Here is a 57,671-nt window from a genome sequence, read left to right on the forward strand (position 1 = left end):
CAGCGCCGGTTGCGCCTGAAGCCGCGCCAGCAAGCAAACCTCCGCAAGCGGTTGCCGAGCCTGAACCCGTCAGGTCAGCGAAACCGAAGAAAAAGACGGGTTCCGAGTCGACCACGACCCTGGCCGGGATCTCCAGCGGAACCCGAGGTGTCCTCGGCTACCCCCTGTTCGAGGTCGGCGGAACGACTATCACACTCGGCGGAATCTTGTGGGTCGCCGGAATCCTTTTCGCCGCCTGGCTGGCCTCGCGCTGGCTTCAGCTCGGCCTTGCGCGTTACGGCAAGAATCGACCCGAAGTCAGTCGCCCGGCCCTGTATGCACTGGGCCGCGTTCTGCACTATCTGCTGATCGCCATCGGTATCGGCGTTGCACTTTCAGCAATTGGTCTCGATCTGACCAAGGTCGCGTTCTTTGCCACTGCCCTCGGCGTCGGCATTGGTTTCGGCCTGCAGACAGTCGTCAACAATTTTATTTCAGGACTGATCCTGCTGTTCGAGCGCAGTCTCAAGATCGGCGATTTCGTCGAACTCGAATCCGGTGTGACCGGCGAAGTCACCGACATCAGCATCCGCGCCACACGTGTGACGACCAACGACAACATCGATATTCTCGTGCCGAATTCGGAGTTCGTGAATGGCCGCGTGACCAGTTGGACGCTGCGCGAAACCGCGCGGCGCATCAAGGTCAAGTTTGGTGTCGCCTATGGCACCGACAAGGAACTGGTCAAGAAAGCCGCACTCGAAGCGGCGGCGACCGTGCCATTCACCTTCGCCAGCGAAGGACCGCGCCGTTCGCAGGTCTGGCTGGTCAACTTCGGCGACAACAGTCTCGATTTCCAGCTTGTGGTCTGGCTGACTGCTGACTGCCGATGCGGTGAAGCGTCCCGGGGCCGTCCAGGCCGCCTACTACTGGGCGCTGGAAGATGCGTTGACGAAGTACGGCATCGAAATTCCATTCCCGCAACGCGATCTGCATATGCGCAGCCTGTTCAACGCGACCGAAGAGGATGCGAAAAAGCTCTGGAGCGGACAAAAGAAGGCCAAGTCGGAAAAGAATCCCGAGCAGATGATGAGCGATAGCGAGCGCGAGACGCTTTCCGGCAATGATGCTCTGGACTACGCAATGTCCGAATTGCCCGAAGAAAAGCCAACCCCCAGGGAATGACATCGGCGTGATCGGCCAGCACCGATCTGCGAGCTACCGGATTGACGATTGCCCGTAGCGGATTTCGTTTGCTCTGACAGCCCCTTCAGCGGGCCAACGTGTTGACGCTCGTGACCCGGCCGTTGACCAGGTTCACCACGCGCAGCAATCGTGAGTCGCCGAAATCATAGGTCCATTCCTCGCGGCGCTGTTCGCGCCAGTTTTCAATGCTCGGTCCGGGTCGGTAGACGACGCTGTCGTGCGCCTCGCGACGCGACGCGGGTTGGCCACAACGCGCGACCAGTTCACCGCTGCTCATGCCGGTGAAGTTCATGTTGGCCCGACAACTGTCGCCGATCTCGCGCACGCCGTAGCCGAGCGTGTCGCTGCGCTCAAGGTTTCCATCCCTGAACACCAGCCGTTGCATCAATGCATTCGGCCCGAAGTTGTAGTACCAGACACTCCACTGCACCTCACGTTGGCGTTCGAGCACGCTGTCGCGGCCAACAATATCGACGCCGATCCAGCTTTCCGACCAGAACGGTTCGCCGCAGCGCTCGCGCACCTGGAAATCCCGCGCCCCGTCGACGACAACGCGATTTCCACAACGCATGGCCTGCGCAGCCGGACTGGCCAGCATCAGCAGCAGTGCAATCAGGATCCAGTTTCGCGTCATCGGCTTGTTCTCGGCAGGCGTGGCAGCATTCTATGACGTGCATTGTCACCGAATCGTTCCGCGGTGCGCTTGCTATAGTCGCTGATCGTACTCAATGGAGACATCGCGTGGCCTTCTGGAAACAGACGATCGACCTCGATCGCATCAATTCGTGGAACAGCAATACCCTGGTCGAGTATCTCGGCATGCGCGTCACCGAAATCGGTGAGGATTACGTTCGCGGCACCATGCCGGTCGACGCACGCACGATCCAGCCGTTCGGACTCCTGCATGGTGGCGCTTCGGTGGCGCTGGCGGAATCCCTTGGCAGTTTGGGCGCCAATCTGACCCTTGACGTTGGCAAGGAAATGGCCGTCGGTCTCGACATCAATGCCAACCATGTTCGCGCGGCGACCTCCGGGCATGTCATTGGCACCGCGCGGCCACTGCATCTGGGCCGCTCAACCCAGGTCTGGGAGATTCGCATTGTCAACGAAGACGACCAGCTGGTCTGCATCTCGCGCCTGACCATGGCCGTGGTGCCGCGACGTTCGCCGAAAGCCGTCTAGCGCGGACCAGGCCGGTGAGCAACGATGAAACGCCGTATGCCGGACTCAGTCCCGATCTGATTCTCGATGCGGTGGCTGCTTTCGGCTTCGAACCCGATGGACGCATGCTCGCCATGGGCAGCTACGAAAACCGCGTCTATCAGATCGGCATTGAGGACGAAACGCCACTGATCGCCAAGTTCTATCGACCGGGTCGCTGGAGCGATGTCGCGATCGATGAGGAGCACGATTTCGCCCTTGATCTGACTGACGCCGAGCTGCCCGTCGTCGCTCCACTCATCATCGATGGCGAAACCTTGCTCGACTTCGAAGGCTTCCGCTTCAGCTTGTATCCGCGCCAGGGCGGGCGCTCACCCGAGCTTGAATCGGCCGAGAACCTCGAGTGGATGGGCCGCCTGCTCGCTCGTATCCACGGCGTCGGCTCGCGCGGAAATTTCGAGCAGCGCGGATGCATCGATGTCGACACCTTCGTGCGCGAGCCGACGCAAGCCGTTCTGGACTCGGAGCTGCTGCCATCCACCCTGCATGCGCGCTACCGGGATTGCAGCGATGAACTCGCTGATCGACTGGATGAATGCATCAAGGCATTCGGCCCGGTTCGCCACATCCGTCTGCATGGCGACTGCCATCGCGGCAACGTGCTGTGGACCGATGCCGGCCCGCATTTCGTCGATCTGGATGACGCGCGCATGGGTCCGGCGGTACAGGATCTGTGGATGCTGGCACCTTCAGCGGCGGCACTCGACACCTTGCTTGAAGGCTATGCCGAATTCCGCGAGTTCGATTTCGCCGAACGCGCCCTAATCGAACCGCTGCGCATCATGCGCCAGGTGCACTGGGCCGGCTGGGTCGCGATGCGCTGGCACGACCCGGCCTTCCCGCTCGCCTTTGCCCAGGTCGGCGAAGCACGCTGGTGGGAAGAGCATTGCGACGATCTGGATGCCGCTATTGATCTACTGGTTGGAAACCTGCGCTATTGATCGGCGCGGCCTGGCAAAAATGCCGGGTTGCACGCTGCACGGATCCCGCTATTAGAGCATCCGTTCAGTGGAATTCAGCGAGTATCCTTGTCGCTTCCGGTACGATGACGCCCCGATGAACTCTGCTGCCGACAGAACCCGTGTTTCCCCACGCAGGGATGCAATGCGCCCTCTGCGCTATCTGCTGCGCGGCCCATTGGTCTTGTTGCACATCGTTTTTGCCCTGCCGCTGGCGGTGATTGCGCTGAACCCCTTGATGGCGAAGATTCCGGTCGGTCGCCTGCGCTTCGACCAATTCATGGTCAGTTGGTGGTCACGAACCCTGGTGCGCTTGTTTGGATTTCGGATTCGCAGGTTCGGCAAACCCTTGCCGGGAGCCGTGATGTATGTCGCCAATCACTTGTCCTGGCTCGATATCGAGCTCATGCACAGCCAGCGCGCAATCAGCTTCGTGGCCAAGAGTGAAATCGCCCGCTGGCCACTGGTCGGCTGGCTGGCAACCCGGGCCGGTACGATTTATCACCAGCGCGGCAGTTCCGATTCGATGGCCTCGGTGATCACACGGGTCGTCGAGCGCCTGCAAAAAGGCGAGCCGGTCGGTATCTTTCCCGAGGGCGGCACGGGCACCGGCGAGCGCGTGCGCACGTTTCACGCACGCATCTTCCAGGCCGCACTGGATGCTCAAGTGCCCGTGCAACCGGTCGCCTTGCGCTATGGCCACGACGGCCACCAGGATCCCTCAATGCCGTTCGCGCCAGGCGAGAGTTTCTTCGCCAACCTGCTGCGCATTCTCGGCAATCCATCGATGGATGCCGAAGTTCATTTTCTCGAGGCCGTCGAATCGACACCCGATGCGCGCCGCCGCATGGCCGAAGAGAGTCGCGCACGGATCGTGCGCGCGCTCGGCTACGGTGACGCTTGATTCATCCCTGACTGCGCGGCGGCCAGATTGAGTTATCAGCAATCAGCAACCCTGTTGGATCCTGTGAGCCCATGAACGCCGCCGACTACCAACCACCGCGTCTGTTGCGCAATCCACACTTGCAATCGGTACTCGCTTCGAGCGGCGTGCGTCGCCTGCTGTTTCGTCGCCGCTTGTCGCTGCTCGAGCGCGGTGCCACCGAGCACGTGCTCGATTGTGGCGATGGTGTGCGCCTGCTCGGCCTGCATACCCCGCAGCGAACGCTTGCGACAGCGCGCGGGCTGGTCGTGCTGCTGCACGGCTGGGAAGGCAGTGTGCAGTCGAGCTACGTGCTGCATACCGGTTCACGCCTGCTCGCCGATGGCTACGATGTGTTCCGCCTCAATTTTCGCGATCACGGTGCGACCCATGCTCTGAATCGCGAGCTGTTCCATTCGTGCCGCCTTGACGAGGTGGTTGGCGCCGTTGCGGCAGTGGCAAGAATGTTCCCCGAACGAGCGCTTGCCATCGTCGGCTTTTCACTGGGCGGAAACTTCGCCTTGCGCGTGGCCTTGCGCGCGCCCGATGCGGGAATTCCGCTGTCCTATGCCCTGGCGGTGTGCCCGGCGATCAGTCCGAGCGACGCGATGGACGCAATCGAGCAGGCACCGTGGTTCTACGAAGCCTATTTCCTGCGCAAATGGCGACGCTCACTGCTGCTCAAGCAACGCGCATTTCCGCAGCCGCCTCTGTTTGCACCCGCCGACATGCGCGGCAACCTGCGCGAACTGACCCGCGCGCTCGTGCTCAGGCACACTGGCTTTGAATCGATTGAAGCCTATTTCGACGGCTATTCGATTGCCGGCGACCGCCTCGCCGCGATGCGCGTGCCGACCACAATCCTGACTTCGGTCGACGATCCGATCATTCCGGTTGCTGAGTTTCGTGCCCTGACCCTGCCGCCCTGCGTCGAACTCGACATCGCCCCGGCCGGTGGCCATTGCGGCTTTATCCGCAGCCTGGCGCTGAACAGTTGGACCGAGGACTACATCGCCGACCGTATGCATAGTCATCTGCCCGCGGAAGGTGGCGATTCGTTGATTTGACTTGCATCGATCGGTCGGTAATGCGAAAACTCCCTTTTGCCCAACAGGGTATCGACGTGCCGAGCTTGCAGTCTTGGCATCTGTCCAGCGAGGGAGCGCAATGTTCGAGAAATTCACAAACCGCAGCGGTCCTTCGCGACAGCGAGGTCCGGGCCGACGCTGGCTCAATCTGTTTGGCGTGTTGATCATCGCGTTTGGCGCGCATACCGCAGCGGCGACAACCTACCATCGCGGCGAATTCAGCTTCGATGTGGCCGATCCACCGGCCTGGGTGATCGAACGCGACGTCCCCGCAAGCTGGAATGCACAAATTCCGGGTGCCGATACGGCGCAATGGCGGACCTGGCTGATCGACAGCCAGATCGACCGTCGTCACGGTCAACGGGTTCGCTACGTGGATCGCGTCATCGAGCCGGTCAGCTCGGAGATGATTCGCGATGCCGGCAAGATCCAGCTCTGGTTCAATCCCGAGTACCAGCGACTGACCGTGCACCGCATTGCAATCCGCCGCAATGGCCAGTGGCTTGATCGTCTCGTCCCCAGCGCGGTCACTCTTGCCCGGCGTGAAAGTCAGTTCGAGCAGGACATGGCCACCGGCACCGTCTCCGCATTGCTGGTGATCGACGATGTCCGCGCCGGGGATCTGGTTCGCACCACCTACTCGGTCAGCGGCATGAATCCGATCATGGCCGGGCTGGTCAACGATGAAATGCAGTTTGCCGGCCTCGATCCGCTGCTCGACAGGCGCGCGCGATTGCTGTTCGATCCGGGCACCCGAATCGCCGAACGGCGCGATCCCGGCGCGCCGCTTTCGGTGCAGAGAACCATCCCGGGCGCGCTGGAGTGGACAGCCAGCGCGCATGCCGTCGCGGCGCTCATCGACGAGGGTTCCTATCCTTTCTGGTATTCGCCGATTCCGAATATCGTGGTCGGCGTGCAGCACGACTGGGCCGAGATTGCGGCTTGGGCGCTGACTCTCTATCCAAAGCCGAAACCGCTGCCCGCAGACCTGCAGAAGCGTGTCGCCGAGTGGCGTGCCCTGCCGGATGTCGATGCGCGTATCGGCGCCGCCCTGCGTGCAAGCCAGGAAGAAGTGCGCTATTTCGGCATCGAATTGGGCAGCAACAGCCATCAGCCGAGCGAGCCCGCCGACACCTGGACGCGGCGCTATGGCGACTGCAAGGACAAGGCACGATTGCTCGTGACCCTTCTTGGTGAGCTTGGCGTCGAAGCATATCCGGCGCTGGTATCCGCGGAGTCTGAAAAGCGCGTGGCCGAGCTGCCACCGAGCGCCTCGTCATTCGATCATGTGATTGTCCAGGTACGCCTGCCCGACACCACGCTCTGGCTCGATCCGACCCAGACCCAGCAACGAGGGTCGATTCGCAACCTGTCGCCAGGAAACTACGGTGTTGCCCTGCCAGTCGCTGCAGACACCCGCGCACTGGCAACGATCACGATCCCGAAGGACAGTGTAGAGTTGCTCAAGGTCAGTGAACGTTTTCAACCGGATGCCAAAGGCGAGAGTGTCGATTATTCAATTCGTACTGAATATTACGGAGTTGGCGCTCAACGCATTCGCAGTTGGTTGCAAACCGATGGCCACGACAGCGTTGCACGAACCTATGCGGATTTCTATCGCCGCCGCTACGGAGAGCTGGAGGTCGTCGGCGAATTGCGTACACGCGAAACCGGTTCGGATGGCGGCCTGGAGATTGAACAGCACTACACCTTGAAGAAGCCCTGGCTTGCAGACACGCCAGGCCAGCGCATCCTGGAAACCGTGGCAGACCGGATTGCGGGTGAAGTCGAGTTGCCGCGCACGGCAGAGCGGACTTCGCCCTACTTCATCAACTATCCGATGCAGATCGAACATTCCACGATTTTCGAGTTGCCGAGTGGCTGGACCTGGGACTCCGCGCCAATGAAGCGCGTGGTCGAAGACAAGGGTCTGAGCTTCAGCATCAGCACGCGTCAGGCTGGCGATGAGCTGCACATCAATCGCGACTACCGCGCGCTGCGTGCCTCGCTGGAGGCCGAAGGATTCGCCGACCACTACGCATTGTTGCGTCAGGTCAATGATCTCGATGGCTGGCGCATCATTGTTTCTCCGCCGCCGCGCGATGCCGAGAAGCAGCGCAATACGCGTCTGCAGAATCTGATGCGCGGACTCCTCGATGAGCGTGGTGGACACGGCAACAAGCAGAGTGGTGACTGAGCCATGCGGCAAACAGAATTTTTGCGACATCTCGTCACCGTGCTTGTGTTCGCATTCACTGCCGTCAATCCGGCGCTTGCCCGGGAAGGCACCCTGACGGCTGCACAAAGTTGGGAGAAGAGCCTTGCGGCACCGAGCTACGGCGCGCTGATCGAATCCTACGATGTTCTGGAAAAGCTGCAGGATGACTCGGGCGACACGCGTACGGATCAATGCGCTGAATTGCAGTCAACTCTTGATCAGGCGGTGCAGAGCAATCCGGCCAGTCTTGCCTTGCAACTGGCGGCAGCCGATTGCGCAAACGTGGCCAACGACAGATCTGCCGCCGAGCGGCATACCCAAATCTTTGCCGAACTGGTCCGTCTCGCAATCGCCGAGCTACCAGCCGATTACGGCGAAACGCCCATCGAAGTGATCTCCGAATGGGATGTGATGGCCTTCATTCGCGCCTCCGGAGAGGTGCCGATTTATTACTACTACGATCAGCGCCAGGGCACATTTCCGCTCAACCTGCGCGTGGCCCTGCTCGACAGGGAGCGCGAGACCGAGCGCTGGTTGTCGTTTGATTATTTCAAAACCGCGATGCATTTTTTTCGCAACGATCCAACTGCGCGTTTTCCGCTTTTTCAGCAACAATTCGTCTATTCAGTGCTCGCGAATTGGGCAGAAAGCAGTCGCTCGATCACCCTCGATGCAAGCGCCGTACAGACGGCGCTCGAGAATTCGCCTTTGGCAGCACGCTTGCAAGCGCTGGCCAGGCTTGGTGCCCAGGGCAATATCGGTGCGGTCTTTCGCTATGCCGGCTATTGCGCCTATTCGCGTAGTGCCGATTGCGAGACCACGGCGACCGACCTGCTGTTGCCTCTGGCCGAAGTCCGCAGCGCCAGGGCAATGATCCTGCTCGCGGTATTGAAGGCCGACCCGGCGGCATCACGTGCCGATGAGAAATCCGCTCGCATCTTGCTCGACAACGCCGACCGTCGACTTGGAAACCACGTGGCGAGTGCAGAGTTTGCCGCGATCATGGACACCCGCAACGCGCGTGCCAAGCTCAGTTCGTTTGCTCGCAAGCGCCTCAAACAGGCGGGCAAGGCGGGCAATCCTGAAGCCGAATGGTTGATCGCACTGCACGAGCGGCGCGCCAATTCGTCGGGATCGAAGCTTTCGACAAAAGCCCGTGCAGGCCTGATGCATGCCGCGCAAAGCGGTTTTCCCAATGCCGAAGCTCTGCTTGCCAGCGAACTTTGGCGTGAGGGCGACAAGGCGCAAGCCATTCGCTGGATGCAGGTAGCTGGCGCGCACCGGTCGGTCAGCGCGCAGTCCTGGCTGGCCATGGCGTATGCCGACGGCAATGGCGTGGAGACTGATCTGGACAAAGCCACCTACTGGCGTCAGCGTGCCGCGCGCAATGGCGATATTGAATCGATGCTGTGGCTGGCCGGGCACTATCGCAAGGCTGACCAAACGGTTGAAACCCGCCAGCTTCAGGAGGGCTGGCTGCTCTCGGCTGCCGCCACCGACAATGTCGACGCCATGATCGCGCTTGCCGACCTCTATCGAATCGGCGGCGAGGGTCTCAAATCCGGCCCCGTCCTTGCCGAGAGGCTGTATCGGAAGGTCCTTGAAACGCAGGATCGGGCGGACGCACGGCGCGGCTTGGCGGCCTTGTTGTTTGGCACTGACGGAGTTGAGCAAAATCGCGATGAAGCGCGCAAATTGCTGAATGCGGATGCCGAGAAGGACGATCCTCTGTCGCAGACCGATCTGGGCGTGCATATCATCAATGGCGATTTCGGCACGATCGATCAGACCGGCCGGGCCTGGTTGAAAAAGGCATCCGATCGTGGTGATGCGCGCGCCTCGGCCAACCTCGGTATCGCCCTCTATTACGACAGTGATGGCGGTGGCCGCGACCCGGCCGCAGCCATCGTCTACTTGAGCAAAGCGGCTGAAAATGGCAATGACGACGCACGCAACAATCTGGCCTGGGTGCTTTGCACGGTTGATCAGGAACCGCTGCGTGATCCGCAACGAGGTCTGAGCGTTATCCGGGTCCTGATCGGGGAGAGAAGCGTGAATCCCGTGGCCTGGATAGACACTTACGCCGCCTGTCAGGCTGCTTCAGGCCACTTCGATGAAGCAGTCCGCCTCGAAGAGCAAGCCATCGCGGCAGCACGAAAAAACAATCCATCAAACCTGAAGGCGATCAAGCGCCTCGAGACGTATGCCGCGGGCTACCGCAAGAGCCAGCCGCTCATCGAACACCCAGCCAGAAAATAGTCGATCAGTCCGCCGGGACGGTACGTCCACGCGCCCACTCACGCAGCGCCGTGACGCGATCGGCCATCATCACCGACAACGGCCGGGTCAGGCCTGACTCTTCGACCAGATGCCGGGTCGCCAGCGGCACATCTTCGGCAACCGCGGTGTACAACGCGGCAACCACGAGCTGTTCGATTTCCGCCCCCGAAAAGCCATCAGTGACTTCAACCACCGCAGCGAGATCGAAATCGGCGGGTTTCAATTCACGTTTTTCGAGATGAATGCGCAGCACTTCGCTGCGCACCTCGGCGCTCGGCAGATCGACGAAAAAGATTTCGTCGAAACGTCCCTTGCGCAGCAGTTCGGCGGGCAACACCGAGACATCATTGGCCGTGGCCACGAGGAACACATGTCCCTTGTGTTCAGCCATCCAGGTCAGGAGATACCCGAGGACACGGCGCGAGACACCATCGTCGCTGCTTTCGCTGGCCAGCGCCTTTTCGATTTCATCAAGCCAGAGCACGCACGGCGACAGCATCTCCGCATTTTTCAGCGCGGAGCGCAGATTGCGTTCGGTTTCACCGTGGTACTTGTTGTACAAAGTGCCAATATCGAGTCGCAGCAGGGGCACGCCGAAGCCGCCGGCGACGGCCTTGGCCGCCAGCGATTTGCCGCAGCCCTGCACGCCAAGCAAGAGAATGCCTTTCGGCGGATCGAGCTTGATCTTGCGATTCTGACCGGTGAATGCCGGTACGCGTTGCTGGATCCAGCGCTTGAGCCTGGCCAGTCCGGCGACATCGGCAAAGCGTGCAGTTTCGTATTCGAAATGCAGCAGGTTGTCGCGGTCGAGCAGCTCGAACTTGGCCTGGGCCAGATTCGGCAGGTCGGCGGGGCCGAGCGCGCCATCGTTGTAAATCAGCTTGCGCACGATGCGGCGTGCATCAGCCAGGGTCAGGCCGGTCAGATTGCGCACGATGGTGCGCGCGGAGTCGGCATCCACTTCAACGCGTCGACCGCTGTTTTCACGCGAATAGCTGAAGGCTTCCTCGCGAACCAGCGCGGCGAGTGCCTGACTATCCGGCAAGGCCAGTTCAAATCGTGTCGACATCGCCGCAAGATCGTCGGGCAACTCGAATTTCGAGCCGACCAGAACCAGGGTGTGCTCGGCGCTGGATTGGCGCAGGACGATTTCGCGCATCAGGCGCAAGGTCATCGGATAACGCAGATAGGGCTGAAAATCGAGCAGCAGGAAGACGCCGGATTCGGTGCGTTGCTTGATCGAGGTCAGGGTCAGGGTGGCATCCGGGACTGAATATTCGCCGTCATCGTCCATATCGATGCGACGCAGCCCATCGGTAATGCTCCAGGTGAACAATGGGCGCAGGGATTGCGCGATCGCGTGGCGGAAACTCGCGATCACGCGGCCCTCTTCGACTGACTCAATGACCAGCAACGGCGTGCGTGCGCGCAACAAAGTGGTCAGATCCTGATTGACGCCCATTGATTTCGCACCGCCCCGCCAACATTAAGCGCGAAAGCCTATCACGCCAGCATCCGGCATAATGGGCGTTTCCCTCGCGCCGCTCGCGGCGCCCAAAGACATAGAAGATCATGCTTAGAGAAGCTATCGAACACCATCGCCAGGGCCGTTTGCCGGAGGCTGAAACCGCCTATCGCGAAGCCCTCGCCACGAATTCATCCGACAGCGAAGCATTGCGCGGCCTGGCCGCGGTGCGCCGATCGCGCGGTGATCTGGCCGAATGCATCCAACTGGTCACACGCGCCCAGGAGCTTGCCCCGGATCAGCCCGCCCTGCTGCATTTGCTTGGATCGGTGCAGTTCGAGGCCAGCAATATCAACGCCGCGCGCGAAGCCTATGAACGCGCCCTGGCCCTGGACCCGAACCTGGCTGGCGCGCACACGGCGCTGGGTCACATCGCCATGATGAATGCCGACAACACCCTCGCCGGACAGCATTTTCGAACCGCGTTGCGTGTCGAAGAGGATCCGCAGGCGCTCAGTGGTCTCGGCATCCTGGCGCTGAGCAATGCGGATGTCGAAGGCGCGCTGAAATATCTCACCCGCGCCGCCGACCTGGCCCCGAATGATGCTTCAATCGCCTTCAATCTCGGTCGAGTCTTCGCCGCACGCGGCATGGCCGCGTTTGCCGAGCAGGCGTTTCGCAATGCCTTGCGCCTCAATCCGGGCCTGCCACACGCCAACAATGCGCTGGGCCAGCTGCTGATCCAGGACAAGCGCGTCGCTGAATCCGAGCCGTATTTTCGCGCCCTGGTTGGCGTTAGCGGGTTCGAGTTGGCTGCCGACCTGGGTCTCGGCGACGTCGCACGCATGCAGGAGCGATACGAGGATGCCGCCGAAGCGTACCGGCACGCACTCACCATCAAACCGGATCACGAACCCTGCTTTGAGGCCTTGTTGTGGTCGCTGGGCAAGCTCGAACGCAATGCTGAGGTCATGAAGTTGCTCGATCAGCGGATCGAGGACTTCCCCGATCAGCCGCGCTGGCGTGCAACCCGGGCACGCATCCGCGCCAGCAGCGCCCGCTACGTCGAAGCGGCCAGCGACTGGCAAGCGCTGCGCGATCGCGAGCCGAAAAATGCCGAAGCGGCGATCGAACTGGCCCTGATGCGAGAGCGCAATGGCGAGTACGAGCTGGTTGACCAGCTCGTCGAAGCCGCGGTCGCGCTGGCGCCCAACGATCCCCTGCTGACCTCGATCCGCGTTCGTTCACACATGCGCAAAGGCGAAGAGAGCGCAGCGCGCGAACTGCTGGCGACCATCCCACTGAGCAAGATCAATGAAGATCTGGCACGCACCTGCATGAATCTTCATGGCCAGTTGCATGACCGGGCCGGCGACGTGGACAAGGCGGTCGAGTATTTCCGTGAAGCACAGAACGGCTTGCGCGGCATGCTTCCGAAACTCGAAACGCTGCCCGAAAACATCGGCGACGCGCTGGCCAAGCCCACTGGCGATGCCTGGAAACATGCACCGATCCTGCTGATCGGAGCGCCCGGCAGTGGCGTCGAACGCATTGCCGCCCTGCTCGCTGACCAGGCAGATGTGAACGTGTTGCGAGATCGCGTCCAGGGATTGCGCAACGATTGTTTCGACGCGGCTCCGGTCGATTTGAGTATCGAGGAAACACCGAGTGCCGACATCGAGGCACACCGGGAAGCCTATCTCGGCAGCATGCGCGCACGCGGCCTGGATCTCGACAAACCACTGGTCGACTGGATTCCGCGTTTTGATGCGCACTATCTTCTGGTTGCCCATCGCATCATGCCCGGCACGCGGGTCATCCTGGTCGACAACGACCCGCGTGACGCCCTGCTCAACTGGCTGGGTTTCGGCTGGTTGCCGCATGCCGGCCTCAACAATTTCGACTCCTGCGTCGACTGGATGGGCCGCGCCCTGAGCCATCTGCGCCTTGCCGCCAGTGAGGGCAGCTTGCCGCATCTGGTCATCAATGCTGACAAAGTGCTCGCCGATCCGGCCAAGGCCGGTGCCGAACTGGCGCGTTTTGTCGGCATCGAATCCGTGCAACCCGGAAACCTCAGTCAACGTCTTGAACGTGGCCCGGGCGGCCTGCCGACGCGTTTTGCCGCGGGTCATTGGCAAACCTACTCTGAAGTCTTGGCCGACGCCTTCGCCAAGCTTCCGAACTGATCAGGATTCCGGAGAACACCATGCATATTCGCAGCAAGAGTTTTCACGACATGCAACCGATCCCTGCCGAATTCGCGTTCGGCAAACCCGGCCCGAATGGTGAACCCTGCGTGTTCTCGGACAACCGCAACCCGCACCTGACCTGGAGCGATGTGCCCGATGGCACGCGTTCGTTCGTACTGACCTGTATCGATGTGGATGTGCCGAGCGTCGGTGACGATGTCAATCAGGAAGGCCGCAGCGTGCGCTCGAGTCTGCCGCGCACGGAGTTCGTGCACTGGTTGATGATCGACATCCCTGCCGAGTTCCGCGAGTTCGGCGAAGGTGCTTGCGGCGAAGGCGTGGTCGCCCGTGGCAAGCAGGAAACCTTCGGCCCGCCCGGTTCGAAACAGGGTATCAACGACTTCACCGGCTGGTTCGCCGGCGATGCCGAGATGAGCGGTGACTACTACGGCTACGACGGCCCGTGCCCGCCGTGGAACGATGAACGTCTGCACCACTACCACTTCCGCGTCGCCGCCCTTGATGTCGCCTCACTTGGCCTCAAAGGTCGATTCGAAATCGGCGACGTGCGCAAGGCGATGCAAGGCCATGTGCTGGGCGAAGCCGAGATTGTCGGTACGTATTCGCTGAACGCGGCATTGCGCCGCTGACTGTGCACTGGTGATCGGGACCGCAGGGCGAAAACCGCCCTGCGAATTCAACTCCCGGGCATCCATAGCAACAACGCCGCGCCGAGCGCGATCCGATACACCGCAAACGCATTGAACGTATGCGTGCGGATATAGTCGAGCAACCACTTGACCGCGATGAAAGCGGTGATCGTCGCGGCAACAAAGCCGACGCCAATGGCCAGCCAGTCTTCCTGCAAGCCGCCGCCTTTCAACTGCTTGAGAATTTCATAACCGCTGGCGGCATACATGGTCGGAATGCCGACCAGAAACGCAAATTCGGTGGCCGCGGCGCGATTGTTGGTGCCGGCCAGCATGGCGATGAAGATCGTTGCTGCCGAGCGTGAGGTGCCAGGAAAAATCGCCGCGACAATCTGGGCGAGGCCAACGAGAATCGCAACCGTCCAGGTAATTCTTTCACTTGGGGGTCGCCGTGCACTGATGAACTCCGCGGCGAAGATCCAGAAGCCACCGACGATCAGGGCGATGGCAACGGGTGTGACCGTGTCGGGCAGCGAAAAATCGAGCGCTGCGACCACGAGTCCGAGCGCTGCCGTGATACCGAAAGCCACGATCAGTTTGAGCAAATAGTCACGATTGGCTGCCTCGCGCCAACCGGTTGCCAGTTCCCACAGGCGTTTCCAGTAGATCAGGGTCACGGCAAGAATCGCACCGGCCTGGATCACGATATTGAAGGTATCCGAGCGCGCGCCGAGCCAGTGCTGGGCGATCAGCAAGTGGCCGGTGCTGGAAATCGGCAGGAATTCGGTAATGCCCTCGATGATGCCGAGCAGGATGATGTTGATCAGATCAGACACGCGGGTGTTCCGATGACGAAAGGGCGCAAGCATAGGGCACAAGTCCCACTGTGAGTGAATCGCTCACGCTCAGCGTTGCCTTGAGTTGCACAGGATTACGGTCGGTGGGAGCATTCCGTTCCGGAAACCCGCTCAAACGCGCCGCTCGTCGCTACGAGGATGAGCGCAGGAATGTCACCGGCTCGCGTCTGGGTGGCGTCGGCCACCTGAGAATTTGCGCTGGCGGAAGCTCGCAGAGTCAGGACGGCAGCCAGTACCTGGCTGCGGTCGAGCAACTCGCCGACGATTATTTCAGCAACGACGGCGCCAGCGTGCGGATCGGTCCGCTGTTGCAGCCAACGGATGATCCGGTCAGCAATTCATCGGCTGATTGAAGCGTCATCGAACTCCCGATGTGACAATGATCCCTACGCGTTCATGCGAGAATTGGCCGCTTTGACGCGCCTGCCAGCGCGCCATCCCATTTGCCAATCAGGAGTCTCCATGTCCATCGCCAACGTGCTCAAGCTGATCGAGGATCACGAGATCGAATTCATCGATCTGCGTTTCACCGACATCCTCGGCAAGCAGCACCACGTCAGTTATCCGGCGCATGCGGTCGACGAGTCGTTCTTCGAGGATGGCAAGATGTTCGATGGCTCCTCGATCGCCGGATGGAAGGGCATCAACGAGTCGGACATGGTCCTCATGCCCGATCCGGAAACCGCGATCCTCGATCCGTTCATGGCCGACCCGACCCTGATCCTGACTTGCGATGTCCTCGAACCTCACACGATGCAGGCTTACTCGCGCGACCCGCGTTCGCTTGCGCGCCGCGCCGAAGCGTTCCTCAAATCGACTGGCATCGCGGATACCGCGTTCTTCGGCCCCGAACCGGAATTTTTCGTGTTTGATTCGGTGCGTTGGCAAAACGACATGGGCAAGACCTCGTTCGAGGTCAATTCCGAAGAGGCCGCATGGTCTTCGAACCAGCGCTTCGAGGCTGGCAACAGCGGCCATCGCCCCGGCGTCAAGGGTGGTTACTTTCCGGTACCGCCGGTGGATTCGCTGCAGGATCTGCGCAGTGAAATGTGCAAGATCCTCGACCGCATCGGTCAGGTCGTCGAGGTCCACCACCACGAAGTCGCGACCGCCGGCCAGTGCGAGATCGGCATGCGCTTCAATACTCTGGTGCGCAAGGCCGATGAGTTGATCGCGATGAAGTACGTGATCCGCAACGTCGCCCATCAATACGGCAAGACGGCCACTTTCATGCCCAAGCCGCTGGTCGGCGACAACGGCTCGGGTATGCATGTGCATCAATCACTGGCCAAGGGCGGCGTCAATATATTTGCTGGCGATCTCTATGGCGGTCTTTCGCAGACCGCGCTCTGGTATATCGGCGGAATCTTCAAGCATGCGCGCGCGATCAACGCCTTCAGCAATTCCTCGACCAACAGCTACAAGCGCCTCGTACCGGGTTTCGAGGCACCGGTGATGCTCGCCTACTCGGCACGCAACCGCTCGGCCAGTTGCCGCATTCCGTTCGTCAACAATGCCAGGGGCCGACGTATCGAGATTCGCTTCCCGGATCCTGTCAACAGCGGCTATCTGACTTTCTCCGCCCTGCTCATGGCCGGTCTCGATGGCATCCTCAACAAGATCGACCCGGGCGCGCCGTCGGACAAGGATCTCTACGACCTGCCACCCGAGGAGGAAAAAAACATCCCACAAGTCTGCTCAAGCCTCGACCAGGCCCTCGAAGCCCTCGACAAGGATCGCGCCTTCCTCACCGCAGGCGGCGTGTTCTCGGATGATTTCATCGATAGCTATATTGATTTGAAGATGCAGGAGGTCACCCGTTTCCGCGCCGCGACACATCCGATCGAATATCAGATGTACTACTCGATCTGAGCATGCCAATCGCACGGAGCGTCATCCACTGGGGGCCAGCAACATGATTGACAAAAGTAAAAACATGCCGGTGCAACGCGCGCTCGAGCTTCTGCGTGGGCTGACCCCTGCGGCGGACGCGGCGTCGCTCATCGAGCGTTTGCAGGCGGGAACATCCAGCGAGAGCGAGTGGCAGGATTCCGGCGAACTGCTGTTGCACAACGACGCTTCCGCGGCCGTTTCGCTGCTTGCTGCCGCCGTGGATTCAATGCCGGAATCACCCGGCTTGCACTACCTGCTCGGCAACGCCTTGCGCGTGAGCGCACGCGCCGACGAGGCCGAATCTGCATTGCGCAAAGCGTTGTTGCTGGATCCTGCGCATGCCAATGCGAGTACCTCCCTGGCCCACCTGTTGCGTGAACAAGGCCGCATGAAAGCCTTGGCCGAAGTGATGCAGAACGCGTGGCGGAATCAACCTCGCACGCTGGAGAATGATCAGAAGATTCTCGCGTTCCTGTGCCAATGTGAACGCTTTGCCGAGGCCGACTCGCTGATCCCGGCAATGCTCGCAGCACACCCGCAGGATCCCTTCCTGCTGCGCCAGGCCGGGGAGATCGCTCTCGTTCTCGGCCGATTCGACGAAGCGCGCAAACATCTGCGCTCAAGCCTCGACGCCGACCCAAAGCAGGCTTCTGCCTGGCTGCGCCTCGCCCATACGCATCGCTTCACCGATGCCGATGACGCAGACGTTTCCCTTTTCACCGCAGCAACGAAACGATCGGATCTGGGTATCGAGGTTTCAACGTCGATCGGCTTCGGTCTGGGCAAGGCGCTCGACGACCTCGGCCGCTTTGACGAGGCGGCGACGGTCTTCAATCGCGCCAATTCCGACTGGCGAAGCAGCCACCCCTGGGATGCTGGCGCCTGGCAGCAATTCGTCACCACGCAGACAAATTCGCTCGCTCAGATTCGCGCCCGCAACGACAGTCGCAGTGACAGCGACATCACGCCGGTCTTTATCGTCGGCCTGCCACGCTCCGGCACCACCCTCGTCGAAAGCCTGCTAACTCGTGATGCACAGGTGCGGGGTCGTGGCGAACTGAACTGGATGGCTCCCCTCGCGCGTCAGCTCGGACCCAATCCTTCAGCAGCAATGCTCACTTCCGCAGCCGATTTCCTGCTCGCCCAGCTTCGTCAGGACGATACCCCGGCGCGCTTCATCATCGACAAGAATCCGCTCAACTTTCGCCACCTCAGTTTGATCAACGCGATGCTTCCAGGGGCGAAGATCATCCATTGCCGGCGCAATCCGCGGGACACCGCGCTGTCGCTGTGGAGCCAGCATTTCGCCCATGAGGATCTTGCCTGGAGCTACGATTTCGCCGACATTGGCCACTACATGGGTGGATACGATGCGCTGATGACGCATTGGCATCGCGTGCTGCCGAATCCCGTGTTCACGCTCGACTACGAAACCCTGGTCGAAGATTCCGAAGCCAGCATTGCGCAGGTGCGCGCATTTCTCGGCCTCGAAGCGACGTCGACACCGCCGGCTCAGGAGCACACCCGAACGATCACCACGGCCAGCACGTGGCAGGCGCGGCAGGAGGTTCACCAGAATTCGGTCGGCCGCTGGCGTCACTATCAGGCGCATCTACCGGGCCTTCTTGCCATCGCCGAACGCTGAGCCGACAAGCCCCTTGAAAATGTGACGCAGTTATCATTCACTGAGTGATCCAGCCGCGCGGAATCGGCCTGCCGAGCGTGCATGCTGAATGTCAGGAAATCGACCGTAGGAGTCACTCATGTCCAGCGAAGGATTCAGTCCGTGTCCATCCCCGATCACATTGCAGCGCATTGCCAGCGCGCGCTGGACACCTTACGTTGCCGCGACATGGCAGAACTGGACCCGCGAAGCGCTCGCCGCCGAAGATGCCTGCGGTCAGCTTCGCGCCAGTGATTGCGAAGCATGCCTAACGCTGCAGGCGATCAATACACTGGATTGGAGCGACACGCTTGGCCAACGCATTCAGCAGGCCGCGCGTGAAGCGCTGGGCCTGCATTCACTGCCCGGACGGCTCAAGCGCGGCACGGTCTGCGCATCCGCCTGATTGAATAGAGCTCATCGAGAGCAGCGTTGAATCTGCCGCGACCGACGAAAAATCGACCCCAATCGCCGGCCGCCCCAAAGCCTTTGCAGGAGCGCCTTCAGGCGCGATGCTATTTGCGGAATCGCGTCTGAAGGCGCTCCTGCAAGGGAGGAGATCGCCGATCTACTTCTTCTTCGGAATATAAAGATCCGTGATCGTGCCTTCGTAGACTTCGGCAGCCATGCCGACTGATTCACTCAAGGTCGGGTGCGGATGGATGGTCAGGCCGATGTCGGCGGCTTCGCAGCCCATCTCGATGGCAAGTCCGACTTCGGCAATCAGATCACCGGCATTCGGGGCGACGATGCCGGCACCGATGACCCGGTGGCTGGCTTCATCGAAGAGCAGCTTGGTGAAGCCCTCGGTGCGGCCGATACCGATGGCACGGCCAGAGGCGGCGTGCGGGAACTTGCCGACGCCGTAGGCGATGCCGGCTTTCTTCGCTTCGGTCTCGGTCAGGCCAACCCAGGCGATTTCGGGGTCGGTATAGGCCACTGATGGAATCACCCGGGCGACGAATTCACTCTTCTCGCCAGCGGCGACTTCGGCCGCCACCTTGCCCTCATGCGTGGCCTTGTGCGCAAGCATCGGCTGACCAACCAGATCACCGATGGCGAAGATATGCGGCACATTGGTGCGCATCTGCTTGTCGACCGGGATGAAGCCGCGATCGGTGACCTTGACCCCGGCTGCTTCGGCATTGATCTTGCCGCCGTTGGCTGAACGTCCAACCGCGACGAGAACGCGATCATAAAGCTGCGGCTCGGGAGCCTTGTCACCCTCGAAAGTCGCCTTGAGGCCCTTCTTGCTGGCCTCGATCTTCGTCACTTTCACTTTCAGATGGATGCCCGCGTAGCGCTTGGCGAGACGCTGCTGCAACGGTCGCACGAGATCGCTATCGGTGCCCGGCATCAGTTGATCTAGCAGTTCGACCACGGTGACTTCACTGCCGAGCGCGTCATACACGCAAGCCATTTCCAGGCCAATGATACCGCCACCAACCACGAGCAGTTTCTTCGGAATATCGGCGAGATCGAGCGCATCGGTCGAATCCATCATGCGCTTGTCATCCCACGGGAAGCCCGGCAGTTTCACCGCCTGTGAACCGGCCGCGATGATTGCCTTGTCGAAACGCACGAGCTTTTTGCCATCCTTGCCGTCAACTTCAATCTCGTTGGCCGAGACAAACTTGCCGCTGCCCTGCAGCGTGGTCACCTTGCGTTGCTTGGCCATGCCGGCGAGACCGCCGGTCAACTGCTTGACGACCTTGTCCTTGTTTGCGCGCAACTTGTCGAGATCAATCTTCGGTTTGCCGAAACTGATACCGATATCTTCGGCATGCGCTGCTTCCTCAATGACGCGACCGGCATGCAGCAGCGCTTTCGACGGAATGCAGCCGACGTTGAGACAGACGCCACCGAGCGTCGGGTAACGCTCGATCAGCACGGTGTCCTGGCCGAGATCGGCAGCGCGGAACGCAGCGGTATAGCCGCCCGGGCCCGAGCCGAGCACGACCACCTGGCATTCGATATCGGCCTTGCGACCGCTGGCAGCTGCCGCTTTCGGCGCTGGCGCTTCAGATTTCGCCGCGGCGGGCTTTGCCGCAGCGTTTACCTCCGAGAGAGGGCGCTCCGAAGAGCTGGGTGCCGATTCCGACTTGCCGGCCAATTCGGACTTTGGCGCCGACGCTTCGGACTTGGCAGGCTTTTTGTCGTCCGCCGCTGCGCTTTCAAGAATCGCCACGACCGTGCCTTCACTCGCCGTGTCGTCGACCTTGACCTTCACTTCCTTGATCACGCCATCACCCGGCGACGGAACTTCCATGGTCGCCTTGTCGGACTCGAGGGTAACGATGCCCTGATCCTTCTTGACCGTGTCACCGGCTTTGACCAGCACTTCGATAATCGGAATGTCGCTGTTGTTGCCGATATCGGGAACCTTGATCTCGATCGTGTTTGCCATCTCAGTCTCTCCGGTTCAAAGCAGCACGCGACGCATATCGGCCAGCACCTGACCGAGATAGACGGTGAAGCGCGCGGCAGAAGCGCCGTCGATGACACGATGGTCGTAGCTCAGGCTCAAGGGCAGAATCAGTCGCGGCTTGAACTTCTCGCCATTCCACACGGGTTTCATCGTCGATCTTGAGACACCGAGAATGGCGACTTCGGGCGCGTTGACGATCGGCGTGAACGCGGTGCCGCCAATGCCACCTAGACTCGAAATCGAAAAACAACCGCCAGACATGTCGGCCGGGCCGAGCTTGCCGTCGCGCGCCTTCTTCGCCAATGCGCCAGATTCTTCGGCGAGCTCGATGACGCCCTTCTTGTCGGCATCGCGAATCACCGGAACGACCAATCCGTTCGGTGTATCGGCGGCGAAGCCGACATGAAAATACTTCTTCACGATCAAATTCTCGCCACTGGCATCGAGCGAGGTATTGAAGTCGGGAAATTTCTTCAGCGCCGCAACAACCGCCTTGATCAGGAAGGCGAGCATGGTCAGTTTGATACCGGCTTTCTCGTTCTCCTTGTTCAGGCTGACCCGCAGCGCTTCCAGATCAGTAATGTCGGCATCGTCGAACTGGGTAACGTGGGGGATCATGGCCCAGTTGCGCGCCAGGTTGGCACCGGAAATTTTCTTGATCCTCGACAGCGGCTTGGATTCGATCTCGCCAAATTTTGCAAAATCAACCTTGGGCCACGGCAGCAGATCGAGCCCGCCGCCCGATCCGGCACCCGCCGCGCCGCCGCCGGCCAACGCCTGCTTGACGAACTTCTGCACATCCTCGCGAGTGATGCGGCCCTTGCGCTCACTGCCGGTCACATTGAACAGGTCGACGCCAAGTTCGCGCGCAAACAGACGCACCGCCGGACTCGCGTGCGGCACCTTGTTCGGCATGACCGTATCGGAACCGAAACTGATTGGCGGCGACTGCTGCGACCCGGTAATTCCCGGATCAGCGTCGGGCGCGAGTGCGGCCGTCTCAAGCTCGCTCAGACGCGATGGCTTGCTGGTATCGATGGTCGCCTTCTGATTCTGGGTCTCCGCCGCTGGAGTTGCTTCGGCTTTCGCTGCTTTCTCCGGCTTCGGAGTTTCCGGTGGCTTCGCTGCATCTGCATCGGCCTCGGCATCAATGATCGCGACCACCGTGCCTTCGGAGATCTCGTCACCGAGCTTGACCTTGACCTCCTTGACCACGCCAGCCACCGAGGAAGGCACTTCCATGGTCGCCTTGTCCGACTCCAGCGTGACCAGACCCTGGTCCTTGCTCACGGTGTCACCTGGTTGAACCAGGACTTCGATTACCGGGATGCCGGTGTAGTTGCCGATATCGGGGACTTTCACTTCATGGCTGGCCATCAAACTGCTCCGGTCTTTAGGTCGATGCGGATCACGAACGGCCATTGTCGCCTTGATCGACGATTACGCCAACCGCCGGGCAACAACGCCCGATTCCGGTCAGCCGCCGGATCAAGGCAACGCTGATCAAGTGGCGCAATCGTCACGACACCTGTCTGCGCGCAGACAGGTGTCACCTAACCGATTGAGTTTATTGAAAAATGTGGCATCCAGAAGGTCATGACGATTGCGCCACTTGATCAGCGTTGCCTTAATGCCTGATGGCCCGCCGAACCGACGTTTACTCCACGGTTGCAACTGTCAGCGCTTGCGTACATCGCTCCACACAAGCGACTCATTGCTGCGCTTTTCGCGGAAGTCGGTGCAGCGGCCATCACCGCGACCAGTCAGACCTCCATCGGGTGCACAGAGGACTTTTCCTTTCGCGTCGTACAGTGTGCTCGGCTGATCGCAACAACTGGGCGGCACGTAATAGACAAATTGATCGCGGTAACGATAGCGAAGGATCCGCCGTGGCGGATTGGCGACCGGTTCGGCCTCGAATCGCGCGATCATCTGGGCGACCCATTCGGCCTGCATCGGGCGGTTCGTGGCGCAGGCGCTGGGTCCGGCAAGAATGGCGGCAAACAGGGTCGCCAGGGTCATTGCGGGCTTCATGTCACCTCCGTTTGGGCTGCTGGAGCAGGTATCGTCCGATTTTTCGAGAATCGAAGCCAGAAGCTCGCTCTGAAACTGTCAACGAGACGAGAAAGCCGTTCGGTCTGGATCGGATTCGGACAAGGCTCCAATTCGATCAATCCGACAGGAAATCCGTTCGTCCTGACCTCGTCGAAAGATGAACGGCGATACGCGAGAAGCTTGCGTGTGTCATCTGCACGAATGGAATGAGAGGTTCGCGCTCCACCTTTCGACAGACCCGGAGCGAACGAATCGGGTAGTTGGCCGCGCTGGCGAGCCAAACCAGAGTGGATACATTGTCTGAAGCGAATCGATGCTTCCAGTACAATACCCGGCTGCCCTTGGGTCGCCGCGGCATTTCGCAGTACCGCGCCCCCCAGCTCACTCGGAACACCTTCAATGATTTCCTTTCGCAATTTCGCCCTGCGGCGCGGCGAACGCCTGCTCCTGTCCAAAGTCGATATCGCCCTGCACGCCGGTTGGCGCGTCGGCGTGGTCGGTCGCAATGGTAGTGGCAAAACCAGCCTGTTCGCCGCCGTTCTCGGTGAGATCGAAGCCGATTCCGGCGATCTCGAAAAATCGCCGAAACTGCGTATTGCCTGCGTAGCCCAGGAAACTCCGTCACTGCCCGATGCGGCAATCGACTTCGTCGTCTCCGGCGATACCGAAGTCCATGCCGTTCTCGTTGCCGAGGAGGCAGCGATGGCCATCGAGGATTGGGACGCGGTCGCTGTCGCGCACCAGAAGATGGCCGAGATCAATGGCTACGATGCCCAGGCCCGAGCCGGAAAGTTGCTGCATGGCCTTGGCTTTCCGTCCGACACCCACCAGCGCGCGGTGTCGGAATTCTCTGGTGGTTGGCGCGTACGTCTGAATCTCGCTCGCGCACTGATGATGCCAAGCGATCTGCTCCTGCTCGATGAGCCGACCAACCATCTCGATCTCGATGCCGTGCTCTGGCTCGAACAGTGGCTGCTCAAATATCCGGGCATGCTGATGATGATCTCGCACGATCGCGAATTTCTCGACGGCGTCGGCACGCACATGCTGCATTTGCATGATGGTACCGCCAAGCTCTATACCGGCGATTACACGAGCTTCGAGCGCCAGCGCTCCGAGCAGTTGCACCTGCAGCAAATCGCCTTCGAGAAAGAACAGGCCGAGCGTGCTCATCTGCAATCCTTCATCGATCGCTTCAAGGCCTCAGCGGCCAAGGCCAAGCAGGCGCAGTCGCGGGTCAAGCGTCTGGCCAAGCTGGCCGGTACCGAGGCGGTGCGCGCAGAACGCGAGATTCGGATCAACTTTGCCGATCCGCTCAAGCTGCCGAATTCGCTGACCCGGCTGAACAAGGTCGACGCCGGCTATGGCGACATCAAAATTCTGTCCAAAGTCGGTTTCGGCCTTGAGGCCGGCGATCGTATCGGTCTGCTCGGCCCCAATGGCGCGGGCAAATCAACGCTGGTCAAGACTCTGGTCGGCGAGCTGCCAATCCTCGATGGCGAGCGCAGCGCACATCCGGACATGGAGCTGGGTTACTTCGCTCAGCACACCGTTGAATCACTGCAAGCTGGTCAGTCACCCATTGATCACCTGCGCGATATTGCGCCGGGATCCAGTCTGCAGGAGTTTCGTGATTTCCTCGGTCGCTGGAACTTCGCCGGCAACCGCGCTTTCGAGAGTGTCGACGGCTTTTCCGGCGGCGAACGCGCACGCCTGGCCCTGGCCCTGATCGCCTGGCGCAAGCCGAATGTGCTCCTGCTCGATGAGCCGACCAACCATCTCGATCTGGAAATGCGCGAGGCGCTGGCCGAGGCCTTGAGCATCTTCCCCGGCGCCATCGTCATGGTCTCGCATGATCGCCATCTGATCGGCCTCGTCTGCGAAACCTTCTGGCGCGTCGCCGATGGCAAGGTCGAGGAGTTCAAGGGCGATCTGGATGAGTACGCCGCTTGGCTCAAATCGCGAGCTTCGAAGGGCTGAGGAACGGGAGTGCGGAGTTGGAATAGCCGACTCACGAACTCCTTACGCAGGGTTGGTCAGGTGCAAATTCGTCGGCGGCCATGGTCGATGCAATCGCACCAGGGTGCCGCCATCTTTCGAGGCGATGGACAGGGTAGCCGAGAGGCGCCTCGCCCGCGCCTGCATGCTGTGCATGCCGGTTCCCTGTGCCGGATCGGTTTCCGACAGGCCCCGGCCGTCGTCGCGAATCTCCAGAATCATCGCTTCGTTGCTGTTGCGAAGTTCAACTTCCACCCGCTTTGCCTGCGCGTGTTTTAGCACATTGGTCAGTGCTTCCTGCACGATGCGCATCAAGTCCAGGCTCTGGGTATTGGTCAGATAGACGTCATCAAGGCGATCGGTATGCCAGCGCAAATGGATGTCGTAGGCCTCGAACATCCGCGACATGCGATGACGTAACGGTGCCAGCAGTTCGCCGAGCGAATTTTCCCCGTAGTGTTGTGCCGATGCAGTGTCGATGATCAAACGCAAGTCGTCGCGCAACTCACGCAAGGCGTCAAGCATCTTGCGCGATGAAACGCTTTCCGGGCCGTGCTCCAGCGCGGTGATGTTGCCAATCAACATGCCGCCAAGACCGTCGTGAAGATCATGTGCGAGGCTTACGCGCTCACCAAGACGCGCGTGAGCCAGTTCCAGTTTGTGTTGGCGCAAGAGCGTATCGGCCAGTTCACCGCGTGCTTGATCGACATTTTGCTGCAACTCGACATTGAAACCCTCAATGCGACGCAGGTTGCTCACGAAATTCCAGGCCAACACCATTGATGCGCCGATCACACCCACCATGCTGGTCAGAGGAACCCAGTTGGCCGTTTCGTCGATGATTCCGGCAACACCCAGGACATCGTGCACGCCAGCGCCGATCACGGCGGCAGAACACAACGAAAGGAATTTTTGATCAGGTCGACCCCCGCGCCAGGCGAACCACAGGAATGCGATATCGACAATCACCACCACCAGCACCGACAACGCGTTGGCCAGGTTGCGTGCCGCGAGCTTCCCCTCATGTGGAGCCAAAATAATCCATAGTGCTGAAAGCAATAAAATCGCCCACATTCCTTTTTCACGTCGAGGCCAACGTCGGTCGCAAAAGCGCAGGACGAACATGGCCCAGCAGCCGATCGACACAGGCACCGCAATCTCGGTCAGATTCTGGTAGGCATCGGTCGTCGTGAATGGCCATGGACTGGTGGCGACCGTATTCCACGCGACCGGCAGCCACGCGAATCGTCCGGCGGCATACCAGCCGAAGGCTACTTCACGGCGACGCATCAGCCACACGGCGAGAAAGAACAGTCCTACCGTGAGACTGATCGCCAGGCCGATGAGGTTGATCGTGTTGCGCAGCCATTGCTCTGCCTTGAAGCGCGCTTCGAGCGCGCTCGCATCACCCACCAGTACCGGTCCGAGACCGGGGCCGTATTGAGCAAGGCCGGAAACCCGCACCAGTATCGTGTTCTGCCCCGATTTGATCAGTGGAGGAGGCAAGCGCCAGTAGCGAGGCACGTTCCACATGCGCGTCAGAGGCTCGACCAGGCTGGCGTCACGTGCAACAAGGGCTCCGTTGACCCAGATCTCGCCGGCAAAGGTCAGGTATTCGAGATAGAACGCGACATTGTCCAGCGGTGTCGGTTGATCCCAGCTCAATCGGTACCAGACCACACCATCGTAATCTGGCCAGCGCTTGCTCCAGACATCGGGCAGTGTGACATCGACCCAGCCTGACGTCGGTGGCGCGGATGCATGCAACTCCGCACGCGCTGCCTCGATTGACATCGGCAAGCCAGGTTCTGCGGCCACGGCGGAAGCGGCGCCGAGCACAAACAGCAGCACGCATGATCGGCATGCGTCAAAAAGCAATTTCACGGCAACAGTCCATGCTGGCGGGCGGCAAGCAGCGCCTGGGTGCGAGAATTCACGGACAACTTGCGATAGACCTTCTGCACATGAGTTTCCACGGTCGCTCGGGTAATCGAAAGATCGTCGGCGATTTCGCGATTGCTCATTCCATCAGCAACACACTGAAGGATTTGCATCTCACGCCTGGTCAGGGGTTCCTGCAATTTGACAGAAGGTGCAGAAGCAGGTTGAGCAGTGGCCGGATCGTTGACCAGCGCAAGAATGCGCCGGGCGATGAACGGGTCTATCGGCGCACCGCCGGCGAGGACGCTGCGCAACGACATGGCGATCTCCAGATCATCGCGCTCCTTGAGCACATAACCGCTGGCGCCGGCACGCAATGCGCCGAGGATCATTTCCTCCGTGCTCCAGGCCGAGATCACGAGGATAGGCAAGGCATCGTTGCGCTCGCGCAACCAGGCGACCAGTTCAATACCGCTGCCATCCGGCAAGCCAAGATCAACCAGAGCCATGCCTAGCTGGCTCGTGTCGCGCCCCTGCACCTTGCCTTCGGCCAGCGTCGCAGCCAGACGCAGTGAATTCTCATCATGACCCAGCGTGGTCAGGATGCGTTGGAGCCGCTCGAGCATCGAGGGCTCATCATCTACGAGAAGAATGGGATCGGTCATAAATGAGCAGGGACGCTATCACAACACCATTCAGCAAAAAATCAATGTTTTCATGGATGCGCAGCACAGCGGCAGGTGGCTATTCTCGCCAAGGATAGTTGCCAATGGGGAGCTGGCTCTTGAACCCGAATATTCTATTGCCTGTACGTCTTGTCACCCTTGCTCTGGCACTGGGTGCGGCGTTATCATTTTCTGCTGCGGACGCTGCTGAGCGGATTGATTGCGAGACCACGCCGTTCGGCGCCAGCAACCTGATGCTCGGCGATGCCGAGTTCATGTCCTTGCTCAGCAACGATGATCGTTCCTTCAAACCGATCGGCGAGTATCGATTGCCGCGAGCCGGCGAGCCCGATGCACTCAGCGAGGTTTACAGCGGCGACCTGATCCCGACCGGATTGCCTGACGGTTCACGCTTTCTCGACGCCGTCAACGTCGATCTGAATGGCGATGGCCGTGACGAAGTGGCGGTGGCCTATGGCGTTCGCATGGACCCTGGCGAACCCACAGTTCTCGGCAAGATCATCATTGGCATTTTCGAGCGCACTCCGGGATTTGCCCCCTCGGCACGTTTGATTGACAGCTGGCAGCTGGACGGGAATCTCGACGGCACCGGCATGACCACCTCCTCGGTGGAACTGGAGGCCGGCGATCTCCGCGGAACATCCACCCGTGAGCAGCAACTGGCCTTGAAGTGGCGCGGCTCGATTGGTCCAACCGACGGCAAGATGAATGTCATTGTGCTGACCGGCACCAACGATGGCAGGCTGGCCGAAACGGACAATACCTGGGCCGGTCGCTGGAGGAGTACCACGGGTTTTGGCGAATCGAGCCTGGCCCATGGCGATGTCCTGCTCGACGGTCGCGACCAGCTGATCGTGGTCGCTGTCGAAACCAACAGCTCGGGTGAAAACCACCTTCACACTCACTTGCTCGAATACAACGCGCCGGGCGCGCATCGCAACAGCGGTTTGGTTGCCGACCCCAACGACACCGCCATCGGCAGTCTTGCGTTCAACAGCGAGATCACCATCTTTGCCGACGACGCCTTCGTGTCGCCCAATACGCCGCTAGTGTGTCCGGACGCTTCATGCACAGAGACCGTTCAGATCTCTGGCCAGCCGCATCGGGTTCTCGCTGACGCCGGCAACCTGGTGGATACCGCAGCGGCGGAATTGCTGGTGCATATCGGGTTCTTTGGGACGATAGACCTTCGGAATGAGACCGGTATGTGGGTTAGCGGCACCATCGGCAACTTCACAGGCCAGCGTCTTCTGCATTTTTCGACAGTGCAGGCCGCGCCAGGTGCCGACATCAGCGCGGTGACCTTGAGCAACAGCGGGCCAGGCCGGGATTTTGATTCCAGCCAGATACTCGGGTCACGCGCGGGCAATGGCCTCCCATTTTCGGAAGCCACGAAAACCGGATTTGATAGCGCCATCGGCAGGCTATACGGTGCCGAGCAAAACCAGCTCGCCCTGGTGCGAGTCGTGGAGAGTTCTAGCAGCAAGCAGCTCCAGGTGGACGTCTATGCCGCCGGCGTGCGGCTGCAATCCGGCTTCCAGTTTGATGTGCTTGGCGGAACCGGGCCTTTCCCAACGAAGTTCACCAGCACTGCAACCGGCGATGTCGATTCGTGGCACTGGGATTTTGGCGATGGCAGTTCGTCGGTGGCCACGAACCCGTCGCACAACTACAACGCGACCGGCAGCTACACGGTCACCCTGACCGTCAACGACAACGCCGGCAAGACAAGCAGCTACAGCACTGTGATTCAGATCAACGGGCAGACCAGCAGCGGGGGTCAGGCTGAAAGCTACACGTATCAGATGGATCGGTCGCCACAGATTTCAGCGGTTACCGAGGACGGTTACCAGAGTCTGCCAAACGGCGATACCGTGATCACCTACAACAGTTTCCTCGAGCAGTCACAACCTCGAATCGCCATCGGCGACATGAACCGCGATGGCTCATCCGAAATCATGACCAATGCACAATCGGTGGTTCGGGAAATCACAACACCGCTCGCTTTGCCGATTCCGAGGGTAGAACTCCAGGCCACGATCTGGCGCTCCCTGTGGCGACTGGATACATCGCAGATTCCCGTCGTGTTGAACCCGTCACATGCGCAACAAGTGACTGCTTCAAGTATCAGCTCACTGCCGTTGCCATACGCAGCGTCCGCCCTGCTGGCCAGTGATTTCGATGGCGATTCCGTTTTCGCCACGCTCGGTACGCGTTGCGGCGCGGTCTACGAGCCGCAACTGCGCAATCTGATCTGGATGCCACCATTTTTCTCGGCCCTGCAGTCGGATGCGCTGGGAAATGGCTACATGTCTGCTTCGTTCGGCAATCAGCAAAGCAGCGGCAACAGCGTGGAGAACCGGTCAGGCAGCTTTACCAGCCACAGCGTGTCGGCCTATGTCGGGGTTTCCGCCGGCACTACCGACAAGGAGCCGGTCAATTTCAGGGCGACACTCAAGGCCACTGCCGGACATGACTGGCAAACGTCCAAAGGTGCCATCCACGGTGAGGAAAACGAGCAAACCTACAGCGAAGGCCAGGCAGCCACCCAGGGTGAGGCGCTGGTAGTGAGCGAAGGCAACTCGGCGCTTTGCTATTCCTATGATGTGGTCCAGTCCAGCGGTCCGGTGCCGAACAGCGGCATGCGCATGTGCGAGATCTCCGACCATGAGCGCACCGCGCAAACCGCGGAAATCTGGAACGCACAGTTCATCTACGGGCAGACCGAACCGAACTGGGTCCCGTTGCAACGCGACTGGGCCAGCCGTGCCTTGTTTGTGCCACCAACCAGCACGATTCCATTTCAGAACGGGCGCGGACTTGACAAGGCAACCGATGGCTTGTTTTCCACCGCGGCGACCAGTGTGAGTACGACCAATCCGTACCTCGATATCGACCTCGGCAGCGTGCAGCCGATCGAAGCGATCCGCGTGTTTCCGGCGGCCAATGTCGATGAAAGCGGTGCCATGGTCAAACCCGTCGCGTTCAATCTGGCTGCACTTGATCTGCAAGGCTTCCATGTTTACGTGTCGGCAAATCCGTTTGTCGGAGACGAGGTTCCCGGCGGCCCCGGCGTGGTCAGCTTTTCGCCCCCTACGGAAAACGGCATGGTCTATGACCGCTGGAACATCATGGTGCGCGATGCGAACTACAATCCGCTGCCGGTGCGCTATATCCGCCTGCAACATCCCGATCAGGTCGAGGCGCTGATCAATATTTCCGAGATTCAGGTTTTCGGCCCCACTCATTCCGAGCCACCCGCCTATCCGCAGGCCGTATGCCAACCGGTCGCCGGCACCGGCATGTTCCTGGCCCGGGTCTGGAACCCGTTCGAGGCCGGCTATCAGAACATCGAGGAGCGCGGCGACATGATGTGGTCCGGAACCAATGCGGCCAATTCCCCGACTGGCGTACGCCTTGCCAACGGCGATGCGTGCATCAACCATCCCGGTATTCGACAAACCACCATCTGGAACAATCTGCGCGTCGGCAACTCCGGAATCACCCATTCCTGGGATTCGACATCCAATACCTCGCAGACGGTCGGCAGTTATGGCGGCATCGAGTCGACCACGCGAGTAGGCGCCGAGCTCGAGCTCGAACTCGGCAACACCTATGTCTATGCCGTGGCGGGTCTTTCCTACGAGTACTCATTCGGCGTCACCCGCGAAAAGCAATCGGTCAGCTACTGGGGCAACGGGTTGCAGATCGGCGGTTCCGTCGGCGGCTTCGACAACGAGTACCAGAATCTGGTGCTGTCATGCGGCTACTTCCCTCATCCCTATGCCTACCAATTGAGTGATCGCGGCAGCATCAACTATCAACACGATCTGTACGTGGTCGACTACACCGTGGCGCAGCCCAACAACAGCAACGCCTGGCAACGCGGCTCGGTGCCATTGGAATGCTATGGCATCGACACCTCCAACGACACGATTTTTGCTGACGGTTTCGACGGTTGAGGGGGCCGTGACCATCATGAACAAGACCATCGCAACTGTACTTTCCGTCTCGTTGATTGGGATTGCTGCCAGTGCCACGGCACAGACCCGCTTCACATCCGACGCGGCCTTCGTTCGCGCAGGGCAGGAACTAAATACGGCGCTTCAGCTATCCACGGTCCTGCATGAGGCCGTGCCGGCCAACCCCGAATCGGGACAGTCGTATCCGACGCGCGCCGGCAGCTGGTTGCAACTTGGCAACGTCGGCAACCAGCAGGCATCGATCCAGAGCGTTCGTCTATACGCGTATGCACTGACCACCAGTGTCCAGCAGCGCGTCAAGGCACGATTTCGTATGTGGAATGCTCACGACAGCAGTGCCGATCCGGTGTTTGCAAGACCCGCGGAGTTCATCGTCGATTTAAGCGCCTGCCCATGCAATTTCGACGCAGGTCAGGCCTACTCCATCGACATCGATCTGCCGAAAACCGTATTCACGGAAGGCACTGAACTCGGCTTTAGTCAGCTCTGGCTGACTGATCCCGGCAACGGTGTGCTGACAGTCTCCAGAGAATTGGTCCCTGCGCTCGACCGGCAGGGCATTGTTCCGATTGTGGGAGACTCCGTTGCCGCCTATGCCAATGCCGGACGCAGTCCCGAGGATCTCGATTTCATTCCGGATGATTCAATATTCGGCGCTTCACTCGGCCTCGCCTTGTTTGGCGAGCCGATGGCACTGGATATCTGTAGCGGCGCCAGTGGCTTTCAGCACCAGTTTCAGGAAGAGTTCGACAATGCGAGCCAGTTCTTCCAGCGCTGGAAGGCCACTCCGAATTTCGGACAACTGTCGATCGACAGCGGCCAGCTCGGGCTCGCCGCTCCGGACGCCGCAACGCAGTTTCCCTATATCGCATCGAGACCGGCGACGATCGTGATTCCGCCCACCGGGAATTTCATGGTGCGCTGGATCGCCGAATACACGGGAGTGGGTCCGGCCGGGGACGGCGAGATGGTGATTTCGCGCGGCACACCCTTGAATGGCGACGATGCCGGCACGGTGCCAACCGCCATGCGTTCATGGCAGGATTCAAGCGGCTTCTACATCGACATCGATACCGCCAGTGGCGTGCAGCAGGTTGGCGGCGGGCAAGGCACTTCCCGCCACGACATGGCCTATTGCTGGGTCGATGGCAAGGTCGAACTCTGGAAGGATGGCGCACAGTTGTTTTCCCAGACCAATCAACCTTCACAGCGGCCTGATTCGTTATGGTTCGGCAATCCGATCATTGCCGGTAGCGGCCCCTGGAATGCGCTGTCGCTTTTCCGGGTATGGGTACGCGGCGATCTGCCGGTGGGTACCGACCTCATCTTTCGTGATGATTTCGAGGTGCCGCCCGGAACCCCGTAGCTTGCTTGTCGAACCGGGAATCGGGAGCGGGGAGTGGGGAGTAGGGAGTCGGAAAAGCGGCTTTTGTGCTGGCCTCATCATCGTCGGGTAGAGACTTGCTCGTTGGGAATCGATCCTGCAGAAGCCAAGGCGGTAGACTGCGATCGGTCCGTCGCCATGCTGCGCGAACGCGAGCTGCGGCTTTTCCCACTCACGACTCCCTTCCCCCACTCCCGGCCTTCAACCCATGTACACCCTCTATTACTCTCCAGGCACCGCGAGCATGGTTGTGCACCTCGCCTTGCTCGAGCTGGATGCGCCTCATGAGCTGCGTCTGATTGATTTTGATTCGCGGGCGCAGAAGGATCCTGAATATCTGCGTCTGAATCCGAACGGGGTCGTGCCGACCCTGATTGTAGACGGCAAGCCTGTCTATGAATGTGCGGCACTGGTTCTCCTGCTTGGCGAGCGACACGTCGACAAGCGTCTTGCGCCAATGCCGGGATCGTCACAGCGCGGACTCTATCTGCAATGGACTTTGCATCTCGCCAACACGTTGCAACCGGCGTTCCGCCAGTGGTTCTATCCGACCGATTTCGGCCCTGAGAATCAAGCTGATGCAATGCGTGATTTCGCCCGGCGCAGGATCGAGGCGGCATGGGACCGGATCGACGTCCACCTCGCCGCGCACGGCCCGTACATGCTCGGCGCACACTTCAGTCTGCTCGATCTTTACGCGACCATGCTCATGCGCTGGTCACGCAATATGCCCAAGCCGGCTGATCAATGGCCGGCACTTGGCAAACTCGCTGGTATGGTCAAGTCACGTCCGTCGTGGAAGCGTCTGTATGCGATCGAGGGACTGACCGAGTGGGCATGAGCGAACCGCTCATCGTCAGCCATTGAATCAGGAGTCACCGATGAAATTTCTGCACAGCATGGTCCGGGCCAGGGATCTCGACGCATCGCTTGAGTTCTACTGCACCCATCTTGGTCTCGTCGAGATCTCGCGCCGCGACTACGAAAAAGCACGCTTCACGCTGGTTTTCCTTGCCGCGCCAGGCGACGAATCGCGTGGACAAATCGAGTTGACCTGGAACTGGGACGACGAGGACTACGGCACGGCACGCAATTTTGGCCATCTGGCGTTTTCAGTGGATGACATCTACGCCACCTGCCAACGCTTGATGGATGCCGGCGTGACCATCAATCGTCCGCCGCGCGATGGCCATATGGCCTTTGTCCGTTCTCCCGACTTGATATCGATTGAGTTGCTGCAGAAAGGCGACGCACTGGAACCGCGTGAACCATGGACGTCGATGCCGAATACGGGCGTATGGTGATTGCGGTGAGCGGGAGAGGCATCGTGACTTTCAACAGTTTGTCGACCCTTACCATCACTTTCTCGCGATCCTGTCAGGTTTTCCTCGATGGCTCTTGCCGCTAACCGCTGACGGCTTCTCGGTCAACCGTCTTTCCCGCCAACTGCTCGCTGCCCAACTGTGCAACCTTTTTCACGTCTCGAACGTACCTGTTGAAGTCAAACCAAAGGTATCGGATGAATCACGATAAAGATCCATCAGCGACTGCTGCCACCGAGGTGGATGGCGTGTTGGCCAGCGCGGGCGATGGTGCTTCGCTGCCGGAGGGCACCCGACTTGGCGCTTACCGGATCCGTCGGGCGCTTGGTGAGGGCGGGATGGGCCAGGTCTATCTGGCCGAGCAAACCGCGCCGGTGCACCGTGATGTCGCGCTGAAACTGATTCGCCAGCAGATCGCCAGCCCGCTGGCCCTGGCCTGGTTTGAAGTCGAACGTCAGGCCCTGGCGCAGATGCAGCATCCGGCAATTGCCCAGATCTTCGATGCAGGCACCACCGATGAGGGCCACGCCTACATCGCCATGGAGTATGTCGAGGGCACGCCGGCATCCGACTATTGCCGATCACGCGCATTGTCGCGCGATCAGCGTATTGCCCTGTTCGTGCGCATCTGCCAGGGCGTGCAGCATGCTCACCAAAAAGGTGTCATCCATCGTGATCTGAAGCCCGAGAATGTCCTGGTCAGTGATGTCGATGGCTTGCCGCTGCCGAAGATCATCGATTTCGGCATCGCGATTGGTGGCAATGCATCGAGCGATGGCGCGAAGGTTGAAAGCTCCCACGTCGACCGGGCCGGTACCGCCATCTACATGAGTCCCGAGCAGGCAGGCCTGAATCATCGTGATATCGATACTCGCAGTGACGTCTATTCGCTCGGCGTCATGCTCTGCGAAATCCTCACGGGTTCTGACGCCCGCACGCTCACCGCCGACGCGCATGACTCAACGCACGCGCCGCAGGAAACGCTGCTGACGGCCCTTGGCAGTGGCTCGGGTTCTCGTCACAACTTCACCGATAGTGGCGCCCTGTACGCCGCCGCCCACAATTTGCCGAGTGAATTGCGCGCGATCCTGCGCAAGGCACTGGCGACGGAGCGTGCCGACCGTTATGACTCGGCGGCGGCGCTCGCGGAAGATCTTGAACGGTTTCGCGAGCACCGGCCGGTGTCAGCCATACCCTCGACACGCACCTACCGGATGCGCTCATTCATCGCTCGACATCGCCTCGGCATCGCAGCGGTGAGCCTGATCCTGATGGCTATTCTGGTAGGCGCCGGACTCGCCTTGCATGGATTGGGCGAGGCACGGGAGTCCGCGCGCGTTGCGCACGTGGAAGCGGTCAAGGCTGATCGTGTCGCGCAGTTCGTGCGTACGATGCTGGGCGGTATCGATCCTGATCGCGCCCGTGGCATGGACAACAAGTTGATGCACATGATCCTTGACGCTGCAGCCAAACGCGTCGGCAGTGAGCTCGTCGACCAGCCCGATGTGCGCGCCGAAATCGAAAGCACGATCGCTGGCAGCTATTCCTCGCTGGGCGACTACGATCTTGCCCGGATCCACTATGACGCGGCCCTCGATGCCGCGCACGCCGCAGAGCTGCCACACGCGGAGATCGCGCGCATTCAGGCACGCTCAGCCATCAACCTCGAAAATCAGGGTCGATTGAAAGAAGCCCTGGACACCGCCCAGGCGGCGTTCGCCGAAGTTGCCACCTTGCCGGTCGAGAATCGGGATCGGCTGATTGTCGAATCAACCCTTGCAGGCATTGAAGCGAGTTCGGGTAAACCCGAGGAAGCCCGAACGCGCTTTCATCGGGTGCTGGCATTGCAGCGCACGCTATTCGGCGATGATAGTGACGATGTCCTCAACACGCTCAGTGTATTGACCGCCGTTGATCTTGATACCAACCATCTCGACGAGGCGCAGCCACTGCTCGAAGAGCTGCTCGGGCGCTACCGGACACGATACGGCGACGAACACTCCAAGACCTTCAGCGCAGTCAATGGGTTGGCCATTGTCGCGCTCGAACAGAAGCGCTATGCCGATGCCGAAAAGCTGCTCACACCGCAACTGCCGATGATCGAACACCTGTTCGGCAAGGACCACCCGGTAATGCTCCGGTTGATCAGCAACCTGGGCGGCGCGATTCGCCAACAAGGTCGCAATGAGGAAGCGCGACCCTTTTATGAGCGGGCAGCGTCTCTCTCACAGGAAATCTACGGTCCGAAGAATCCGACCAGCATCGTCGCGGAATCGAACCTGTCTCTTTTGCTACGTGACAGCGGTCAACTTGCCGAGGCCGAAACGCACGCGCGCAACGCCGTGAAATACGCGGACATCGTCTGGTCCGACAACGGCATCCGCGGCATCATGCATCGCGAGCTGGCCACGATTCTCATCGCCGAGAAGAAATACGAGGATGCCGAGACCGAACTCAACCTTGCCTGGGGCGTGCTCAGTCAAGCCGAAGGCTATGGTCCGCAGCACCCGCGCAGCCAGGATGTCGTTGACACTTATCTGTCGCTATACCAGGCCTGGAAGAAGCCAAAGCGCGAGGCCGAGTGGCGCGTGCGCAAGCTCGCTTCGCGGTGACCGGAACAGGGCTCAACGCTTGATCTGAATCAGATCGATCGGCGAACCGTCCGGCATGCGTGCATTGAACTTCGACTCGATGCGGTCGAGTTCATGCACCTGCTGGCAAAGTGCATCGGCACGCTTGCCGAGTTCCTTGGCATGACTCTCTACGGCTTTCTCTACATTTTTCTCAATTGATCCGGCGCGAGCTTCAAGCTCGGCGACCGCCGCTTCGTCTCCGCTAAAGGCAACCGAAATCGCCTGTGCGGTGATATTGCCGATCATCTCGCCAATCAGGGAGCCGACCGAGCCTTCGATCAGCCGATCAATTTCCTTTTCCGATTGCGGGCCCCAGTCATCACGCGCATTGATCGCACGCTTCAATTCGTCTGCAGTGCGCGCGATTCTTTCGGCGCTTTCACGAGCCTGATGGGCGTCGCTGGCAAACGCGCTTGAGGCATGCCCGACCGCTTCAAACGCGATTCCCACCGCATCGATCGCAAGCGCCTTGGCTTGCGGAACAATGGCGCGAATTGCGCGCTCCAGCTCCACGGCATTTTCGCGATCAGCGGCATCGAGTGCGAGCGCCTTTCCATCAACCACAATCACGCCCGCCGGACCGAGGACGACGACGCGATGGGTCTTGTCATTGGTGAAGGTAATGCGCTCGGCGTCAAACCTGGTCGAATAATCGCTCTCGACATCGCAGTGATCGCTGTCGATATTGAGGCGCGCATGCGCGGAGCTGAAGCTGAGCGCCAGGGCAAGAGCAACAAGACTGGCAAGCGGACGGAGTGTCATGGGGTAACCTCGGACGGTGAGTTCGATTCTTTGATGCCGGGTTCGTATGGAAGGTTTATAGAGCGGGAGTAGGGAGTGGGAAATTGGGAGTGGGAAGAGCGGCTGTCATGCCGCCCTGAATGTTCTCGGCGCCGCAAATGACGACACTTTTCGCTTTCCTACTCCCTACTCCCTACTCCCTACTCCCTACTCCCTACTCCCTACTCCCTACTCCCCATTCCCGCTCCAACAGCCGTCGGGTTGTCCTGATGCTCCTTGAGCCAAACCATCGAGCGGTGCACGCGTGCGTAGCCACTCGGATGATCGTAGAAGATGATCTCTTCGATCGGGCCGGGCTTGATCTTGCGGTAGGTCGACAGGCGCATCGCAGCCATGGCAAAACCGTTCGGTTCCCGCGCGGCATTCAGCCCGAATGCGTCAGCCTCGGCTTCGGCCTGGCGAACGATCGAGTTGGTCAGCGGTGTGGCGAAAAAGAAGAACAACGACAGAATGGCCACGGCCAGCGGCAAGGCGGCCGGATCGCCGCGGTCCTCCAGTCCGAAGCGCGGTCCCCAGCGAACCAGAGCGCGATCAAAGAAGTGATGCACGACCCAGAAACCCAGGGCAAGAATCAGCGTCATGTAGATGACCAGACGAAGTCCGTGATTGAGTACGTAGTGGCCCATCTCGTGGCCGAGGACGGCAAGGATTTCGGGCTCGGAGGTGCGGTCGAGCAGATTGTCGTTGAGTGCGACTCGCGTCGTTCCAAGGAATCCGGCGACGTTCGCGCTGATTCGCGTGGTCTGTTTCGAGGCATCGAATTCAACCACGTTGTTGTCGGGAATCATGTTCGCCCGCGCCAGCGAAAGGACTTGCTCGCGCACCTCGCCTTGGCGCAGGGGTTTGTAATCGTTGAACAACGGATCGAGGAATACGGGCGCGATCATCATGAAAAACAGGATCAGCGCAAAGGTGCCGCCACTTGCCCATATCCACCAGCGCGCACCGGTCCTGCGCACGGCGGCGTAGAGCAGCGCGATGACCGGTGGCAGGATGATCAGACTGATGATCAGGCCCTTGAGCTGATCAAATGACCATGCGGAAAAAGTCTGCGTGGCCAGGCCATAGGCGTGCTCGCGGAAAAACCCCTGATAGATCGTCAATGGCAGGGCGAGCAGGGTTCCGATCAGGATCCACTGCACTGCATAGATCATGGTGTACACCCAGGGTCGCTGGCTCACGCGTCTGCCGATGTCACGCATCTTTCGCGACAGACCGGTACGCAGAAAGATCCAGGCTACGACGAGGCCATACAACAGACCCCAAAGCTGCAACCAGTAACCACCCTCGAAATAGGCATCCGATTGCGCACGCTGCTCGGGCGAGAGCAGGTTCACATAGGCATCGGTGGCGCGGTCGATGTCGAAGTCAGGACCGGGTCGGGCCGCATCGGGAATCTGCAATCCCGGCGGAAGTTCCGCGGCTGGAGCGGCGACGGCAAGCAATGGGCCTATCACCAAAAAGCCAAGCACAACGAGGAACAGCAAACGGCCAGCGATTTTCATGCAGCACTCCCCAGTGGATGAGGAGTCGACAGTACTTCAAAGCGCCACCCAGATGCAGCAGTCATTCGTCATGCAAAAAACCGCAGCATCGAAATGCTGCGGTTCGCGGGTGTGTTGCGGCAGCGCGCCTGGCGTCAGGCGCGGGGTCTTAGTCGGCCTTGCTGATTGTAAAACCACCAAAGCTGATGCCGAGATTGACACCTTCACCGGTGCCGGCCAGGGCCAGCGACACGGTGCCCTTGGTCAGTACCTGCGCAGTCGCACTTTTGCCGGCGGCTGCGGACGCTTCACCCTGGACATAGGTGCCGAGAATGTCGCTCATCCTGTGCACGTCGGTGAATTCACCCTTGCCGTTATCGATATGTGCCTTGCCGACGGTCAGACCACCGCCCTTGGCCGAAATCTTCACGCGCATTGACTGACCATTCTCGCAAGTGACCGTGCCACTGCCTTCGGCGTGTTTGTAAATCGCCGACCAGGTGGTCAGATTGAAGCGCATTGTGCAATCGAGATTGGCCTCGGCAGCCTGGGCCGTGGGCGCGGAAATGGCGGCGATGGCGAGAGCCAGGCCGACGCTGGCGAATCCTGCTTTGATCGGTGTCATTGGAAAATTCCTTCGCTGGGGGTGGGCGGAGTCTCACCCCGTTCTGCTGAACGCAAAGGAACTGGTCGCGGCAAAGCGCGCACTTGCTGAATGGTGGCGTTCAGGTCGCAAAGTCGAGCAAAACCCGCCAGCGCTCGCGTTTGTGCTGGCGCGTCATTGATGCATTCGCAGGACTTGTCGATGGCAGATCAATCAGGGCAAGTGTCGATGCATGCACAGGGGCAATCCTGGGCAGCACGAGTCTGCGGAATGCGCGTTGCGCATGACCGCCGTTGAGCGCGATTGCCGCGATCGATGGATGCGATTTCAATAGCCCGGGGATATCGTTGGCGACTTCGCTGGCGCGCACGATTGCACTGTCGAGACTGCCGCTACGCTCGCAGCTGGCCAGGACGTCCCAGATGCCGATGCCGCGCGCCTGCAAGCGGCCAAGACGTTGCGGGTACTCAAGTTCCGGCCCGGCATCGAACATCTCGCCCATCAACGGCCAGAACAGGTTCTGCGCATGTGCATAGGATTGTTGCATCGCCAGCGAGCGCACACTCGGTGCAGTGCCAAGAATCAATACGCGACATCCGCGCGCGACTTGTGGCGGAAAACTCTCAACCAGTGATCCGGAATCGTCTTTCATCGGGCTAGCGTTGCCGCATTGACGAGATGTCGCAAGCACGGCCGGACTTGTGACCAGTGAAGTTTCGGAATGTGCCAGCGAATGGAGGGCGCGCCGACTCACAGGGGCTGTGTCCGTACCGCGTCCTTGCGATGCAGCAGTCGGTACAAAGCGGGCAGCACCAGCAGGGTGAGCAAGGTCGAGGAAACGATGCCGCCGATGACTACGGTGGCCAATGGACGCTGCACCTCGGCACCGGTGCCGACGTTGAGCGCCATCGGCAGGAAGCCCAGACTGGCCACCAGTGCCGTCATCAGTACCGGTCGCAGCCGGGTCAGGGCGCCATCGACAATGGCTTCCTGCATGGCCACGCCGTCGCTACGCAACTTGCGGATGAAGCTGATCATGACCAGGCCATTGAGCACGGCCACGCCGGACAGGGCGATGAAGCCGATTCCGGCCGAGATCGACAACGGAATCCCGCGAAGCCACAGCGCCAGCACACCGCCGGTCAGGGCCAGGGGCACGCCGCTGAAGACGACCACGGCATCCCTGCCCGAGCCCAGCGCCATGAATAGCAAGCCGAAGATCATCACCAGCACGACCGGCACCACCACCGACAGGCGCCGACTGGCCGAAATCAACTGCTCGAAGGTTCCGCCGTATTCGAGCCAGTAGCCAACTGGCAAGTCGATTTCATTGGCGACCCGATTGCGCAATTCCTCGACAAATGAACCGAGGTCGCGACCGCGCACGTTGGTGGTGATGACGACGCGGCGCTTGCCGTTCTCGCGACTGATCTGGTTCGGGCCGAGGGCAATCCCGATAGCAGCCACTTCACCCAGCGGCACATACGCGGGCGATTGCCGCGCACCATGCACTTCTTCGCGATCAATCCGGATCGGTATCGGCAGCGAAGCCAGCAGATCGGGATTCTGGCGTTGCTGCTCGGGCAGGCGCACAACGATATCGAAACGTCGATCGCCTTCGAACAGCTGACCGGCAACCGCGCCACCCAGGGCGATCGACACGGTGTCCTGGAGATCGCCGACGGCGAGACCGTAGCGCGCCAACGCAGCACGATCGGGCGTGATCGTCATCAGCGGCAGGCCGGTGACCTGCTCCAGCTTCACATCGGCCGCGCCTTCGATCCTGCTCGCCAGCTTTTCGATCTGTTCGCCGACTTGTTCGAGTTGTTCGAGATCGTCGCCATAAAGCTTGATCGCCACCTCGGCACGCACTCCGGCAATCAGCTCGTTCATGCGCATCTGCACCGGCTGGGTGAATTCATAGTTGTTGCCCGGAATCGTCCACACCGCCGCTTCGAGCTCGGCAATCAGTTGCGCCCGTGGCTTGCGCGGGTTCGGCCAATCCTTGCGGTCCTTGAGCATGATGAAGGTGTCGGCCACCGACGGCGGCATCGGGTCCGTGGCAACTTCCGCAGTACCGATCTTGGCGAAAACCTGTTCGACCTCGGCGAACTGATCGATTCGCGCTTCCAGTTGGGTCTGCATGGCAACGGCCTGGGTCAGGCTGGTGCCGGGAATCCGCAATGCGTGCAGGGCGATGTCGCCTTCATCGAGGTCGGGAATGAACTCGCTGCCAAGCCGCGTTGCCAGCAGTCCGGTCAACACGGTCAGGATCGCCGCAGCGGCGACCACCGCGACTCGCCACGCCAGTGCCTTTTGCAATAATGGCGCATAGACACGCTTGAAACCGCGCACGATACGGGTTTCCTTCTCTTCGATCTTGCCGCTGACGAACAACGCCACGGCGGCCGGCACGAAGGTCAGTGAAAGGGCCATCGCGCCGGTCAAGGCAATGACTACGGTTATCGCCATCGGGTGGAACATCTTTCCTTCGACGCCGCTGAGGGCAAACACCGGCACATACACGGCGGCGATGATGAACAAGCCGAACAGGCTTGGCTTGATCACTTCGGCGCTGGCAACGGCGGCCAGCTCGAAGCGCTCCTCGCGATTGAGCAAACGGCCAAGCTGGTGCTGCCGCTCACCAAAGCGACGCAAGCAGTTCTCGACGATGATCACGGCACCATCGACGATCAGGCCGAAGTCGAGTGCGCCGAGACTCATCAGATTGGCCGAAACGCGGTTCTCCACCATGCCGCTGATGGTCAGCAGCATGGTCAGCGGTATGACCGCGGCGGTGATCAGGGCAGCGCGCAGATTGCCCAGCAACAGGAGCAGGACAACCACCACCAGCAGGGCGCCTTCGACGAGATTCTTGCGCACCGTGGCGATCGTGCGATCGACCAGTTGCGTGCGATCGTAGACCGCCCTGACGTTCGCGCCGTCAGGCAGGGTTGCGTCGATCTCCTTGAGTTTTTTGGCGGCGCGCTGGGCCACAGCGCGGCTGTTTTCACCGACCAGCATGTACACCGTACCAAGCACGACCTCGCGGCCGTCCTGGGTCGCCGCACCCGTTCGCAACTCGCTGCCTTCGCTGACCTCGGCGACATCCGCAATGCGCAATGGCACGCCATCGCGCGTAGCCACGACAATCTGTTTCAGGCCTTCGGCATCGGCGACCTGGCCCGGCACCCGAATCAGGTATTGCTCGCCGGAACGTTCAATATAGCCGGCGCCGACATTGGCGTTGTTGCGCGCGACTGCATCGAGCACGTCGCGCAAGCTCAGGCCGTAAGCGAGCAGCTTGGTTGGCTCGGGCGTGATATGAAATTGGCGCACATGGCCGCCAATCGTGTTGACCTCGGTGACGCCTTTCAGATTGCGCAACTGTGGGCGTACCACCCAGTCCTGCAGGGTGCGCAGCGCGGTCGGCGTCCAGGTTTCCTGCGCACCGTCCTCGGCCTCGACCGTGTACATGAAGATTTCACCCAGACCGGTCGCCACCGGCCCCAGCGTGGGCTCGATGCCGGCAGGCAACTGCGAAGCGGCCTGTTGCAGACGTTCGGCCACCTGCTGGCGAGCGAAGTAGATGTCGGTACCGTCTTCGAATACGACGGTGACCTGGGACAGGCCATAGCGGGAAATCGAACGCGTGTATTCCAACCGGGTCATTCCCGCCAGCGCGGTTTCCAGAGGAAAGGTCACCCGCTGTTCGGATTCGAGTGGTGAGTAGCCGGGCGTCTCTGTGTTGATCTGGACCTGGACATTGGTGATGTCCGGGACCGCGTCGATCGGCAAGCGGCTGTAGTTCCAGACGCCAAGCGCAGACAAGCCGAGCACCAGCATGAGAACCAGCCAGCGCTGCGCGATGGACGCGCGAATGATGCGTTCCAACATGGCGATTCCCTCAGTGGTCGTGGCCGGCGCCGGATTTTTCGATGTCGGCCTTGATCAGGTAGCTCTGCTCGCTGACATAGCGTGTGCCCGGCTTGAGTCCGCCCAGCACCTCGACGAATTCGCCATCGCGTGCGCCGAGCTCGAGCATGCGTACTTCGTAGGAATCACCCACCTGGGCAAACACGACGGTGAAATCACGAAAGCGCTGCAGGCCCGATTCCTTTACCGCCAGCGGCACTTCCTTTTCCGCAACGGTGACGTTGGCCGACACCGTCATGCCCGGGCGCCAGTGCCCATCGGGATTGGCCAGGCTGGCACGCGCGACAACACTTTGTCCGCGGGTCGCCAGTGGCAGCAAGGTCTCGATGACTGTTTCGCCGCGGGCATCGCCGGTGGCGGAATGGACCTGCACGCGCTGTCCCGCAGTGAGGCGCGCGGCATCCCTGCCGATGGCGTGAAGCTCGACCCATACCTCGGCCAGATCGGCGATTTCGATCAGCGTGTTGTCGCCGGCGACATCACCGATATTGGTATTGCGAGCCAGCACGACACCATCGAACGGCGCGGTCAGCGGATACGTGCGCATGCTTTCATTGGCCTCGACGACGACCAGGGTCTGGCCGCGACGCACGCGATCCCCCTGTTGCACATTCACTGTCCGCACAATGCCCGGGAAGCGCGCCTTGATATCGGCATGGCGATTGGCATTCAGGGCAATGTTGCCGACCAGCGGCACGCGGTCGTGGATCAGCGCCGGACCGGCCTCCTCAACTCTGACGCCCGCTTCTTCGGCAATCGCAGCCGCTATCGTCGTGCGCCCTTCGTGGGAGGCGTAGTTCCAGCGGTGTGACTTGCCGCCATGTTGTGCCGCCACCTCGACGTCAAACGAATGCGGTTCGACAACGGTTTCGCTGCCAACCAGGTAATCGGCCTCCGGCTGGAAAGTGAAGCGGGTCACCTCACCATCCAGACGCTTGAGTTCGATCGTGGCCACGACCTCGCCAGGCTTGAGCGGCTTGTCGTTGCGATAGGCGTACAAACGAAACTGCGGCGGCACTCCAGTTTCGAAACGGGTCACTTCGATTGCGAAGTCACCATCACGCAGCAGGCGGCCGCGGTGCGGACCGCGCTCATGCTCGGCGCCCTCTGAAGCCTCATGGTTGTCCGTGGATTCGGGCGCCGGACTGGAGCCGCCACAAGCGGCCAGCAACGCTGCAAAAACGCAGCCGAGAATGAGTCGGGTGATCATGGCGTAGCCTCCGTGGCGACGGCGGTGAGGCGTTCAACCTCGACCAGCAGGGTGTGGTAACGGGCGGCGGCTTCAACATCGCGTTCGCGCAATTCGAACAGGGTCTTCTGCGCCTGGGCGAGCGAGTAAAACGAGAATCTGCCGGCCATGAATCCCTTGTTGGTGAAGGCCACGGCCTGTTCGGCCCTGGGCAGCATCCGCGTACGCAGCGCCTCAACCTCGGTTCGGGCGTGATTGAGTTCCTGGTATTTTTCGAACAAGGCCTGATGGCGCTCGAAGCGCATGGCATTGCGGCGAGCCTCCACCGCATCCAGTTGCGCATCGGCCTCGGCGATCGAATGGGAAGCACGCGATCGGCTGCCCAGTGGTATCGACAGCGACATCATCAGACCCTGATCATCGAGGGCTTCCAGCCGTCGCACGCCAAGGCTGAGTGTCATGTCCGGCTTGGCACTGGCCGTGGCCAGACGACGCCGGGCAGTGATCGTTTCAGCCTCGAGCAGTGAAGCTCGTTGTTCGGCAGTCATCGGCAGGCGCGCCGCCAAAATTTCGAATGGTTCGACGTCCGGCAGGCTCTCGAGATCGCCGACAACCGCTTCGAAATCGGGCGTCAGCGCACCCCAGCTGGCCGCCAGCGTCATTCGTGCGCTGGCCAGTTCATGCTCGGCATGTTCACGCTGCAACTCCGCATCAATGACCGCGATCTCGGCGGCACGCAGGTGGAACTCGGGATCTCTCGCCGCGGCAACCCAACGGGCAATTTCGCGGCGGCTGAGCTCGGCCTGCTTGATGCGTTCCTCGGCGTAGGCGAGGCGCTGCTGGTCAGCGATCACCTCGATGAAGCGGGCGGTGGTACGGCTGACAATATCGATATGGGCGGTCTCGGCGAGGATCCGCTGCTGGCTGATCTCGGCATCGCCGAGCGCCTGACGCGCAGCGCGTTTGCCTCCGAGCTCGAAGACCCGACCGATTTGCAGGGTGGATTCGGCTGATCGGATTCCGCCAAGCGCGCCCGTGCCGGCCACGTTTTCCAACGAACCGGATATCACGTAGGGCGTGGCAAGACCCTCGCGCCGGGCGCGCGCCTCGGTGGCGCGCAACTGGGCGGACTCTGCAGCCAGCAATGGATTGTTGGCCAATGCACGCGCAACGGCCTGTTCAAGACGCAGGGGTTCGGCGGCGCGAGCCAAGGGGATCGCAGCGCAGGTTCCGACCAGGGCCAGAACCATCAGACAACGCAAATTCACGGTAAATCTCCGATTGATCAACAGACAACAACGCTCAAGCCGCCAGGCAGCGGCCGGTCGGGTCAGGCAATCGGAGGTCGGAACGGTGAAGCGAGCCGCTGCGTCCGCGTCTGGGCCAGATCGACCAACGGCAGTGTGGATGCCAGCGGAATTGCGTTCAGCGAGATCCAGGAAGTCCAGATATTGGCCGACGAACCCGTATCAGCCTGATGCAGGAGCTCATGGCCAACCGTTGATTCATCGGGGTCCGGAGTCTGCTTCTGGTCGCCTGGATGGTCATGGCCATGGCCATGACCGCTGGCACCAGCCAGAGTCGCATGCTCAACGTCATGCAGGGCACTCAACTGGTTGAGCACTGGCCGAGCCATCACGCCAAGCGCCAGCAGCAGCAGAAAACTGGCGCGAAGGACTGATGGCAGCTTGTGGGCAAGGCGGTGCATGTTTTCAGGGTACGGCACGCTCATGGCAACCACAACCGCAATGCGCTTATGACGTCATTCGTCATTGTGTCGCCTCGGCTGGTGGTCCGGGCTCGTTCGCGATGCCAGGCGGGCTTTCTTTCGCGATGTCGTTTCGCAGCTTCGCTCAAGTCGAGGATGACGCTGACTGGTCAGCAGCCAAACCGTGCTTTCAACCACACAACTGTGGACAAAAGGATAGTTTGGCCGACACTCCTGAAGATCAGCTCTCCACGTAGCAACACAATGCGACGGCACCGCGCCAGAAGCTATGTGTTTAGAATCGACTCGGCCAGCTCATCCAGTCGCTTCTTTCTATTGCGCCATTGCGGCATGTGCTTGTCCAATAGCTTGTAGAACCGTGGGCTGTGGTTGTGTTCTTTCAGATGGCAGAGCTCGTGAAGGACTACATAGTCGATGCAATCACGCGGGGCCTTCACCAACCAGGGATTAAGCGTCAGCCTGCCGCCAGGGGAGCAACTGCCCCATTGAACTTGCATTGCCTGAAGCCGCATCGCCGGTGTCGGTAGCCTCCAGTTGAGTTCCGCCACAATCGTCTTCAAGCGTTCTGCAAAGACATCTCTGGCCCGCTCTCGAATCCACCTTTTTGTTGCCTCGCAAACCGATTGACGCTGCGGATCGGTCACGCGAACCTCCAAATGACTTCCACGAAGCTTGACACTCACTTCGGCGGATTCGACTTGTATAACCTTCAGTCGATAGCGTCGACCCAGATACATAAAAGATTCTCCACTCACATACTCGCGTGGAAGGACGTTCTGACGACGACGAAGGAATCCGGCCACGTGCCCCTGAATCCAGCGACCGCGCCTGCGGACGGCGGCGAGAATCGCATCTCGCGACGCATCCACTGGTGCATCAACCACAACGGCACCCTCAGGCTCCACGTGAATGCTGATGCTGCTGTTACGCCTTTGTGGTTGTCGGCGTACCGCAAAATGGACGACGTCGGAACCGTAGTGAAAGCTCCAATCTAGTTCGGCCAAGGCAAGGTTACGCACGACTCAACCCCACACGGACGATCTGAATGATCTGGTCAATGACAGCCTTGGCCTGATCAAGTCCCACACGCTCAAACAGTCTTGGCAGCAGCGCATTTCGCACGACTGCTTCGATGTTCTGTGGGCTGAGGGAGTTTTCCGCGATGGCGTTGCGCACGACCTCATGAACCTCAAGCGCCAAGTCGGCGTATGACTTCTTTTCACTCTCATTCATTTCGACGAAGGCCGCGTCGCCCAGCGCCAACTTGAATGCACCAAAGTACGCCTTTGCATGCCGGTTTTCTGCGAGGGAAGAAGGGATGCCAGGCGTCTCTCGCCCTTGAACCTTCTGCTCAAACTCCTTGAACAGTGCGTACTGCTTGAGCGGATGATCGAACATCGCCTCCGCCTCGGCGATCGCCTGACGCAGCAACTCGCCAAAAACCTTTTGCGCGTAAGGGTCATCGGCGAGTTCTTGTTCGATGGTTTTTCGCACACGGGTTTTGATCTGATCGGTCTCGTTGCGCGTCTTCTCCTCGGACCATTCGTGCGGATCCTCGGTTTTGCCGAGCTCATGTACAAGATAGACACCTTCCGGATCGCGGACCTCACGTCCGATCACTTGCTTGTCCACCAGTTTGCGAATTTGCTCCTCGTAAACGCTGTAGTCGACCGTCTCCATCGCATCCACGCGAGCGATCTGACGCAAGCTGGAGAAGAAGCGCAAGTCGTCCTTGTAACGACGGATCAAGTCTTCCGAAAAGCTCTTGTCTTCGAAAAAGCTGCGCGATGAAAGTGATGTCTGCAGGCACAGCCCGAACTCCGTCAGCGCGTTCGAAAAATCGTCACGCAGTTTCTGTCGCTCGTCGTACTCCTCGTCGTCGCTTCCTTTGACGATATGCGGTTTCAGAATCTCGCGGTATTGCTCCGTGTCCTTGCGATTGGCGACATTCTTGAAGAACGACCACAGACGATCGTGCAGAGAAGGCAGACGTTTGTATTCGGTGCTGAATGCTTGATAGAGGCCATCGAGGTCGGCCAAATCGAAACCACCCTGGGTGCGCTCTTCCAACTCCTGATACGCGCGAACCGCGATGTCGAGCTCCTTCAGGATGCCGCGGTAGTCCACCAGCACGCCGTAGCGCTTGGCATCATGCAGGCGATTCACGCGTGCCACGGCCTGAATCAGGTTGTGCCCCTTCAGCGGCTTGTCGATATACAGCACGGTGTTACGCGGCTCGTCGAAGCCGGTGAGCAGCTTGTCGACCACGATCAGCAGGTCGGGCGAGCCGTCGCTGCCGAAGTCCTGCAGCACCTGCTTCTCGTGGTCTTCGGCATCGAGCTTCTGATCGATGATGTTTTGCTTCCACCACTTCTGCACTTCCGGCATCGCGTCTTCGTCAATCTCGCTATTGCCTTCGCGCGTATCCGGGGCGGAGATCACGACGGCGCTGCTCACCAGGCCGGTGTCGTCCAGTGCCCGTTTGTAGCGGATCGCATCGAGCTTGCTGTCGGTGGCGACCTGGCCTTTCAGGCCGATATCCAGTTGCTTGATGTTCTCGTTGAAGTGGTTGGCGATATCCCAGGCGATCAGCTCGATGCGGTTTGCCGCGCCGTAGACGGCCCGCTTGCCGGCGAACTTCTTCTTGAGGTCCGAACTTTGCGCGGCCGACAGGCCCGCAGTGATCTTGTCGAACCAGCGGTTGACCGCCTCCTCGTTGATGTCCAGCTCTGGCACGCGCTCCTCGTACAGCAGCGGGGCCACAGTCTCGTCTTCCACCGCGCGCTGCATCGAATACGCGTGCACGATCGGGCCGAATTTGTTCGCCGTCTTCTCGTTCTTCAGCAACGGTGTACCGGTAAAGGCGATATAGGCCGCCTTCGGCAGCGCCTTGCGCATGCGCTCGTGGGTTTCGCCGCCGTGGCTGCGATGGCCCTCATCCACCAGCACGATCAGGTCCGGTGAATCATTACGGCATTCCGGCAGCTTGGAGGCGGTGTTGAACTTCTGCACCAGCGAGAAGGTGATCCGTTCCGTGCCATGGCCGATGCGCTTGGCGAGCTCGCGCCCGGAGGTCACCTTACTGCCCTCGCCTTCCTTGCGGGTAGCTATCGCCGAGCCAAAGGCGCCACCGGTCATGAAGTTGCGCGCCAGTTGGGTCTCCAGGTCGATGCGGTCGGTCACTACCACCACGCGGCATTCTTTCAGCGCGCGGGTCAACAGCAGCGCTTTGGTGAGGAACACCATGGTGAAGCTCTTGCCCGAACCGGTGGTATGCCACAGCACACCGCCTTCTCGTCCACCATCGGGGCGCTTCTGTGCAATGCGCGCCAGCAAGGCGCGGATGCCGAAAAACTGCTGGTAGCGCGCCACCAGCTTGCCGACCTTGCGGTCGAACAGCACAAAGCCGCGCAGGAACTCCAGCAGCCGGGCGGGCGTGAGCAACCCGACCAACAGGCGGTCCTGATCGGTGAGCAGCATCGGCTGCGACCACATCGCCTCGAAGTAAGTGCGCAACCGGGCCGGCTTGCCTTCGAACAACGCGCGCTGCGTGTCCAGGGGCAGCGTACGGTTCTTGATCGCTTCCAGCGGCTTCTCGTCGAACTCTTCCTCGCGCCAGCGCGCCCAGAACTTGGTCGCGGTATGCGTGGTGCCGTAGCGACCGTCGGTCTGGCTGATCGATAGCAGCAGCTGGGCATAGGCGAACAGCTGCGGAATCTCATCCTGCCGCTGGTTGCGCAGGTGCTGGCTGATGCCCTCGGTGACCATCGCCTTGCCGAACTTCCCCGACTCCGGCCGCTTGGCCTCGATCACCACCAGCGGCAGGCCGTTGACGTAGCAGACGATGTCCGGCGTGCGGTGATGCGTGCCCTGGGCGGACAGCAGCTCGCATTCCTCGGTCACGTCCCACAGGTTCGCAGCCGGATCAGTCCAGTCGATGATGCGGACGGTCGGCTGGTGCTTCTTGCCGTCCGGCATGAACTCGGTGACGGTAATGCCCAGCGCCAGCTTGTTGTACAGCCGCTCGTTGGCCGCCAATAATCCCTCGGCCATCGCCAGCGCGGACAGCTCGCGCACGATCTGGTCGATCGCACTGGGCGAGAGCGGAAAGCGCTCGCCCTTGTAGTCGAAACGGCGACTCTGCAGCACCTCGATCAGACGCGGTTTCAACAGCACTTCGCGGGTGCTGCCGCGCAGCGCCAGGCATTCGGCCACGGTCAGATAGCGCCAGCCCAGATTCGCCAACAGGTGCAAGGCCGGCAAGTGGGCGCTGTATTGCTCGCGGGTATCGGGGGCGCCGTCGTTCATGGGCTGACCGCTTGTATCGATTCAGACTGGCACACGTTGCGTTTACCAGTGAAAAATTGCTGCATCAAAAACTCTTTCTCGTGCACCACCCCTTGCATGTTCGATATAGCCGCATCCAACTCTCGATCGCATAGGGTCAATACTTTCGCGACTGCCATTTGTTCTTCATAGCTAGGGACGCCGACGCAAATTGCTCTCAATGCATTTTTCGAGAGGTTCTTCATGCTGCCGCTGGTGCCAGAGGCTATGCCGAGCAATTTGGCCTTCACTGCAGGCGTCAATAGTAAGTAGGAAAGCCAGCGCGTATCGACAAACTTCTTGGCCGTGGCTTGCCATAGGCGGTCCGGAAGAAAGGTATTCGGCGGCGCATGTTCAACGTAGGCACATGCTCCGACCAAATTGGGCGTGTTCATTCGGCTAATCAACAGACTGTCGTCACGAAGAGGCTCCCTCAGTCGCGAAATTTCCTGCTGATCGACAACAGCTTTGCGCTCGGAGGCTCTAAATCTTCCACCAGTAATACAACTGGTCTTTAAAATTGATGGGCAGAATTCACCGATCGTTTGATCGGAAGAGTTAACGCTGACGCCCGCGTCTAGGGATTGAAACAAGTCACCGAGACGCATGTTGCGCCAAGGCGCGTCGAACGACTTCAATCTTTGCTCGCCTGTCATGAGTCGATGGAGTAGCACATTCCTCTGTGACTTGTAATTCTCGATCAGGGCGACGTTGACGGCGATTGCTCTATCCCACGTCGCTAAAATTTCCGCGATCTTTTTTTGCTCCATGACTGAGGGAACTGACACTGGAATTCGTGCGAAGTCGGCAAAATAAAGTCGCAATCTGTCTGAAGTTAGCCCGTGTGAATATGCCCAGAATAGATAGATCATTCGTTGGGAGCCGAAGAGTTGCGACGCATAGAGTGAGTCGACTTTTTCTTTCGGTGCTAGAACCACGTAGGCAGGGCTAACAAGCCCGCCCTGGTCAGCGAGACCGAAAGCACCCTGCCACATCCGCATCATGTTGTATGCGATGTCACCGGGTTTCACGAGCAAATGCTCTTCTGGGGCTAAAGTTGTGTCCTGCTTGCGCTCCAAGTCTTCGCGATCGACTAGGCCATCGTTCATTGTGACCGACAGCACCGGCAAGCCAGGGCTACCCTTCTCACGTCGGCTTTTGAACAGATCGCCAAGGCGGCAATTTCCTTCATAAGCCATCAGCTCTTAGCCTTCTTTGATGTCGTGCGCTCGATCTGCTCCAACTCTTTTATGTCTTCCACATCCGCCGCCAGCGCTTCGGCCTGACGCCGCTTCGCATCGAACTCCGCATAGCGCTCGTGCGCCACCTGCTGCATCCGCTCGTGGCTGATCCGACCCGCACCCTTCAGCAGCGGCCGCTCGTTGAAGTCGATGAAGTTGTCCACGTACTGACGCCAGTCGGCCATGCGGATGTCCTGCCGCTTCTTTGCGCGGTCTGCGTCGTAATCGAGAAACATCGTCTCGATTCGGCTCCGCTCGGTACGAACGATTAAGTTATCTTGAATGGATGCCTCGTCTCGCAGCTCACCTTCGGCGGACACGTTCTTCATGTTGATGTTGGGCGCCGAGGTTTGAAACGGTTCGACCGGCACCATCTGGCTGAGCCAGACGGCGGCATGCTCGGCCGGGTATACCACCAGTTCGCCATGACGCGCGGCCGATGCGCCGATATCAGTAGGGAAATCGAGGCTGGACCGTCGGCGATCGCTCATGGCTTGTCCTTTCCGACATGCTTGCGTTTCTCGCGCTCGATCTGCTGGATGCTTTTGTCGGGAACTGCTAGGTGCTCAGGCATGGTTCCGCCAATTTCCTCGATGGTTTGGCGTACTTTTTTGCCCACTTCATAGTGCGTACGGTTGGCTGCCGACTTTCCCTTGATGCCGTCGCGCTTGAGCTTGTCTTCCGTCTGGGTGGCCCGAAACAGGTTGGCGGCCAGTTCGGTGCTACCCATGTGATCCAAGATCTTGTGGCTCTTCTTCAGTCCCTTGAGCGCGTGCAGCTCCTTGTTGCCCAACCCTCCATACAGCCCCTTGTAGCCGTGATTCTGAAACACGGCGTAGTCGACCGGTGTTTCGACGCCGGCTTGCTGTGCGGCTGCCGCCAGATGCTTGTTGTGCTCGGAGAGTTCATCACGGAGCATCAGTCGCCGCTGATCCTCGTTCAGTGCGGCGAAAGAGTTGTCTGAATCGACCTCCTGGATGCGCTCATAGCCGACCTGCGCCAGCCAGCGCTTGAATGGCTCCGCCTTGGGTGAGGGAATCGATTGGATGACTCGCAGCACTCCCTGCATGTTGGCGCAGTTGAGCAATTGCACGCCCCCCGGTGTGGCCAGGCGAAGGGGGGAGGCAATTTGCCCCCACCCTTCGGCTAACCCCGCGTCACGCTTACGTAAATCCTTTAGATACCCCTCAGGCTGAATGGAATCGGTCAGCACTGCCACGACATCGACAATGGCAAACCACCATTCATCGTTGTGCCAAGTGCGGCGGACTACCTGACTTTCAAATGCCGCCAACTCCGCATCTACTGGATTAGCGGGCTGCTGCTCTTTCTTACTCATAGCCAAGCTCCTTGAGGTAGACCGTCATTTGCTCCTCCAGCCTGGCCAGCTCGGCCTTCAGCTCCAGCCGCTCCTTGCGTACGGCCATCAGGTCGATTTCCTCTTCTTCCTCGAAGGTGTCGACATAGCGCGGAATGTTGAGGTTGTAGTCGTTCTCGACAATTTCAGCAGGGCTGGCCAAGTAAGCGTACTTGTCTACATTGGCACGAGCGTTGGCCGTATCGAGGATGCGCTGCAGGTCGGTTTCGCGCAGGTAGTTTTGATTCTTGCCGTCCTCGTAGTCGCGGCTGGCATCGATGAAGAGCACCTTGTCATTTCCTTTCTTCTTTCGAAATACCAATATCGCAGCGGGGATACCCGTGCCATAAAACAGCTTCTCCGGCAGGCCGATCACGATGTCGAGCAGGTTTTCGTCGATTAGCTTTTTTCGAAGCTTTCCTTCGGCCGCGCCGCGGAACAGCACGCCGTGCGGCACCACGACAGCCATGCGACCGGTGCGCGGCTTCATGGTTTCGATCATGTGCAGAATGAAGGCGTAATCACCTTTGGTTCGCGGCGGCACACCGCGACGGAAGCGACTGAATTTGTCAGTATCGGCACCTTCGTGGCCCCACTTCTCCAGCGAGAATGGTGGATTGGCTACTACGATGTCAAAGTGCTTGAGGCTGGCCTCGCTGTCCAGCAGCTTGGGGTTGCGAATGGTGTCGCCCCACTCGATGCGGTGGTTGTCCTCGCCGTGCAGGAACATGTTCATCTTGGCCAGCGCCCAGGTGCTGCCAATGGCCTCTTGCCCGAAAAGTGCGTATTTGCGTGATCCCGAGCGGTCGCGGATTAGCCGACCGACTTTCAGCAAGAGTGATCCTGAGCCGCAAGTGGGGTCGCTGATTTCGTCGCCTTCTTTGGGATCCATCAGTCGGGCCATCAGTGACGAGACTTCCGGCGGCGTATAGAACTCGCCGGCCTTCTTGCCGCTGCTGGAAGCGAAGTTCTTGATCAAAAATTCGTAGGCGTTGCCGATGATGTCGAGCGTGCCGACCCGGCTAGGACGCAGGTTGAGTTCAGGCTTGGCGAAATCCTCCAGCAGATGGCGAAGGATGTCATTCTTCTGCTGCTCGTCGCCCAACTTGTTGGCATTGAAGCTGATGTCTTGGAACACGTCGCGCAACTTGCCGATGTTGGCTTCTTCGATGGCATGTAGCGCCTTGTCGATGCGCTCACCATTGCCGGCAGCATGCCGCTGCTCATGGAGCGCATAGAAGTTGGCCTTCGGCGGAAGCACGAAGCGCTCGTTCTTGAGCATCTCCTTGATCAACTCGGGATGATCGCCGTACTCGGCCTTGTAGCCGTCGTAGTGATCCTGCCAGACGTCTGAAATGTACTTCAGAAACAACATCGTCAGCACATAGTCTTTGTAGATGCTCGGATCCACAGTGCCGCGAAAGGTGTCGCAGGCTGCCCAAACGGCGGCATTGATGGTTTCTTGGGCGATATCTGTCTTGCTCATGCGGGTTTCCATAATCGTTATGTGAGTAGGCGGGCGGCGAGGATCGCCAACTCTGTTTCGCGGTTCTTGATCAGCGCTTGAAAAGTATCGTGTTCTGCATTTGCTGCACGCATCAGGTTGACCATCGCGCTTTGCAGCTCGATCGGCGGAATCCGAATCTCAGTCATTTCCAACACCGCGCGACGAATACTTAGTTGGTGGCTCCCTTCGGCCGACTGACGGAGGTAGCGCTGCGCGGGGACTTGATTGAGTTGCCAAGCAACGAATGCAGGGAGGAGCCGGTCAGGCGCCTTCACTCTAATCACATAAATGTGCTGGGAGCAGACCGTTCGAGCCGGCGGCCTGGTAACCAATGCGGAATACGCGTGGGCGCCTCGGGCGACAAAGAGCACATCCTGATCGAGCACCCAATCGGGCTCCTTGCGGCCTTCGACTTCCGTGGTCAGTAGGTCGTCGCAGTTGTTGAGACCGACACGCGTTACATCTCGTATCTGAATAATCCGAACGCTACCGCCTGGGACCTCCGGGATTGCTCCGCGGAACGGGTAGCCCATACGAATTTCGGCTACCTCACCCAGCTTCCTAATGATTGCATCATTTCCCATGATGCAAATAATGCTTGACTCGCATGTTTCGTGTCAATACCATCGCATCATCGTAAATGATGCAAATAAACGAGGGCTCAAATGGCGGGCAGTCAGAAACCTAGGCGGACCAACAAGAAGGCGGGTCGATTTTCGACGCCGGAGCCCGTTAGGCGGCTCGTCTGGGTGCGTGCGGCCGGGCATTGCGAACAGTGTGGAGCTGACGTCACCCAGGATTTCAGGACCGGCAAGACATTCAACTGGGCGGAAGTCGCGCACGTGTTACCGGCAAGCCCTCAAGGGCCCCGGGCTTCCGCGGGATATGACGAGGGTGCTGCAGAGCGCCACACGACCGACCCGGACAATCTGATGCTCCTATGCCCGTCTTGCCACGCTCGCACGGATCTCGATGCGGACGGATACCCCACCCACGACCTTTCGCGCCACCACCGTGACCATATCGAGCAAATTCGGCACGCGGCCAGCCGTGGAGAAACCCAACGGGCATCCGGCCTGATCATTCTGGGTGGCCACTTCGCTACCGAGAACATCGTTCGCGGCAGGGATCTCGCTGACGCTATGCTCTCTGAGAGTCTTTGGGCCGACGGCGACATCCAGATCTTGCGCTTGCGAGGACCAGGGCCTGATGGGCGTGATGAGGTCTACTGGCGCGCGATCGAACAGGACATAGACAAAAACCTGCAAGATCGGTTGACGAAGCGCACCAATGCGCTTGGTGATCCCCTCAATCTGGCCGTAGTTGGCTTGGCGGATATCCCGACTCTGATTCGGGTTGGTCGGCAACTTGGTGACCGCAGCAATCGCTTCCTCTTCTCGCGGGACCGCAGCGGGACCCTGCGCTGGATTGATCCTGCGGCACCGGCGCCCGGATGGACCTATGTCGGACCGCCGCCAGGAGATGGTCCGATTGCGCTTGTACTGGCGCTATCTGCTGCGCTAGCGGATGCAGCCATTCTTGATGCGCTGCCTGGCGCACGCATTGCGCGCTTCACTCTACCAACGCCTGAATATGGCTTGATCCGGAATCGCGCGACTATCGATTCATTTCGGCGCGCGTTGCAGCCTCATCTGAGCCAGCTTGAGGCAAGTACTACCGACCCACTGCATCTGTTTGCCGCAATTCCTGCTGCGATCGCCTTGGAGTTCGGAGCGTTGCTTTCCACCAACCACGCCCATCGATACGTGATTTATGACCGCGAGGGGGACTCAAATCGATTCGCCAAGATGATGGAGCTTGGACCCCGCCAGCCGTCGCACACCGCAAGCGAACAATGAGCAAGGAAACCGACATGACGACCAGTGCCAACCAGCGACTCGAAGCCATTCTTCAGGAGATAGACCTTCCGGAGCGGGCCTACCAGCTTGCTCAAAATCGTTACGAGGATATTGGGAATTGGCTTGGACGAGAGGATTCCTCTCTGGCGCCTTACCAACCCCACGTTTTCGTTCAGGGCTCTTTCGCACTCGGGACACCCATTCGTCCCATCGTCGACGGTGAAGAGTACGACCTGGACTTTTCTTGCCGACTCAAGAGCGGCGTTACGCGCATCAGTCATACGCAGCAGCAACTCAAGGAGCTACTCAGAATTGAGCTTGCGGCTTACCGCGAAGCGCGTCAGATCAAGAAGGAGCTGGAGGAAAAGAACCGCTGCTGGCGGCTCGGGTACCAAGACGAGCTGCGATTTCATATGGACGTTGTGCCAGGCATCCCTGCTGATGAGTTGCGCCGCCGCGAGCTGAGCGAGGCGATGGCACAAAATGGATTGGAAACTGCAGTTGCAGAGCAGGCAGCTCGTCGAGCCATATGGATCACCGATATCGAAGATCCGAACTACGCGCTTCTGAGTCGAATTTGGCCCTCAAGCAACCCCGGCGGCTACTTGCTTTGGTTCCGAACGAGAATGATGAGCCTGCAGAAGCGCCTTTTGGCAGAAGCTCAAGTTGATCCCGTTC

Annotated in this window: 43 protein-coding genes and 1 pseudogene (1 of these 44 running past the window's edge); 21 read left to right on the forward strand and 23 right to left on the reverse strand. The window is 60.0% G+C overall.

Translation table 11 applies throughout. The features are described 5' to 3' along the window. On the forward strand, window positions 1-1,079 hold a 1,079-nt coding region (locus tag VFN25_RS13190; RefSeq protein WP_325142651.1), incomplete at its 5' end, for a mechanosensitive ion channel family protein. 170 nt (window positions 1,080-1,249) lie between these two features. On the opposite strand, the gene VFN25_RS13195 is transcribed toward VFN25_RS13190, so the two are convergent. Beyond that, window positions 1,250-1,819: a DUF2845 domain-containing protein gene (locus VFN25_RS13195; RefSeq protein ID WP_325142652.1), complete on the reverse strand. Its 570-nt coding sequence runs from the start codon at window positions 1,817-1,819 to the stop codon at window positions 1,250-1,252. Between the two features lie 107 nt (window positions 1,820-1,926). On the opposite strand from VFN25_RS13195, the gene VFN25_RS13200 reads away from it, so the two are divergent. From VFN25_RS13200 to VFN25_RS13225, 6 genes are all read left to right on the forward strand, one after another. After that, window positions 1,927-2,367, forward strand: coding sequence for a hotdog fold thioesterase (locus VFN25_RS13200; RefSeq protein ID WP_325142653.1), 441 nt, complete (start codon window positions 1,927-1,929; stop codon window positions 2,365-2,367). A gap of 14 nt (window positions 2,368-2,381) precedes the next feature. After that, window positions 2,382-3,347, forward strand: coding sequence for a serine/threonine protein kinase (locus VFN25_RS13205; RefSeq protein WP_325142655.1), 966 nt, complete (start codon window positions 2,382-2,384; stop codon window positions 3,345-3,347). Between the two features lie 163 nt (window positions 3,348-3,510). Further along, complete coding sequence (locus VFN25_RS13210; protein ID WP_325142656.1) at window positions 3,511-4,269, forward strand: lysophospholipid acyltransferase family protein; 759 nt, start codon at window positions 3,511-3,513, stop codon at window positions 4,267-4,269. Window positions 4,270-4,340: 71 nt separating this feature from the next. Continuing rightward, complete coding sequence (locus VFN25_RS13215) at window positions 4,341-5,354, forward strand: YheT family hydrolase (protein WP_325142658.1); 1,014 nt, start codon at window positions 4,341-4,343, stop codon at window positions 5,352-5,354. A gap of 100 nt (window positions 5,355-5,454) precedes the next feature. Beyond that, on the forward strand, window positions 5,455-7,572 hold the full coding sequence (locus VFN25_RS13220; RefSeq protein ID WP_325142660.1) for a DUF3857 domain-containing protein: 2,118 nt from the start codon (window positions 5,455-5,457) through the stop codon (window positions 7,570-7,572). Window positions 7,573-7,575: 3 nt separating this feature from the next. After that, window positions 7,576-9,852 (forward strand): tetratricopeptide repeat protein, encoded by a 2,277-nt coding sequence (locus VFN25_RS13225; RefSeq protein ID WP_325142662.1) that lies wholly within the window; start codon window positions 7,576-7,578, stop codon window positions 9,850-9,852. A gap of 4 nt (window positions 9,853-9,856) precedes the next feature. Here VFN25_RS13225 and VFN25_RS13230 read toward each other — a convergent pair whose 3' ends face one another. Then, a complete protein-coding gene (locus tag VFN25_RS13230) occupies window positions 9,857-11,335 on the reverse strand; it encodes an AAA family ATPase (RefSeq protein ID WP_325142664.1) in 1,479 nt (492 codons plus the stop codon). A 110-nt stretch (window positions 11,336-11,445) separates the two neighbouring features. Here VFN25_RS13230 and VFN25_RS13235 point away from each other — a divergent pair, with 110 nt between their 5' ends. Beyond that, window positions 11,446-13,524, forward strand: a complete 2,079-nt coding sequence (locus VFN25_RS13235; RefSeq protein ID WP_325142667.1) for a tetratricopeptide repeat protein — start codon at window positions 11,446-11,448, stop codon at window positions 13,522-13,524. Between the two features lie 20 nt (window positions 13,525-13,544). After that, a complete protein-coding gene (locus tag VFN25_RS13240) occupies window positions 13,545-14,177 on the forward strand; it encodes a YbhB/YbcL family Raf kinase inhibitor-like protein (protein WP_325142668.1) in 633 nt (210 codons plus the stop codon). A 47-nt stretch (window positions 14,178-14,224) separates the two neighbouring features. Here the strand turns inward: VFN25_RS13240 and VFN25_RS13245 are convergent, their stop codons facing one another. After that, entirely contained in the window at window positions 14,225-15,013 is a 789-nt protein-coding gene (locus VFN25_RS13245; RefSeq protein ID WP_325142671.1) for an undecaprenyl-diphosphate phosphatase, read from the reverse strand. A 104-nt stretch (window positions 15,014-15,117) separates the two neighbouring features. Between VFN25_RS13245 and VFN25_RS13250 the strand changes: the two genes are divergently transcribed. The 4 genes from VFN25_RS13250 (at window position 15,118) to VFN25_RS13265 (ending at window position 18,996) form a co-directional block, all read left to right on the forward strand. Further along, on the forward strand, window positions 15,118-15,387 hold the full coding sequence (locus VFN25_RS13250; RefSeq protein ID WP_325142673.1) for a hypothetical protein: 270 nt from the start codon (window positions 15,118-15,120) through the stop codon (window positions 15,385-15,387). A gap of 109 nt (window positions 15,388-15,496) precedes the next feature. Continuing rightward, the gene (glnA, locus tag VFN25_RS13255) at window positions 15,497-16,906 is read left to right on the forward strand and encodes a type I glutamate--ammonia ligase (RefSeq protein WP_325142675.1); all 1,410 of its coding nucleotides are present in this window, start codon (window positions 15,497-15,499) and stop codon (window positions 16,904-16,906) included. A 43-nt stretch (window positions 16,907-16,949) separates the two neighbouring features. Next, complete coding sequence (locus VFN25_RS13260) at window positions 16,950-18,572, forward strand: tetratricopeptide repeat-containing sulfotransferase family protein (protein ID WP_325142677.1); 1,623 nt, start codon at window positions 16,950-16,952, stop codon at window positions 18,570-18,572. 118 nt (window positions 18,573-18,690) lie between these two features. Then, window positions 18,691-18,996 (forward strand): hypothetical protein, encoded by a 306-nt coding sequence (locus VFN25_RS13265; protein ID WP_325142679.1) that lies wholly within the window; start codon window positions 18,691-18,693, stop codon window positions 18,994-18,996. Window positions 18,997-19,158: 162 nt separating this feature from the next. Here VFN25_RS13265 and lpdA read toward each other — a convergent pair whose 3' ends face one another. The 3 genes from lpdA to VFN25_RS13280 form a co-directional block, all read right to left on the reverse strand. Continuing rightward, entirely contained in the window at window positions 19,159-20,997 is a 1,839-nt protein-coding gene (lpdA, locus tag VFN25_RS13270; RefSeq protein WP_325142681.1) for a dihydrolipoyl dehydrogenase, read from the reverse strand. Window positions 20,998-21,012: 15 nt separating this feature from the next. Then, complete coding sequence (locus VFN25_RS13275; RefSeq protein ID WP_325142684.1) at window positions 21,013-22,395, reverse strand: dihydrolipoyllysine-residue acetyltransferase; 1,383 nt, start codon at window positions 22,393-22,395, stop codon at window positions 21,013-21,015. 300 nt (window positions 22,396-22,695) lie between these two features. Next, complete coding sequence (locus tag VFN25_RS13280; protein ID WP_325142685.1) at window positions 22,696-23,052, reverse strand: DUF6970 domain-containing protein; 357 nt, start codon at window positions 23,050-23,052, stop codon at window positions 22,696-22,698. A 420-nt stretch (window positions 23,053-23,472) separates the two neighbouring features. Between VFN25_RS13280 and VFN25_RS13285 the strand changes: the two are divergent. Further along, a pseudogene (locus VFN25_RS13285) lies at window positions 23,473-25,038 on the forward strand (ABC-F family ATP-binding cassette domain-containing protein); the annotation flags it as partial. Between the two features lie 57 nt (window positions 25,039-25,095). Here VFN25_RS13285 and VFN25_RS13290 read toward each other — a convergent pair. Both VFN25_RS13290 and VFN25_RS13295 read right to left on the reverse strand, forming a co-directional pair. Continuing rightward, window positions 25,096-26,955: a sensor histidine kinase gene (locus VFN25_RS13290; protein WP_325142687.1), complete on the reverse strand. Its 1,860-nt coding sequence runs from the start codon at window positions 26,953-26,955 to the stop codon at window positions 25,096-25,098. Continuing rightward, complete coding sequence (locus tag VFN25_RS13295) at window positions 26,952-27,617, reverse strand: response regulator transcription factor (protein ID WP_325142689.1); 666 nt, start codon at window positions 27,615-27,617, stop codon at window positions 26,952-26,954. Before VFN25_RS13295 ends, VFN25_RS13290 begins: the two co-directional genes overlap by 4 nt. Before the next feature lie 119 nt (window positions 27,618-27,736). On the opposite strand from VFN25_RS13295, the gene VFN25_RS13300 reads away from it, so the two are divergent. From VFN25_RS13300 to VFN25_RS13320, 5 genes are all read left to right on the forward strand, one after another. After that, a complete protein-coding gene (locus tag VFN25_RS13300) occupies window positions 27,737-31,600 on the forward strand; it encodes a PKD domain-containing protein (RefSeq protein ID WP_325142691.1) in 3,864 nt (1,287 codons plus the stop codon). A gap of 16 nt (window positions 31,601-31,616) precedes the next feature. Then, window positions 31,617-32,987 carry a hypothetical protein gene (locus VFN25_RS13305; RefSeq protein WP_325142693.1) on the forward strand — a complete coding sequence of 457 codons (1,371 nt, stop codon included), beginning with the start codon at window positions 31,617-31,619 and terminating at the stop codon, window positions 32,985-32,987. A 226-nt stretch (window positions 32,988-33,213) separates the two neighbouring features. After that, entirely contained in the window at window positions 33,214-33,846 is a 633-nt protein-coding gene (locus VFN25_RS13310; RefSeq protein WP_325142696.1) for a glutathione S-transferase family protein, read from the forward strand. A gap of 40 nt (window positions 33,847-33,886) precedes the next feature. Next, entirely contained in the window at window positions 33,887-34,309 is a 423-nt protein-coding gene (locus VFN25_RS13315; RefSeq protein WP_325142700.1) for a VOC family protein, read from the forward strand. Between the two features lie 215 nt (window positions 34,310-34,524). Then, entirely contained in the window at window positions 34,525-36,939 is a 2,415-nt protein-coding gene (locus VFN25_RS13320) for a serine/threonine-protein kinase (protein WP_325142703.1), read from the forward strand. A 12-nt stretch (window positions 36,940-36,951) separates the two neighbouring features. Here the strand turns inward: VFN25_RS13320 and VFN25_RS13325 are convergent, their stop codons facing one another. From VFN25_RS13325 to VFN25_RS13395, 15 genes are all read right to left on the reverse strand, one after another. Next, complete coding sequence (locus VFN25_RS13325) at window positions 36,952-37,722, reverse strand: DUF2884 family protein (protein WP_325142705.1); 771 nt, start codon at window positions 37,720-37,722, stop codon at window positions 36,952-36,954. Between the two features lie 200 nt (window positions 37,723-37,922). Continuing rightward, the gene (locus tag VFN25_RS13330) at window positions 37,923-39,266 is read right to left on the reverse strand and encodes a M48 family metallopeptidase (RefSeq protein ID WP_325142707.1); all 1,344 of its coding nucleotides are present in this window, start codon (window positions 39,264-39,266) and stop codon (window positions 37,923-37,925) included. Between the two features lie 148 nt (window positions 39,267-39,414). After that, window positions 39,415-39,870, reverse strand: a complete 456-nt coding sequence (locus tag VFN25_RS13335) for a hypothetical protein (RefSeq protein ID WP_325142709.1) — start codon at window positions 39,868-39,870, stop codon at window positions 39,415-39,417. Window positions 39,871-39,970: 100 nt separating this feature from the next. After that, window positions 39,971-40,501 (reverse strand): DNA-deoxyinosine glycosylase, encoded by a 531-nt coding sequence (locus VFN25_RS13340; protein ID WP_325142711.1) that lies wholly within the window; start codon window positions 40,499-40,501, stop codon window positions 39,971-39,973. A 98-nt stretch (window positions 40,502-40,599) separates the two neighbouring features. Beyond that, complete coding sequence (locus VFN25_RS13345; protein WP_325142713.1) at window positions 40,600-43,746, reverse strand: CusA/CzcA family heavy metal efflux RND transporter; 3,147 nt, start codon at window positions 43,744-43,746, stop codon at window positions 40,600-40,602. 10 nt (window positions 43,747-43,756) lie between these two features. Beyond that, window positions 43,757-44,995: an efflux RND transporter periplasmic adaptor subunit gene (locus tag VFN25_RS13350; protein WP_325142715.1), complete on the reverse strand. Its 1,239-nt coding sequence runs from the start codon at window positions 44,993-44,995 to the stop codon at window positions 43,757-43,759. Beyond that, window positions 44,992-46,242, reverse strand: a complete 1,251-nt coding sequence (locus VFN25_RS13355; protein WP_325142717.1) for a TolC family protein — start codon at window positions 46,240-46,242, stop codon at window positions 44,992-44,994. Before VFN25_RS13355 ends, VFN25_RS13350 begins: the two co-directional genes overlap by 4 nt. A gap of 62 nt (window positions 46,243-46,304) precedes the next feature. Continuing rightward, window positions 46,305-46,706, reverse strand: a complete 402-nt coding sequence (locus VFN25_RS13360) for a hypothetical protein (protein WP_325142719.1) — start codon at window positions 46,704-46,706, stop codon at window positions 46,305-46,307. Window positions 46,707-46,969: 263 nt separating this feature from the next. Then, the gene (locus tag VFN25_RS13365; protein WP_325142721.1) at window positions 46,970-47,722 is read right to left on the reverse strand and encodes a SprT family zinc-dependent metalloprotease; all 753 of its coding nucleotides are present in this window, start codon (window positions 47,720-47,722) and stop codon (window positions 46,970-46,972) included. Next, window positions 47,715-51,011, reverse strand: a complete 3,297-nt coding sequence (locus VFN25_RS13370) for an HsdR family type I site-specific deoxyribonuclease (RefSeq protein WP_325142723.1) — start codon at window positions 51,009-51,011, stop codon at window positions 47,715-47,717. The genes VFN25_RS13365 and VFN25_RS13370 overlap by 8 nt, the downstream gene beginning before the upstream one ends. Then, complete coding sequence (locus VFN25_RS13375) at window positions 51,008-52,228, reverse strand: restriction endonuclease subunit S (RefSeq protein ID WP_325142725.1); 1,221 nt, start codon at window positions 52,226-52,228, stop codon at window positions 51,008-51,010. The genes VFN25_RS13370 and VFN25_RS13375 overlap by 4 nt, the downstream gene beginning before the upstream one ends. Continuing rightward, window positions 52,228-52,761 (reverse strand): RhuM family protein, encoded by a 534-nt coding sequence (gene rhuM / locus VFN25_RS13380; RefSeq protein ID WP_325142728.1) that lies wholly within the window; start codon window positions 52,759-52,761, stop codon window positions 52,228-52,230. The genes VFN25_RS13375 and rhuM overlap by 1 nt, the downstream gene beginning before the upstream one ends. After that, complete coding sequence (locus VFN25_RS13385; RefSeq protein ID WP_325142730.1) at window positions 52,758-53,609, reverse strand: BRO family protein; 852 nt, start codon at window positions 53,607-53,609, stop codon at window positions 52,758-52,760. The genes rhuM and VFN25_RS13385 overlap by 4 nt, the downstream gene beginning before the upstream one ends. After that, complete coding sequence (locus VFN25_RS13390) at window positions 53,602-55,113, reverse strand: type I restriction-modification system subunit M (protein ID WP_325142732.1); 1,512 nt, start codon at window positions 55,111-55,113, stop codon at window positions 53,602-53,604. Before VFN25_RS13390 ends, VFN25_RS13385 begins: the two co-directional genes overlap by 8 nt. Window positions 55,114-55,130: 17 nt before the next feature. Then, window positions 55,131-55,718, reverse strand: coding sequence for a restriction endonuclease subunit S (locus VFN25_RS13395; protein WP_325142734.1), 588 nt, complete (start codon window positions 55,716-55,718; stop codon window positions 55,131-55,133). Window positions 55,719-55,799: 81 nt separating this feature from the next. Between VFN25_RS13395 and VFN25_RS13400 the strand changes: the two genes are divergently transcribed. Together VFN25_RS13400 and VFN25_RS13405 are read left to right on the forward strand one after the other, a co-directional pair. Further along, window positions 55,800-56,993 carry an SAVED domain-containing protein gene (locus VFN25_RS13400; RefSeq protein ID WP_325142735.1) on the forward strand — a complete coding sequence of 398 codons (1,194 nt, stop codon included), beginning with the start codon at window positions 55,800-55,802 and terminating at the stop codon, window positions 56,991-56,993. Next, window positions 56,990-57,671: the 5' portion of a nucleotidyltransferase gene (locus VFN25_RS13405; RefSeq protein ID WP_325142737.1), read on the forward strand. It continues 509 nt past the right edge of the window; 682 of the gene's 1,191 nt are visible here — the first part of the coding sequence; it begins with the start codon at window positions 56,990-56,992; its stop codon lies beyond the right edge, outside the window. The genes VFN25_RS13400 and VFN25_RS13405 overlap by 4 nt, the downstream gene beginning before the upstream one ends.

The sequence above is a fragment of the Dokdonella sp. genome (genome assembly GCF_035703485.1).
Lineage (GTDB): Bacteria > Pseudomonadota > Gammaproteobacteria > Xanthomonadales > Rhodanobacteraceae > Dokdonella.

Excerpts from the sequence above, each read along its gene's own strand:
- VFN25_RS13195 (WP_325142652.1), bottom strand. The coding sequence starts at position 1,819 with ATGACGCGAAACTGGATCCTGATTGCACTGCTGCTGATGCTGGCCAGT.
- VFN25_RS13210 (WP_325142656.1), top strand. The coding sequence starts at position 3,511 with ATGCGCCCTCTGCGCTATCTGCTGCGCGGCCCATTGGTCTTGTTGCAC.
- VFN25_RS13215 (WP_325142658.1), top strand. The coding sequence starts at position 4,341 with ATGAACGCCGCCGACTACCAACCACCGCGTCTGTTGCGCAATCCACAC.
- VFN25_RS13220 (WP_325142660.1), top strand. The coding sequence starts at position 5,455 with ATGTTCGAGAAATTCACAAACCGCAGCGGTCCTTCGCGACAGCGAGGT.
- VFN25_RS13225 (WP_325142662.1), top strand. The coding sequence starts at position 7,576 with ATGCGGCAAACAGAATTTTTGCGACATCTCGTCACCGTGCTTGTGTTC.
- VFN25_RS13230 (WP_325142664.1), bottom strand. The coding sequence starts at position 11,335 with ATGGGCGTCAATCAGGATCTGACCACTTTGTTGCGCGCACGCACGCCG.
- VFN25_RS13235 (WP_325142667.1), top strand. The coding sequence starts at position 11,446 with ATGCTTAGAGAAGCTATCGAACACCATCGCCAGGGCCGTTTGCCGGAG.
- VFN25_RS13240 (WP_325142668.1), top strand. The coding sequence starts at position 13,545 with ATGCATATTCGCAGCAAGAGTTTTCACGACATGCAACCGATCCCTGCC.
- glnA (WP_325142675.1), top strand. The coding sequence starts at position 15,497 with ATGTCCATCGCCAACGTGCTCAAGCTGATCGAGGATCACGAGATCGAA.
- VFN25_RS13260 (WP_325142677.1), top strand. The coding sequence starts at position 16,950 with ATGATTGACAAAAGTAAAAACATGCCGGTGCAACGCGCGCTCGAGCTT.
- VFN25_RS13265 (WP_325142679.1), top strand. The coding sequence starts at position 18,691 with ATGTCCAGCGAAGGATTCAGTCCGTGTCCATCCCCGATCACATTGCAG.
- lpdA (WP_325142681.1), bottom strand. The coding sequence starts at position 20,997 with ATGGCAAACACGATCGAGATCAAGGTTCCCGATATCGGCAACAACAGC.
- VFN25_RS13275 (WP_325142684.1), bottom strand. The coding sequence starts at position 22,395 with ATGGCCAGCCATGAAGTGAAAGTCCCCGATATCGGCAACTACACCGGC.
- VFN25_RS13280 (WP_325142685.1), bottom strand. The coding sequence starts at position 23,052 with ATGAAGCCCGCAATGACCCTGGCGACCCTGTTTGCCGCCATTCTTGCC.
- VFN25_RS13295 (WP_325142689.1), bottom strand. The coding sequence starts at position 27,617 with ATGACCGATCCCATTCTTCTCGTAGATGATGAGCCCTCGATGCTCGAG.
- VFN25_RS13305 (WP_325142693.1), top strand. The coding sequence starts at position 31,617 with ATGAACAAGACCATCGCAACTGTACTTTCCGTCTCGTTGATTGGGATT.
- VFN25_RS13310 (WP_325142696.1), top strand. The coding sequence starts at position 33,214 with ATGTACACCCTCTATTACTCTCCAGGCACCGCGAGCATGGTTGTGCAC.
- VFN25_RS13315 (WP_325142700.1), top strand. The coding sequence starts at position 33,887 with ATGAAATTTCTGCACAGCATGGTCCGGGCCAGGGATCTCGACGCATCG.
- VFN25_RS13320 (WP_325142703.1), top strand. The coding sequence starts at position 34,525 with ATGAATCACGATAAAGATCCATCAGCGACTGCTGCCACCGAGGTGGAT.
- VFN25_RS13325 (WP_325142705.1), bottom strand. The coding sequence starts at position 37,722 with ATGACACTCCGTCCGCTTGCCAGTCTTGTTGCTCTTGCCCTGGCGCTC.
- VFN25_RS13330 (WP_325142707.1), bottom strand. The coding sequence starts at position 39,266 with ATGAAAATCGCTGGCCGTTTGCTGTTCCTCGTTGTGCTTGGCTTTTTG.
- VFN25_RS13335 (WP_325142709.1), bottom strand. The coding sequence starts at position 39,870 with ATGACACCGATCAAAGCAGGATTCGCCAGCGTCGGCCTGGCTCTCGCC.
- VFN25_RS13340 (WP_325142711.1), bottom strand. The coding sequence starts at position 40,501 with ATGAAAGACGATTCCGGATCACTGGTTGAGAGTTTTCCGCCACAAGTC.
- VFN25_RS13345 (WP_325142713.1), bottom strand. The coding sequence starts at position 43,746 with ATGTTGGAACGCATCATTCGCGCGTCCATCGCGCAGCGCTGGCTGGTT.
- VFN25_RS13350 (WP_325142715.1), bottom strand. The coding sequence starts at position 44,995 with ATGATCACCCGACTCATTCTCGGCTGCGTTTTTGCAGCGTTGCTGGCC.
- VFN25_RS13360 (WP_325142719.1), bottom strand. The coding sequence starts at position 46,706 with ATGAGCGTGCCGTACCCTGAAAACATGCACCGCCTTGCCCACAAGCTG.
- VFN25_RS13370 (WP_325142723.1), bottom strand. The coding sequence starts at position 51,011 with ATGAACGACGGCGCCCCCGATACCCGCGAGCAATACAGCGCCCACTTG.
- VFN25_RS13375 (WP_325142725.1), bottom strand. The coding sequence starts at position 52,228 with ATGGCTTATGAAGGAAATTGCCGCCTTGGCGATCTGTTCAAAAGCCGA.
- rhuM (WP_325142728.1), bottom strand. The coding sequence starts at position 52,761 with ATGAGCGATCGCCGACGGTCCAGCCTCGATTTCCCTACTGATATCGGC.
- VFN25_RS13385 (WP_325142730.1), bottom strand. The coding sequence starts at position 53,609 with ATGAGTAAGAAAGAGCAGCAGCCCGCTAATCCAGTAGATGCGGAGTTG.
- VFN25_RS13390 (WP_325142732.1), bottom strand. The coding sequence starts at position 55,113 with ATGAGCAAGACAGATATCGCCCAAGAAACCATCAATGCCGCCGTTTGG.
- VFN25_RS13395 (WP_325142734.1), bottom strand. The coding sequence starts at position 55,718 with ATGGGAAATGATGCAATCATTAGGAAGCTGGGTGAGGTAGCCGAAATT.
- VFN25_RS13400 (WP_325142735.1), top strand. The coding sequence starts at position 55,800 with ATGGCGGGCAGTCAGAAACCTAGGCGGACCAACAAGAAGGCGGGTCGA.